This is a genomic window from Pseudoalteromonas sp. PPB1 (assembly GCF_015356275.1).
GTDB classification, from domain to species: domain Bacteria; phylum Pseudomonadota; class Gammaproteobacteria; order Enterobacterales; family Alteromonadaceae; genus Pseudoalteromonas; species Pseudoalteromonas rubra_D.
The window spans coordinates 1-57,671 of the sequence record NZ_JACEQV010000030.1 but is presented as its reverse complement, the minus strand read 5'-3'; the positions used below and the strand labels follow the sequence as shown (position 1 = coordinate 57,671).

38 protein-coding genes, 1 tRNA gene and 1 CRISPR repeat array (1 of these 40 running past the window's edge) are annotated in these 57,671 nt (G+C 48.3%); of the genes, 13 read left to right on the top strand and 26 right to left on the bottom strand.

Annotated features, from left to right (window positions below):
• The 4 genes from IY568_RS21555 to IY568_RS21540 form a co-directional block, all read right to left on the bottom strand.
• Nucleotides 1-433, bottom strand: the 5' portion of a protein-coding gene (locus IY568_RS21555) for a response regulator transcription factor (protein WP_010379993.1). The gene continues 263 nt to the left of window position 1, outside the view; only the first 433 of its 696 coding nucleotides appear in the window; its start codon is at nt 431-433; its stop codon lies off the left edge, out of view.
• Between the two features lie 70 nt (nt 434-503).
• Nucleotides 504-923: a hypothetical protein gene (locus IY568_RS21550; RefSeq protein ID WP_194868644.1), complete on the bottom strand. Its 420-nt coding sequence runs from the start codon at nt 921-923 to the stop codon at nt 504-506.
• Between the two features lie 527 nt (nt 924-1,450).
• The gene (locus IY568_RS21545; protein WP_058798786.1) at nt 1,451-1,861 is read right to left on the bottom strand and encodes a winged helix-turn-helix domain-containing protein; all 411 of its coding nucleotides are present in this window, start codon (nt 1,859-1,861) and stop codon (nt 1,451-1,453) included.
• Between the two features lie 367 nt (nt 1,862-2,228).
• Nucleotides 2,229-3,347: a DJ-1/PfpI family protein gene (locus IY568_RS21540; RefSeq protein ID WP_194868643.1), complete on the bottom strand. Its 1,119-nt coding sequence runs from the start codon at nt 3,345-3,347 to the stop codon at nt 2,229-2,231.
• Nucleotides 3,348-3,426: 79 nt separating this feature from the next.
• Between IY568_RS21540 and IY568_RS21535 the strand changes: the two genes are divergently transcribed.
• On the top strand, nt 3,427-3,897 hold the full coding sequence (locus IY568_RS21535) for a DUF3293 domain-containing protein (RefSeq protein ID WP_125562536.1): 471 nt from the start codon (nt 3,427-3,429) through the stop codon (nt 3,895-3,897).
• On the opposite strand, the gene IY568_RS21530 is transcribed toward IY568_RS21535, so the two are convergent.
• The gene (locus tag IY568_RS21530; protein WP_194868642.1) at nt 3,894-6,707 is read right to left on the bottom strand and encodes an EAL domain-containing protein; all 2,814 of its coding nucleotides are present in this window, start codon (nt 6,705-6,707) and stop codon (nt 3,894-3,896) included. The two genes, IY568_RS21535 and IY568_RS21530, sit on opposite strands and share 4 nt — an antisense overlap.
• Nucleotides 6,704-7,639 (bottom strand): cytochrome-c peroxidase, encoded by a 936-nt coding sequence (locus tag IY568_RS21525; RefSeq protein WP_194868641.1) that lies wholly within the window; start codon nt 7,637-7,639, stop codon nt 6,704-6,706. The genes IY568_RS21530 and IY568_RS21525 overlap by 4 nt, the downstream gene beginning before the upstream one ends.
• 237 nt (nt 7,640-7,876) lie before the next feature.
• On the opposite strand from IY568_RS21525, the gene IY568_RS21520 reads away from it, so the two are divergent.
• Nucleotides 7,877-10,270 carry an ATP-binding protein gene (locus tag IY568_RS21520; RefSeq protein WP_194868640.1) on the top strand — a complete coding sequence of 798 codons (2,394 nt, stop codon included), beginning with the start codon at nt 7,877-7,879 and terminating at the stop codon, nt 10,268-10,270.
• Here the strand turns inward: IY568_RS21520 and IY568_RS21515 are convergent.
• From IY568_RS21515 to IY568_RS21505, 3 genes are all read right to left on the bottom strand, one after another.
• Complete coding sequence (locus IY568_RS21515) at nt 10,250-10,564, bottom strand: cupin domain-containing protein (protein WP_194868639.1); 315 nt, start codon at nt 10,562-10,564, stop codon at nt 10,250-10,252. The genes IY568_RS21520 and IY568_RS21515 overlap by 21 nt on opposite strands.
• Before the next feature lie 88 nt (nt 10,565-10,652).
• Nucleotides 10,653-10,728, bottom strand: a tRNA-Ala gene (locus IY568_RS21510).
• 161 nt (nt 10,729-10,889) lie between these two features.
• Nucleotides 10,890-11,414 (bottom strand): NADPH-dependent FMN reductase, encoded by a 525-nt coding sequence (locus IY568_RS21505; protein ID WP_125562526.1) that lies wholly within the window; start codon nt 11,412-11,414, stop codon nt 10,890-10,892.
• A 142-nt stretch (nt 11,415-11,556) separates the two neighbouring features.
• Here IY568_RS21505 and IY568_RS21500 point away from each other — a divergent pair, with 142 nt between their 5' ends.
• From IY568_RS21500 to IY568_RS21480, 5 genes are all read left to right on the top strand, one after another.
• Nucleotides 11,557-12,477, top strand: coding sequence for a LysR family transcriptional regulator (locus tag IY568_RS21500; RefSeq protein WP_194868638.1), 921 nt, complete (start codon nt 11,557-11,559; stop codon nt 12,475-12,477).
• A 199-nt stretch (nt 12,478-12,676) separates the two neighbouring features.
• Nucleotides 12,677-14,221: a YHYH protein gene (locus IY568_RS21495; RefSeq protein WP_194868637.1), complete on the top strand. Its 1,545-nt coding sequence runs from the start codon at nt 12,677-12,679 to the stop codon at nt 14,219-14,221.
• Nucleotides 14,222-14,237: 16 nt separating this feature from the next.
• Complete coding sequence (locus tag IY568_RS21490) at nt 14,238-14,741, top strand: hypothetical protein (protein ID WP_194868636.1); 504 nt, start codon at nt 14,238-14,240, stop codon at nt 14,739-14,741.
• Nucleotides 14,742-14,770: 29 nt separating this feature from the next.
• On the top strand, nt 14,771-16,210 hold the full coding sequence (locus IY568_RS21485) for an ATP-binding protein (protein ID WP_194868635.1): 1,440 nt from the start codon (nt 14,771-14,773) through the stop codon (nt 16,208-16,210).
• The gene (locus tag IY568_RS21480) at nt 16,210-16,887 is read left to right on the top strand and encodes a response regulator (protein ID WP_194868634.1); all 678 of its coding nucleotides are present in this window, start codon (nt 16,210-16,212) and stop codon (nt 16,885-16,887) included. Before IY568_RS21485 ends, IY568_RS21480 begins: the two co-directional genes overlap by 1 nt.
• Before the next feature lie 14 nt (nt 16,888-16,901).
• Here IY568_RS21480 and IY568_RS21475 read toward each other — a convergent pair whose 3' ends face one another.
• The 4 genes from IY568_RS21475 to IY568_RS21460 all read right to left on the bottom strand — a co-directional run bounded on the left by IY568_RS21475 (nt 16,902) and on the right by IY568_RS21460 (nt 22,008).
• Nucleotides 16,902-17,912 (bottom strand): tetratricopeptide repeat protein, encoded by a 1,011-nt coding sequence (locus tag IY568_RS21475; protein ID WP_194868633.1) that lies wholly within the window; start codon nt 17,910-17,912, stop codon nt 16,902-16,904.
• Nucleotides 17,913-17,977: 65 nt separating this feature from the next.
• Nucleotides 17,978-19,192 (bottom strand): hypothetical protein, encoded by a 1,215-nt coding sequence (locus IY568_RS21470; protein ID WP_194868632.1) that lies wholly within the window; start codon nt 19,190-19,192, stop codon nt 17,978-17,980.
• Nucleotides 19,193-19,250: 58 nt separating this feature from the next.
• A complete protein-coding gene (locus IY568_RS21465) occupies nt 19,251-20,882 on the bottom strand; it encodes a trypsin-like serine protease (RefSeq protein WP_194868631.1) in 1,632 nt (543 codons plus the stop codon).
• 373 nt (nt 20,883-21,255) lie between these two features.
• Complete coding sequence (locus IY568_RS21460; protein WP_194868630.1) at nt 21,256-22,008, bottom strand: substrate-binding periplasmic protein; 753 nt, start codon at nt 22,006-22,008, stop codon at nt 21,256-21,258.
• 480 nt (nt 22,009-22,488) lie between these two features.
• Here IY568_RS21460 and IY568_RS21455 point away from each other — a divergent pair, with 480 nt between their 5' ends.
• Entirely contained in the window at nt 22,489-22,896 is a 408-nt protein-coding gene (locus IY568_RS21455) for a hypothetical protein (RefSeq protein WP_194868629.1), read from the top strand.
• 214 nt (nt 22,897-23,110) lie between these two features.
• Complete coding sequence (locus IY568_RS21450; protein WP_194868628.1) at nt 23,111-25,681, top strand: reprolysin-like metallopeptidase; 2,571 nt, start codon at nt 23,111-23,113, stop codon at nt 25,679-25,681.
• Between the two features lie 63 nt (nt 25,682-25,744).
• Here the strand turns inward: IY568_RS21450 and IY568_RS21445 are convergent, their stop codons facing one another.
• The 3 genes from IY568_RS21445 to IY568_RS21435 form a co-directional block, all read right to left on the bottom strand.
• Nucleotides 25,745-26,767 (bottom strand): beta-1,6-galactofuranosyltransferase, encoded by a 1,023-nt coding sequence (locus tag IY568_RS21445; protein ID WP_194868627.1) that lies wholly within the window; start codon nt 26,765-26,767, stop codon nt 25,745-25,747.
• Between the two features lie 4 nt (nt 26,768-26,771).
• Nucleotides 26,772-27,890, bottom strand: coding sequence for a UDP-galactopyranose mutase (glf, locus tag IY568_RS21440; RefSeq protein WP_138538457.1), 1,119 nt, complete (start codon nt 27,888-27,890; stop codon nt 26,772-26,774).
• Nucleotides 27,891-28,166: 276 nt separating this feature from the next.
• Nucleotides 28,167-28,592 carry a DUF2809 domain-containing protein gene (locus IY568_RS21435; RefSeq protein WP_194868626.1) on the bottom strand — a complete coding sequence of 142 codons (426 nt, stop codon included), beginning with the start codon at nt 28,590-28,592 and terminating at the stop codon, nt 28,167-28,169.
• Nucleotides 28,593-29,071: 479 nt separating this feature from the next.
• Here IY568_RS21435 and IY568_RS21430 point away from each other — a divergent pair, with 479 nt between their 5' ends.
• Nucleotides 29,072-30,256, top strand: coding sequence for a cellulase family glycosylhydrolase (locus IY568_RS21430; protein ID WP_194868625.1), 1,185 nt, complete (start codon nt 29,072-29,074; stop codon nt 30,254-30,256).
• Between the two features lie 3 nt (nt 30,257-30,259).
• Here the strand turns inward: IY568_RS21430 and IY568_RS21425 are convergent, their stop codons facing one another.
• From IY568_RS21425 to IY568_RS21405, 5 genes are all read right to left on the bottom strand, one after another.
• On the bottom strand, nt 30,260-30,631 hold the full coding sequence (locus IY568_RS21425; protein WP_125562502.1) for a DUF4440 domain-containing protein: 372 nt from the start codon (nt 30,629-30,631) through the stop codon (nt 30,260-30,262).
• A gap of 106 nt (nt 30,632-30,737) precedes the next feature.
• The gene (locus IY568_RS21420) at nt 30,738-33,026 is read right to left on the bottom strand and encodes a S9 family peptidase (protein WP_194868624.1); all 2,289 of its coding nucleotides are present in this window, start codon (nt 33,024-33,026) and stop codon (nt 30,738-30,740) included.
• 68 nt (nt 33,027-33,094) lie between these two features.
• Complete coding sequence (locus IY568_RS21415; protein ID WP_194868623.1) at nt 33,095-35,899, bottom strand: TonB-dependent receptor plug domain-containing protein; 2,805 nt, start codon at nt 35,897-35,899, stop codon at nt 33,095-33,097.
• Nucleotides 35,900-36,190: 291 nt separating this feature from the next.
• The gene (locus IY568_RS21410) at nt 36,191-39,952 is read right to left on the bottom strand and encodes an ATP-binding protein (protein WP_194868622.1); all 3,762 of its coding nucleotides are present in this window, start codon (nt 39,950-39,952) and stop codon (nt 36,191-36,193) included.
• A gap of 161 nt (nt 39,953-40,113) precedes the next feature.
• Entirely contained in the window at nt 40,114-41,283 is a 1,170-nt protein-coding gene (locus tag IY568_RS21405) for a PQQ-binding-like beta-propeller repeat protein (RefSeq protein ID WP_194868621.1), read from the bottom strand.
• A 375-nt stretch (nt 41,284-41,658) separates the two neighbouring features.
• Here IY568_RS21405 and IY568_RS21400 point away from each other — a divergent pair, with 375 nt between their 5' ends.
• Nucleotides 41,659-46,080, top strand: a complete 4,422-nt coding sequence (locus tag IY568_RS21400) for an AMP-binding protein (protein WP_194868620.1) — start codon at nt 41,659-41,661, stop codon at nt 46,078-46,080.
• 78 nt (nt 46,081-46,158) lie between these two features.
• Here the strand turns inward: IY568_RS21400 and IY568_RS21395 are convergent, their stop codons facing one another.
• Both IY568_RS21395 and IY568_RS21390 read right to left on the bottom strand, forming a co-directional pair.
• Complete coding sequence (locus IY568_RS21395) at nt 46,159-47,388, bottom strand: MFS transporter (protein ID WP_194868619.1); 1,230 nt, start codon at nt 47,386-47,388, stop codon at nt 46,159-46,161.
• 215 nt (nt 47,389-47,603) lie between these two features.
• A complete protein-coding gene (locus IY568_RS21390) occupies nt 47,604-49,034 on the bottom strand; it encodes a S41 family peptidase (RefSeq protein ID WP_194868618.1) in 1,431 nt (476 codons plus the stop codon).
• A gap of 220 nt (nt 49,035-49,254) precedes the next feature.
• Here IY568_RS21390 and IY568_RS21385 point away from each other — a divergent pair, with 220 nt between their 5' ends.
• Nucleotides 49,255-52,071 (top strand): hypothetical protein, encoded by a 2,817-nt coding sequence (locus tag IY568_RS21385; RefSeq protein WP_194868617.1) that lies wholly within the window; start codon nt 49,255-49,257, stop codon nt 52,069-52,071.
• Between the two features lie 212 nt (nt 52,072-52,283).
• Here IY568_RS21385 and IY568_RS21380 read toward each other — a convergent pair whose 3' ends face one another.
• Nucleotides 52,284-53,657, bottom strand: coding sequence for a winged helix-turn-helix domain-containing protein (locus tag IY568_RS21380; protein ID WP_194868616.1), 1,374 nt, complete (start codon nt 53,655-53,657; stop codon nt 52,284-52,286).
• A gap of 84 nt (nt 53,658-53,741) precedes the next feature.
• The gene (locus IY568_RS21375; RefSeq protein WP_194868615.1) at nt 53,742-54,155 is read right to left on the bottom strand and encodes a VOC family protein; all 414 of its coding nucleotides are present in this window, start codon (nt 54,153-54,155) and stop codon (nt 53,742-53,744) included.
• 417 nt (nt 54,156-54,572) lie between these two features.
• Here IY568_RS21375 and IY568_RS21370 point away from each other — a divergent pair, with 417 nt between their 5' ends.
• Nucleotides 54,573-56,036: a collagenase gene (locus IY568_RS21370; protein ID WP_194868614.1), complete on the top strand. Its 1,464-nt coding sequence runs from the start codon at nt 54,573-54,575 to the stop codon at nt 56,034-56,036.
• Between the two features lie 311 nt (nt 56,037-56,347).
• Here IY568_RS21370 and IY568_RS21365 read toward each other — a convergent pair whose 3' ends face one another.
• A complete protein-coding gene (locus tag IY568_RS21365; protein ID WP_194868613.1) occupies nt 56,348-57,022 on the bottom strand; it encodes a hypothetical protein in 675 nt (224 codons plus the stop codon).
• A 168-nt stretch (nt 57,023-57,190) separates the two neighbouring features.
• Nucleotides 57,191-57,648: a CRISPR direct-repeat array (repeat unit 29 nt; unit sequence CGGTTTAGCCCCGTGCGTACGGGGAACAC).
• Nucleotides 57,649-57,671: the final 23 nt, after the last annotated feature.

Genomic DNA, 57,671 nt, shown 5'->3' with positions numbered 1-57,671 from the left:
GATTGTTCAGCGACAACGCCTTGTCACCTTCCCCCAGGCGCAGTGTGTGCTCACTATTAAGTAAATGCCTTCTTGCCAGCGCATTACAGCGGACCCACAACTCTTCAAGCGCAAACGGTTTAGTCAGATAGTCATCTACCCCAAGAGAAAAACCGCTGAGCTTGTCATCCAGCGTATCTCGGGCAGTCAGCATAATGATGGGAATATGGCGATTGGCCTCTGTGCGCAGTTGCTGACAGACAGCCAATCCATCCATTTTGGGTAGCATCACATCTAAGACCACACAATCATAAAATTGTTCCAGTGCGAGTTGCACACCCAGCTCTCCGGTGTGTGCAAAGTCCACCACCGCCCCCTGTGATTCGATATACTCGCCGATATTGCGGCTCAGATCCTGATTATCTTCAATTAAAAGTACTTTTACTTGCGCCATCCTGGTCACCAAACTAACAATCATGTAATCACACTAGCGCGACATTCGTGAAAGCAGTGTGAAATGTAACTCAGCTGGCCTGCAACCAGCGGCGTAAGTATTCTAACGATAGGTAAGCTCGCTTCAACTCTAGCCAGGATTCACGTGATTGCTGCCAGTGCCACTGTTCGTCTGCAATTTTCCTGAGCGAGTCACCATCCTGTGCACGGCTATAAAAAAGCAGATCGCCGGCGTTGGCCAGCCTTGGCAGTGCATCGGTCTGTAACGCCATCGTATGCTCAACCTGTGTGCGTAGATTGAGCACTAAGGTAATCAGACTGACATTAGTAGCCTGGCTGGCAAGCAGCCTCAGCAAGGTTTGCTCTTTGCTAGCAGTCGGCACCTCATTGAGTTCAACAAAAACGGGGCTGAGAGATTCAGTCAGCACCTGTTTTTGGCTCTGAGGCAAAGTACAAAACCAGCGAGTGAATTGTTGGAGTGGCGGTGCCATAATAATACCCGGTTAGTCCTTTGATTTGGGGAAAGTTTATCACACCACGCATTTATCGTAAAAACGCGCTCTTACTTTTAAATGTTCTGAAAAGGCTTAGCAAACACGGAACAAACCCGTTCTCACCTGTTAGAAAGCGAAAGCAACGCACACAGGCACAGCCTAGATTATACCAATTTGCTTAATTTAAGTGTTCTATTTAGGGGCGAGAAAACAGAGGAAAAAGCACGGGAGATTTTTCTATTCTGTTGTTTTAATTGAAAAGTTTTTAATATCATTAGCGTCATATATGCTTCTTAAAATTGAGCAGGGATTGAGTGCAATTGATATTATTTTGGCAAAAAGATCAGCGGTGTTCTGGTGCAGGCAGGCAAATCATAGAAATTAGCCCGCCACGAGCACGGAGGTTAGATTAGATACAGGTTTAGTACACTTTCTTCACTAAACCAATACAAAGAGATTAAGCACGATCGGCCGAGCGACGCCTGCCCAGCGGGCTTTAACAGAAAAGCCAGTTGTTTTACTGATCACTGTTCTTTGCATGGTACAGCCTGATGAAACCACTTAGCTATCCAACGGAACGGGTTTGGTCTGGGGTCCAGTTCAACCATCAGATTGAAACTGTAGCCCTTGCGGTAATGCGTTCTGATCACGTCAACCCCAAGTTTATGTTTGGAAACACAGCGCCGTAATTCGGAAACAGCCCGATTTATAGCATTGTTGTCGACATACTCCTGTTGCCAGATCTCCCGGCACAATTCATCCCGGCCAATCACTCTATCTCTATGACAGATAAAATATTCTAATAAGTCATAGATAAGAGGTTCAAGGCGCACGCTTTCACCACAATATGTTAACAACCTTTTCCTTTTGTGTAGCTCATAGGGCCCAAATACTGCACGGCTAAAGTCAGCATCATATTTATCATTTAACTTCATGATGATAGATACACTTCCTTTGACGTTTTGAGTTATCAAGCAAGCTTAGTGTAGCGTCTGACAGGACATTTTAAAATCCGAATTGCGATGAAAGTACATGACTTTTGTTAATAGAAAAAATAATAAGTTGACCCAGCCCGGGTGCAAGGATTTATTCACATTGTACAAGTAGAAAACAAATATAAAACAAAAATGATACATATGGTGGTTTCAGATTGCTCTGGGCAAATTTTTCCCCACCCTTTATACCGTTATTAGTTACAATGGACATAAAACAACCAGCCATTCAGCTATTAGTAAATTTCATAGTTAATGCGGCGAGGGCTCAGATCACGCCGCTGCCGCACTTTTTTCGTCCGAAAGCGCATTACAGCCTGGCCAGCATAGCCTTAATTTTTGCATCATCAGGGTACGTTTTTTGCGCTCGTAGCAGGCTGGATTTTGCCCCTGCCGGGTTATTTTGTCTGATGTATGCCTTAGCAATGGTCAGCTCAATCATAGGGTGGTTAAACTTAGATTGCGCAAAGGTCATCAACTCAATTGCATTGTGTAGTTGTAATTGAGTTTTGGCAAACCGGGCCTGATAGACACCTATCATAGCTAACATCTGCACATCATATTGCTCTGGCGATTGCTGAAATTTTGCCATAGCAGCAGCTTTGTCTCTGAAAAGCAGTTCAGCCAGCTTAACACTCCGATCGTCCTTATATACAGGCTCATTGACCTCTTCAATCCCCATGGCTCGCACCATGGCCACCGCCGTATCTGCGGTAGAAAAAGGGTTCTGACCTGTGATCAAACGACCGTCTATCGTAACCTGATTCAACATCAGTCCGTCTTGTTCAAACAAACCACCGCGCTCTTTAAGCTTGTCTTCCAGTAAAAACTCAAACTGGGGGCGCCACTTTTTACCAAAAGCCGTCTCTTCCAGGTTAGTAAAGCCATTTACTCTTTTACCATCAACCAGATATGCACCACTGCTCAGCTTCACATCAACCAGGGCTGCCGGACCGTGACACACAGCCCCCACTATGCCCTGCTGCTCGTAAACTTCCCGGATCAGGCGTTGTAACTCACTATCCTGGTGCAAATCAAACATGGGTCCTTTGCCGCCAACGATAAACACGCCGTCAAACGATTGCCCATCGAGACTGGCAAGCTTAACGGTATCAGACAAGGCACTCATCGCCTGTGGATCACTCAAAAACGCCTTGTTGTAGGATTTATCCCGGTTATATTCATCTGCCAGTGGCTGCCCGCCCTTCGGTGAGGCCAGCGTGATCTGAATGCCATTGTCGCTGAATACCTGGTAGGCCTTGCTGAGTTCGTCAAATTCGAAACCCGGTTGGGTTGTTTCTCCGTCAACCTGTTTACCATAACTACTTAACACCATCAGCACATGCGGCTCGTCCGCGGCGTTGGCTGTGTTGATCGCATTAATGCTCACCAACGACCATAAAGATGCAACCATCAATTGTCTTTTCATTATCGAGTCTCCTTTGTTTGGACAGACTCACCGTAACGCTGATACTGTGAAGCCACTGTGAAGTGGCTCAGGAAAAAACATGCACCGTCAAATTGAAAATGAATTGTGGCAGCTCTACCAGAATGTTTGGTTTAGACCTTGTGCCGCGCTCCCGGCAGCTCCGAATGGCGCAATCGTCAGTTTGTGGAATCCATGGGGCATAAAACGAACACTTGCTGAAAACCGCCGGTTTCAACACCTGCTCTATCCGGCATTAAAGCGCAAGGGCTACAAAATGCACCCGCTTTGGGGAACCAGTGCCAGTCTTGACTATCGGGAATTCAGTTTATTGATTGTATGCTCAGAGCAAGCAGCCACCCGGCTGGCGGCATTGTGTTATCAAAAAGCGTATTATTTCGTCCAACAAGACCAGGTTTGGTTGCACAACACCCATCACTCTCAGCAACGAGTGCAGCTTCGTGCGTCATTTCAGGCACGCATAACTTATCGTGCACTCCCCGCACATAATGCTGCCATTCAGGACCTGAACCATTTACCTTTGCACGTCTAGGCCAGATCCTGAAGGTGATTTTGAGAAAAGGTCTTACACCAGATCTCAAGTTCACTGAGTGACATAGGTTTAGCATACACATAGCCCTGCACCAGATCACAATCCATTTCCTTGAGGCCTTCGAGCTGTGCGACATGCTCCACGCCTTCAGCAATGACAGACAAACCAAGGCTGGCTGCCATCGATAATATGGCACGCACCAGATTTTGTGAGTCCGGAGCATGTGCGAACTCATGAATGAAGCTCTTATCAATCTTAATGGTGTTAATGGGAAAACGGCGCAAATAACTCAACGAAGAGTAACCAGTACCAAAATCATCTATCGATAAATGTGCCCCCGTCGCTCTGAGCCCTTCAAGCCAGGCGAGGATGGCCTCATCATCATCCAGCAAAATACTCTCCGTGATCTCAAGCGCCAGATTGGCTGGCTTGAATCCGGTCTGAACCAGAATATGCCGTAAGGTTGTGGCATTGAAGCCCAGTCGGTATTGCTGACTGGAAATATTCGCCGACAAACAGCAATCCAGATCGAGCGTCCGATTCAAAGCCGCAATGTCTGATGTGGCGCGCATCAGCATCCACTCCCCCAGCTCAGAGATCAGGCCACTTTCTTCTGCAACCGGAATAAACTCGTCCGGTGCAATGTATTGCCCCTGATGTGACCAGCGAGTCAGGGCTTCAAAGCCATGTAACTGACCCGTTTTAAGCTCAATGATAGGTTGATAGAACACCTCCAGTTCATTGCTTGTTATGGCTCTGCGCAGCAATTGTTCCAGCTCTACGCGCCGGTTAACCTGTTGCTGCATTGAAGGGGCAAAATAATGATACTGATTACGACCGCTTTCTTTTGCTTTATACATAGCCAGGTCAGCCCGGCGTAGGATCTCCTGTTGCTCACGGGCATCATCAGGCATGATAGCAATGCCAATACTGGCGCCACTGATCACTTCAAACCCGTTGATAGTGAAAGGCTGAGCCAAAGAAGTGAGGATCTTTTCTGCGACTTTTGCAGCATCCTCAACCTCACTGATCTGACTAAGTAACAACACAAACTCATCGCCACCAAAACGGGCCAGAGTGTCAGTACGTCGCACCAGGTGATTCAGCCGGTTGGCCACTTCCAGCAGCAAGTTATCACCCGCGTCATGCCCCATTGCATCGTTAATGCGCTTAAAGCGATCCAGGTCGATAAACAATAAAGCACTCAGATGAGGCTGGCGCTCAATTTGTTTCAGGTCCTGACAGATCCTGTCCAGCAACAAACGTCGGTTTGGCAATCCGGTAAGCGCATCATACATCGCCTGATAGGCAATTTTGGCTTCCTGTTCCTTGCGCTCTGTCATATCGGATAGCACCGCAATGTATTGCTGGACCTGACCTTGCTCATCCTGAACGGCACTGATGGCGAGCCATTCAGGGTAAACCGTGCCATCTTTACGGCGATTCCAGATCTCAGCCGCCCACTCACCTTTGGTTTGCAGGGTTTGCCACATATGCTCATAAAAACGCTTATCGTGACGGCCTGAGCTGAGCAAGTTAGGTTTTTTGCCCAAAACTTCCTGCTCCTGATAACCGGTAATACGTGTAAAAGCTGGATTCACCGCCATGATCTCCAGCTCAGCATTGGTGGTCATGATCCCTTCCTGAGTCGCCTGGTAAACCGCCGCCGCGGTCTTGAGCTCCGCTTCAACTTCTTTAAACTCAGTTACGTCCACACTGATGTAAACGTATCCCCCTTCAGCCGTACGCGCATGGCGAATTTGCAACCAGCGTCCGTGTGCTGTCCTTTGCAGTCGTTGCGGTGTGTCACTTTGTTCATGAACAAACTCCGACTGGCGTTGTTGCCACTCACTCAGCGTTTGCGGAAACTCAGACCTCGATGTCACCCCGTAGTGTCGCAACCAGCACTGATTTGTCAGCATCAGTGTTCCCTCGCTGTCATAAAGCGCAAATCCCTCTTGCAGACGTTCAATGGCATCATGCAATAACTGGCTGGCTTGCAAGGCATGGTTTTTGGCTTTGTTTAACCGCTGTAAGATAAACAACAAAGTCAGTAACAGTACCACCGCTAGGCCAAACAACTGCTCACTCAAAGTCCGGGTTTGCCTCAACTGCGAACCATGCAAGTCCATTTGTGCACCATAGAGACGAGCAAAGGCCTGTTTGCTGTTGATGGCCAGGTAGTCCTGACGTGTCGCATGGACCTGACGATAGTATTCAACGGCAACCTGAATATGATTGACAAATCGACGACTGAGTAAAGCATGGCTTTGCGATACGACAGTCGCCTCAGCTAAAGTCCGAATGCGGGTATCCAGTAGTAGTTCATCCAGTGGCTGGCCAGAAGTTACCAGACTGGCGAGTATGGTACTGCCAAGTAATGCCTGAGGATGCTGCGTGGCAATCATTTCGTCCAGTACCACAGGCAAATAAGTCAGGCCATTGCGCATTCCCACTGCCTGGGTTTTCAATTGCTCCATCAGTGCCATCTTGTGTCTGAGCAGCCTTAGATAGGCGAGAAACTCCATACTAACGTGACGATTTTGCTGCTTATTTGTCAGCTGCTGCAATGCCCTGTCCAGTTGCTGTAACTCATCAAAATGGCGCAAACTACCCACACTGAGTTCAAGTGCAAATTTATCTAGTTTGGCATCGATGGATTTGGCATCAAACAAATGAGATACCTGCTCATGTTGGCGCTCTCCGGTCGCAATATGAGCGCGAAAGAAGTACACCATCAAAGCCGTCAGCAGCATTACCAACAGGCACTGACCAATGACAGGGAAGTTAAGTTTCATTGAACGCTTCATTGTGTCATTTCCTGATGCTGGCCAACCAGGCTTTCAAGAAAAGCGGCAATTGCCTCTAACTCCGCCTGGCTGAGTGAACGGCCAAGCTGATATCGGGCCATGGTATTGATAGCGCCAGTTAGACTGTTTTCACTGCCATCATGAAAAAAGAAGGTTTGTCTCGCGGCCAAACGCAGACCCGGCACTTTAAAAGTAAACTTATCGGCCTCACGGCCCGTCACATTGTATCGGCCATAGTCTGCAGGTTCTATGGGAGTACCACGATCGCCAAAGTAGTCACCAAAAGTGCCCATTTTGGCGAACATATTACCACCCACATTTTTACCCTGATGACAATTGATACAGCCATAGTATTTAAATAAACGGTATCCCTCCTGCGCTTGCTCAGACAAACTCCCCTTGCCTTGCAACCACAGATCAAAAGGCGCATTGAGGGTAATTAAGCTGCGCTCATAGTGAGCAATAGCATCACTGATGGTATCACTCGACAGTCCGTCTTTATAAACCTGTGTGAAGGCGTCCAGGAAGGCTTTATCCTTATTGAGCGTGGCGATCAACACAGGCCAGCTGGTGGCGAATTCTTTGGGGTTTTCTACAGGTAGCGTGACCTGAGCTTTTAAATCAACAGCTTTGCCATCCCAGGCCTGACGAATATTAAATACAGAGTTGTAGACGGTAGGTGCCTTCACGTCACCAAGCCGCCCTGCGACTCCCTTAGAGCGGGCAGTGTTGTCAGCGCCATGCGTTGTCAATTGATGGCAAGAAGCACAGCTTACTTCGTTACTGCGAGACAGCCGGGTATCAAAAAATAGCTGCCGACCTAATGCAACCTTGCGAGCATCCGTTGCGACACTGTGCAGTGGTAAAATGGGTTCAGCTGAGACCCATACCGAGCCAAACAACAACGCCCAAATCAGAAATTTCAGTATCACGCTTTAGTACCACTCATAGGGGCTAAACACCTTACTAATGTAGCAGTCCTTAATCTTGGCTGACTTGATATGGAATAAAGAATGGACGATCTCAGCAAAGCACTAATCGGCTGAGGTCAACCTCCCGGTAACCCGCGACTTTATATCTTCAGACTGAGGAGAAAAATTTCAATAACGAGAGGTGTAAGCCAAAATATTGTCTAAACTTGTGAGATAAGAAGCTTTTTAATCTGATATATGCAATTAAAAACGCGCCTGACGGTGATCCTGGGATTAACAGCACTGGCTCCAATGCTGGTGATATTCTTACTGGCCATGTTGCACAGTACCGAGCAGGCAAAACGTCTGAGCATCTCAGCTGCTCAGGCCAAAGTTTATAATGCAGCCGCCATTTTCGACCGCTATTTCGCTAAACGCAAAAGCGAAGTGGCGACTCTGGCGCGCCAACCAACCTTAAAAGCCATGGACTTTGCGCACATCTCCCCCATTTTGCAAACAGAAAAAGCCGCCCATGACCAGACTTACGAAAAGTTCATTATCGGTCGGCCCGACGGCAGCTTTCACAATACCGAAGGCGGAAACCCCTTTCAAAATATGCTGCGCACCTTCGATGATAAGTCTCCAGAAGCACGTAAAAGAACCATTTCGCGTCGCGATTATTGGCAACAAACCATAGGCCGAAATGTTGAACAAAACGCTGAAGTTTACGTGTCCGAGCCGATGATCTCCTACACAACAGGCGTTAAACAAATCGTAGTCGCAGCGACCATACTGGCCAACGATGGTAAAGTAGCTGGTCTACTGGGTGGCAGCATTCCCTGGCGCGAGATAGATAGACTGGTACAGGCTGTTTCCAAACAAGTTGTCCATCAGTTTTACGATAACGCCCGGTTTATGCTGGTATCTCAGGAAGGCATTTACATGTATCACTGGCAGCCAGACAAAATCATTCAACTCAAACGCGAACAGGGGAAATTTGTTGTTAATGACATTGGCGAAAAAATCGCAGTACGCTTAAAGGTCACTGAAGAAGCAGACCCACAACTTAAAGAAATTGGCCTGAAGATGATTGCAGGCTTTAATGGCTATGCGCAGCTGGCTCAAACTCCCACCCGGCCTAAATCTTATATTTTCTATGCGCCTGTCAAGTCCTCAGGGTACAGCATCGCGTTAACTTTACCCGAACATGTGGTGTTCGCCCCGGTGTATGAACTGCGTCAACAGTTGTTGATTATTCTGGCATTTGCCATTGCCATTTCTTTGCTGGTTGCCTGGCGCTTCTCGAACAGCATATATCAGCCCATTGCCAAACTCACTAAAGCCGCACAGGCGCTGACTCAAGGCAACTTTAATGTGTCTTTGTCTACCCGGGGCAAAGATGAACTGGCCAAGCTCAGCCGGGCGTTTGCACAGATGCGCGACAAGGTATTCCAGCGCGAATCTGAACTGGAACACAGAGTGGAAGAGCGGACTCAGGCACTCGAACTGGCGAAACTCGCCGCAGAAGAAGCGGCTAATGCCAAAAGCCGCTTTCTGGCTAACATGAGCCATGAGATCCGCACACCCATGAATGGTATTCTGGGTACCCTCCAGTTACTCAATCAACAAAATAGCTTTAATGCAGAGCAAACCACCCTGATCCGGGTTGCCAATGAGTCAGGACAGAGCCTGCTAACCCTGATCAATGACATTCTGGATATTTCTAAGTTAGATCAGGGCGAAGTATCTCTGTATTTTGAGCCCTTTGACTTATATGCGGTATTGCACCACCTGGAGCAGATATTCAGTGAAAAAGTCATTGAAAAACGACTGAGATTTCAGCTGGTAATTGGCGATACGGTGCCCAAAGAGGTGGTCAGTGATAAACATCGTTTACAACAGGTTTTACTCAACCTGCTCAATAATGCCATCAAGTTTACCCACGAAGGGTTTATCCGTCTGGAAGTAGAAAACATTGGTAACATGGAACAGGTAATGCTCAGGTTTACCGTATCTGACAGCGGCATAGGTATCGCAGAAGACAAGCTCCCGCAAATTTTTAATCCGTTTTACCAGGAAGATGAAAGTACTACCCGGCGCTATGGGGGATCCGGGCTGGGCCTGTGTATCTGTCAGCATATTATTGACTTGTGCGGTGGCCATCTCAATTGCCAATCGGTGCAAGGGGAAGGCTCTCAGTTTGACTTTAACTGGCCAGTAACCACGTGCTGCCTGATTTATTCAGAAGACAGCGATCAAGTGACGCTGGGAGAATTACATGGCCATATTTTGTTAGCGGAAGATAATGCGGTCAATCAGATTGTCACTAAGGCCATTTTAGAAAAGCTGGGCCTCAGCGTCACCATTGTCACCGATGGCCAGCAAGCCTTGCAGCAACTAGAAAGAGAACATTATGATCTGGTGCTGATGGATATGCATATGCCCAATATGGACGGCATTGAAGCGACAAAAGCAATCCGTAGCATGCCTCAGCACATGCAGCTCACCATCATCGCGTTGACTGCCAATGTATTGATCAAAGATATAGAGGCCTGTTTTGCCGCTGGTATGGATGATTACATCAGCAAACCGATTGCTCTGGACAAGCTCCAGACCGTACTGGATAAATGGTTATCGATAAAAAATGGCTAACCAGACTGTCTCCTGCTCAGGGTCGGTCCAGCTGACTTTATGCTTACAATGGGCCGGGATATTGATGTAATCGCCCACAGCCAGGCGCTCAATCCGACCGTCTTCAAATGTCAGCTCACCTTCGCCCTGCAGCACCAGCACCCACTCATGCTCATTTTGGTCGTACCATCCCTGAGACGGTGAAGTGTGCCCTTTAGAGACGATCCGCTCGATTTTTAGCTGCTCATGAGACAAGAGTGTCTGAAAGACTTCATCGCCGAGATCAGCTGGCAAGTTAGCAAATAAATTGTTCATTCATGACCCGAAAAATTAACATTGATTACGAAAACTGTATCGTAACTAAGGCGGAATAAAAACAACAACATGGGAAGGATAAGAGATTTGGTGGAGCTAGGCGGGATCGAACCGCCGACCTCTTGCATGCCATGCAAGCGCTCTCCCAGCTGAGCTATAGCCCCAAATCGACGACAAAGATACTAGAAGATTTTTTTGTCTTTGAAAACCCCCAAAGGTAACTTTTTTAAAGTAATTAGGCTGTTAGAATAAAAATCAAACAGGCCGGACAATATTTTGTATCATCCGGCCTGAATTAATAAGGTGCTCAAGCGCTCAAATTAGCTTAGTGCAACAACTTTAGGGCAGCTTCAAGCTCCTGTTTAATATCAGTATTTTTAAGTTCACCTGCTTCTAAATCAAAATTATCAAAGAAGCTAGGTACAGACAGACTGGCTTTAACATCAGCAGCAAAATAAGGGGCAGAACCCACAGCCGATGCCAATACACTTTTTGCTCCACCTGGACCCGGAGACGTTGCCATCATCAGCATAGGTGTATTCTGGTATACCTTCATATCGATGCGTGATGTCCAGTCAAACAAGTTTTTATAGGCCGCTGTATAACTGCCATTGTGCTCAGCAAAAGAAACAATAATCGCATCCGCAGCACCAATTTTAGCGAAGAAGCGCTGTGCCTCGTCTGGTATGCCACCGTCTGTTTCACGTTCAATGCTGTAAATTGGCATTTCATAATCATTCAGGTCTAACACTTCGACCTCTGCATTGGGGATCAACGAGGCAGCATAACTTGCCAGTTGCTGGTTGATGGATTGACGGCTGTTGCTGGCTGCAAATACTAATACTTTCATGGGATTACCCTCTCAAAATAAGACTAACTTAGGTTTGTATAGGTGCTCACTTCGATAAGCGTTCACCTCAAGCTGATGACAACCAGTGTATATTAGGTTTTAATAATGATTAATAGGGTAAAAGTAAAGTTACTATTTCCATATGAATAACAATCTTTTTGAAGGCATAGAAATCTTCACCGAAGTCGTCGCGAGTAAGAGTTTTATTGCCGCAGCACAAAAGCTGGGTCATTCTCCCTCGCATGTCAGCAAAATGGTTGCAAGGCTTGAAGAAAGGCTGGGTGTGAGACTGCTGAACCGCACCACCCGCACATTGGCACTAACGCCGGAGGGCGAGTCTTACTACCAAAATTGCACTCAGCTGATCCAGGATGCTCAGGCCGCAGCACAACAGCTAAATGTGACTGATGACATCCCCAGAGGCACGCTTAAAATTACCTGCCCGGTGGCGTTCAGTGCCGACTACCTGCAACCAGTGTTGGCAGAATACCTAAACCGCTATCCGAATGTTTCGCTAGAATGGGACCTTGAAGACAAAGCGGTTGATGTGATTAGTGATGGCTATGATCTGGCTGTGCGAGCGACACCACAGCTGGAAGAATCCAGCCTAATCTGCAAACGTGTTTATCAATGCAAAACCTACGTTGTTGCCAGTCCGGGTTATCTCAGTCGGTTTGGGCAACCGCATCACCCCAAAGAGTTAGAAAAGCATCACAGCATTTGTTACAGCAATCATAAAACTCCGGATCGCTGGGAGTTCAAAGACAAACAAGGCAACCCCTTTCATGTAGATGTGCGACAGCGGATCTTATGCAACAACGGTCATATGCAAACTGCCATGGCTCGTGACGGGATAGGCATCGCGCGCCTGCCTGCATTTTATGTCGACAATTCCATCGCGCAACAGCAACTTGTTACCCTGTTTCCTGAGTACCCACAGCCAAATGTAAACGTCTATGTGGTTTATCCAAGCCGCCGTCACCTTTCACCCAAAGTGCGGCATTTTATCGACCTGTTATCGGAGCATTTTGAACAAATTGTCAAATCGCAACCGGTATTTTGAATCATACATACTTTGTATCCAGGATTATTTTTATCCTGGTAAACAAACCACACAGTTTCCACACATTTACGCACTAAGCATGTTGCTATGAACGTAACCAATTAATTTATAAACACTAAAAAAATTCTAATTACACTATTTTATCCCCACATTTGCCATCTAGACTAAGTAATAGAACAACAGCCACTTTGAGGTTTGCATGAAACAACTATTCTTAATCATATTATGTAGCCTGCTGGCAGCCTGTGGTTCAGGTTCATCGGACTCAGGTACCTCAGCTGCCACAACGCAAACCGATACATCATCGGATACCAGTAATAATGCGCAAAACGACACAAATGACAGCCAAAACGACACAAATGACAGCCAAGGCGACACAAGTGACGACTCAGCTGATGACACAACACAGCCCTCCACATTCAGTCTGACCAGCCCGGCGTTCAACAACCAAGAGGCCTTGCCGACCAGCTACACCTGTGATGGTGATAACCTGTCACCACCACTGAACTGGACAGGCGCACCAGCCAATACGCAAGAGTACGCTATCAGCATGGCCACTGCAGCAAACGAGCAACATTGGTTGGTTTACAATATCAATGGCGATATACAAACGATGGCAGCCGGTGCCTCAATCGGTACCCTTGGCAATAACAGTGTGAATAACGAGCAAGCTTACGCTCCGCCCTGTCCGCAAGCTCCGGGCCAGCACTTCTTCACTTTTACTCTGTACGCGCTGTCTGACAGCCCATCTCTGGCTCAGAATATAACGGTAGACAGGGACACTTTTCTAAACGCCATCGATTCTCTGACTCTGGATACGGCTACTTTAACGGTAAGCGTAAACCGCTTTCCTGATGTCGCACTCAGCGCCTGTGAGCAGGTACAACAGTCTGTCAGCAACGCAGGATTCAACGATGTTGCTGTCACCTGTGACAATGAGTATGCCTATATCACATCCGATACTTACCCGGATCATGATCTGATGAATGGCATCACTGGCAGCAATGAACAGATCCCTGTGCCAGCGCCCGGGTATGCAGCACCCATTCCGCTTGACCGGCAATTAAGTGGCACTCCCACCACTATCGATGCGGCACTCGGAGTCGCGGTAAACGGAGTGCCTATTTATGATTATTCAGCTCAAGGCGAGCTAGACCTGTATCAGTACGACCCTAAAGTAGATACCAAGGCACTTGGGCAGCTCGACAACTGTGGTGGCCACGCCGGGCGTGGGGATGACTACCACTACCATGCGGCGCCGACCTGTATGATTGCCGCTATGCAAAACCAGGGCGATGATGCCATTCTGGGCTGGGGCTATGATGGCTACCCTTTGTTTGGGCATAACAATCCGGACGGCAGTGAAATTGCCGAAGGTACGCTGGATTTATGTCATGGCCAGACAGATAGTGAATATGGTTACCGATATCATACGTCAGATCAGGCTCCCTATGTATTTCAGTGTTTAATGGGTGAAGTGAATACCCAGATCCTTCCGCGTGTTGCACCTTTAAGTAGCGATAACCCCCAGATGCGCGCAAATCTGACGCCACCACAAGGCGGTGTCAGTAACCTGCAACATACCATTCTGGCGGATGGTACTCGAAGCATGACCTATACGCATCAAGGCACACAGTACTATGTCAACTACACCCCAATTAGTGGACAGGAAAACTGTTATCTGTTTGAACAAAAAACGGTCAGCAATGGCGGGATCGTTGAAACTGGCACCTTGTGCCGATAAAAAGAGGTAACCCCATATGAAATACCTATTCTGCCTGCTATTAATGGGTGTGCTGAGTCAGATCGACGCTGCTATTGCACACAATATAGACAGCAATAAAGCCAGGCTCACCCTGAGAGATGGTCAGGCAGAGCTGCGTTTACACATTGATATGCAGCACTGGTTTCAGGCCCTTCAGGACCCGGCAGCCTGGATGCTGGGTGACACCAATGCGGTGATGGCAACCAACCTGACCCCTCCACAGCAACAGGCCTTTATTAAAAGCCTGATTGAAAACAACACAGTGTTGCACCTCAACAACACCATAGTTGCCTTGCAGCTGAAAAGCCTGCACACTCTGGCTCACCATACAGGGCAGACAGAGTTGGTTCTGGAAGGTCTGCACCGCAGCAAAGGTCTGGAAATTGAACAGGTAAGCCTGACACTCCCCCCCTCACTGGGTACGGTTCATCTCAACGTAACAAGACCACAATATCGCATGCTGGCAGCCGGAAAAACGGCACTCATTACCTTTAATTGACGACGCACATAGGATTACAGGAGCCACATTTGAACCTTTTTGCCAAACTGTTTCTGGCCATCGTGCTCACCAACCTGGCAATCATTGCAATCCAGCTGGGATTAACGGCAGGCAGCCTGACCAGCGACTTTGCGACCCTGGTTGAGCGCAGTGAACAAAGTCATGTTGAGCAAACCCGTACCCGCTTGCTGGCTTTTTATCAGCGTGAAGGCAGCTGGCAAAATTTACGCCACAATCGTCGTTTGTGGCAGCAGCTGATGCAACCGGAACAGGTACGACAAAACCGTGATGGTCGCCGTGATAAGATATTTAATCCAGCCCAACATAGTGACCGCCGCTACTTCGACACGGGCCGACGGATCAGCTTGTATGACCACAACAAACAACGCATTGAAGGTAAGCCCACATTACAGAGCAATCGCTACCAGCAAGCTCTGAAGCTCGATGGCCAGCTCATTGGCTGGCTTGGCTGGGACCCTGCCCACGTCAGTGAGACAACGGCCAGTAAACAGATAAGCAACGACGAGTTTATTTTCCAGCAACTCAGCAATTATCTGTGGATTGCCTTATCGGCACTGCTACTGGCACTCCTGATGGCGTGGTTTGTCTCAAAACAACTCAGCAAACCCATTCAACGACTGATGAAGTGCACAGATAAACTGATGCAGGGAGACTTCAGCAGCAGGGCGAATCAAACGGGTAGTGATGAACTGGCGATACTGGCAAGGCGCATTGATAAGCTGGCACAGATCCTCGAAGATAATGAGAAAAGTCGACGTCAATGGATGTCCGATACTTCCCATGAGTTACGCACACCACTGACCGTACTAAAAACTCAACTGACAGCCATCGAAGATGGCGTCTTTACCATGGATGCCGATAAAACAGCACTGTTACTAAGCGAGGTCGATAACCTCAGTCGACTGGTTGACGATCTCTATCAGCTGACCAGTGCAGATGTTGGCGGTTATCGCTACACCATGGCCGCGATTGATCCTCTGCCGCTTCTTATGCAAACTATTCAGGGGCTTGAGAGTAAAATTGCAGAACGCGCTATCACTTTGGATATGACCGCACTGACACACGCCATGACGCTCTCACCTCGAGAAGTCATTGCAGATAAAGAGCGCCTGTGCCAGCTATTCTCTAACCTGATAGAAAATGCCCGCCGCTACACGGATAGCGGCGGGCAGATAAGGATAGTCATAGCCCATGAGGCCAGCCGGGTGATCATCCGTATCGAAGATTCAGCTCCGGGTGTTTCTGACGAGCAAAAAGTCAGGTTATTTGAGCGCTTCTATCGGGTCGAACCATCACGAAGCCGCCTGTATGGTGGTAGCGGACTCGGACTAGCTTTATGCAAAACCATAATAGAAGCGCACCAGGGTAACATTGCACTGAGTGATTCATCGCTGGGCGGGCTCTGTGCCACCCTCAGCTTGCCCTGTCAACCACAAGAGAACCCATAATGAACAAGTTGCATTTGCTGATTGTAGAAGACGAAGCCAATATTGCCGAGGTACTTATCGCCTATGCCAGAGCCGCAGGATATAACGTCACGCACCTGGAACGTGGTGACGGTGTGGTCGCATTCCTGCAACACAATCAGGTCGATCTTGTGCTGCTGGATCTGATGTTACCGGGTGAAGACGGGCTGAGTATTTGTCGTCAGGTCCGTCAATTCAGCGACATACCTATGATCATGATCACCGCCAAAAAAGATGAAATTGATCGATTGCTCGGCCTGGAGTTGGGGGCAGATGACTATATCTGCAAACCTTTCAGCCCCCGGGAGGTTATGGCAAGAGTTAAGGCGGTACTGCGTCGCTTTTCACCTAAACAACAAGACGAGCTCAAAGTGGGAGACTTCATTATCAGCCCAGCTCAGTTCACTGCCAGTTATCGGGATCAGCCGCTGGAGTTGACTCCCAGCGAGTTTAAGTTATTGACTTTGCTGCTTAGTCATCCACAACAGGTCTTTTCTCGTGCCCAGCTTATTGAACAGCTTTACCCCAATAGTGACGATATTGTCGACCGCAACATAGATACCCATGTCAAAAATATTCGAAAAAAACTCAGCACCATTGCACCCGACCAGACCCCCATCACATCTGTCTATGGTGTAGGGTATAAATTTGCGGGGTAATGCCAGTGGCATGCTTACCAGTCACAAGCTTTAACCACGTCATACCAGCTACGCTCGAACTGTCTGACGACCACCGGCTTGGGCAGATTAACATCAACACCCAGTGGCTTTGCCAGGTGCAGAAATACCAGACGGCGTATATTATCATCCTGAAGCTGGGTATATGCCAATTTAAGACTGTTTTTACTCTGCTGACTAACCGGGTGACCTTCTAGTTGCATAAACCGGGCATTAACCCACAGTAACATGGCCTGCTTAGTTTCGTTGGGGAAGGATGCGGTCAGCCTGGAGGTAGGTCCGTATAAACGCTGATAATTCAACAATTGCTCCTGGATAATAAAAGCAAATAACAAATTTACACCCGCGGAGATCTGCCCGGATCGTTTATCTATTTCCTGATAACTGGCAAGCGCTTTTCGAAACTGCACCTCTGCTTCAGTAACCTCACCCAGCTCTAACGCTATGATCCCTAGGTTATTATTGATAATGCCATTTTTTGATGTAATGCCGGCCTTATCTGCAATATTCATGGCTCTGCCATACAACCGTCTTGCTTTGGCATAATCGCCAAGCTGACGAGAAACCAATGCCAAACTATTAGTAAGTACCAGCTTCTGCTGTTCTGACTGGGCATATTTATAGGCGCATTCCAGGCTTTGTCTCGCATCATTAAGGTAATTATGGCGACGCAACCAAATCCCCAATGCACTCAATGCGGTGGGTAGTTTTTCGATAAAATAGGGGTGACTATGGTGGGAAAAAACAGCCTCCAGGGAATATTCCATCTGTGCCAATTGATGGGTCGGCACGGCGGCACGCATGCGAATAAAGTGCCAACGTAAAAACAAAGAGGTAGGAAGTTGCTGAGCATTTTCAACCTGCTCCAGTAGCACTAAGGTAGTTGCCGGGTCTACCGTCAAGTAGTCTTCGGCTTCTTGAAGTTTATCAATCACCTCACTGGGTGTAGCAGCCCATAATGCCGCCGGGAACAGCATCATCCACAGGCCAATCATCGCTCGTAACATCACCCGTTCCGCTTTTGCCTATCTCCTGAAACTATAGAATGCACCCAGCAATTGTTCAAAGTCACTCACTGATGTTCGAAGTAAATACGATAAGTGCTGGACCAGATTGGATAATCCACTTCCATCAGATAACATCGGTAGTTGCCAGGATCCAAGCTGGCGTAGCGAAATAGATAGTCGAGCTTTTGCTGTTGTACAGTATCCCAGTGTAATGCGTGCGCACCGGCATTTAAGTCAATCAAGCGTAGTTCTGGAAATTCTGGCAGACGTTCGGTCCACATATCTTCCACACTGAGCTTCCCTTCTTCCACTTTTTGGTTGCCATGATAACAACCGACATTCACGCAACTGTGGCGATCCAGCTGCTTTTCTATCAACACAAGTAAGCGCAACTTTTTGGCCGGATTTTTAATCGAAATACTGGTGGAGCTACATTGACTGTCATGACTTAACGGGTCAACCAGCTCATCAGGGTTATTAAAAATAAAGGTTGCATCAAAGCGGTCATGGCCCGCAACAGGGTCAAATACCAAGCCGCTGTTACCGGGTGAATAGCTGGCAAATGCCTGATGCAACCCAGGTGTTGATAGCTCTTGCGCAATGCCGATACTAAAGCGCTTTGATTCAACACGACAATTGGCGTCTATGTTCAAAGGGGCGATGAAATCATCATTATGAGGATGCGTGTAAAACTGCACGAAAGGTGCGGCACCGGTCTCACGCTTGATCTGCGATTTGCTGATCATGGCTACTTCCTGCAAAAACCCCTCGCGGCCCTTGCCTCGGGTTAGTACATAGGCACAGAAAATCTCCTCCATACTCATGCCAAGCAGCGACTTGGCCGCATAATACAGCTGAGCCCGCTTATCCTGGCCAGAGAGATTGACATCCCGTGCTTTCACTTTGTCCTCTTGCCGGTTATCCAGTAGTCGTTTTAGTTCTGCATGACTTCTTGCATACTGAGGAATGGTGGCAGAAAAGCGCTCACTCACCTGACGCCACTGCACTATCAAATCACAGGGAATGTGCCCTGATAGCTGCTCACCCAGCAGGCTCAGCGCCTGTTGCCCGGGTAAATGGTAGAGCACCTGTTCGCCAGACTTGGCCTTGTATGCATTAAATAAACGCTGGCTGGTTGAGCGATGACACCCAATATGACGAGCAAATCCGCCGATGGTTTGTGCTTGTGCGGGCATCGCCCGCATTATCGCCGTGAGCACTTTTTTTACACGCTCGCCCAGCCTGCGTAGTTCGCTATGCGCCTGATGACTCAGTCCCATGATCTTCTGTTTACCGTTTAATTTCTAATAGATTACCCGGGACTGAGCAAAAAAGCGACTAGTTACAGGTGCCTACAGATTTCCATGGACCCCAGGGACCTGACTGGGCTGGATCTTCACCCTGCACCCACCACTGGGCTTCATATACCTGACCACCTTTAGCAACCAGATCACCTGTGTTGTACACTGTGCTAGGACTCCAGCTAGGAATACCCTGACAGTTGTTGTCACCGCCAACCGTCACCTCTTTTGAAAGGGTGCTGCTTTGACCCTGATCATCTGTCACAGTCAGGCGGATTGTGTAGGTGCCCGCTACCGCATAGGTGTGCGTTACCGAAGATTGCGTTGCGCTCTGACCATCGCCAAACTGCCACTGATTTGACACGATTTGTCCGTTATCTGTACTGGTATTAGTCAAAGTAACACTCAGGCCTGACTTAGCCACAGTAAAGCCTGCAACCGGTGCCGGATCGCCATTACCACCGCAACTATCCAATTTCTTCCAGACATTCGGGTATAGGTCTGGTTGGGCACCAGAAGACCACCAGATAGCCTCATAGATATTGCCCTGATAAGACACTTTCTCACCTAAAGCATAAGAAGTAGCGCGATCCCAAGGGGATACGTCACAAACAGGCGGCTCGCCAACAGACACGACCTGAGACACAGTAGCTGTTTGCTGCGCAGTATCTGTCACAGTAAGCGTCACATTGTAACTACCATCAGCGGCATAGGTATGACGTGGGTTTGCTGCGCTTGAGCGATTGCCATCACCAAAGTTCCAGTCATAAGCTGTGATGCCATTGTCATCCGTCGCGCGATTCGCAAAGCTCACTGTCATGCCAGAAACCGACGCACTGAAATCAGCAACTGGTTTTTCATCCGTCGGATTATCCGGGCTCAAACCCGTTTTACGCTCAATCCAGTCCAGGTAGCTGGTTGTACGAGTAAATGCCGTCGCACCAGAGCAGGCAATACCCCAGCTCACAGTACCTATGCTGTAGAAATCGTTGCCAACACGGACCGCATAAGGGCCACCGCTGTCACCATTACAGGCTGAACGACCGCCTTCGCCGCCACCACAAATGACGGAGCCAGGGATGTTAAAGTTCAGCTGGCTGCTACAACTTGCGTTAGAAATCACAGGTAGCTGAGCTTCGCGCAGCACATCGCTCGGACGACCACGATTAGAGGTTAATCCCCAACCTGATACCGTCGGGTAAGCGCCAACGCCGGCATACTGATCCGCAATGGACTGTGTTGGTAACTTAGCCGGGGTGTATTTGCTTGCGGCTGGCGTTGCCAGGCGCAATACCGCAATATCATAACCGGAGCGAATGCCGTTCGCACCACGCCAGTTCTCATGCATGATAATCTGAGATACACGCAAAGTATCGCCATCACCGCGACTGATTGAATGCGCACCAACACGGACAGTCAGACTAGCCGTTGAAGCATTGTCCAGACAGTGTGCCGCGGTCAGTACCCAATTTTCACTCAACAGTGTACCACCACAGCCCTGACGGCCATTCATCAATAATGCAACTTGATATGATCTTGAATAAGAAGGAGTTTCAATGCCACCCACGACACTAGGAGTGATATCAGGCAGGCCCGATTGTTGTGTATTCGCAGAGACGGCGGTTGCTGAAAGTGACAATACAGCAGCAGCCAAAAGTGTAATTTTCATGTTGTATCCTTGTATGGTTATTGCTCAAAAAGCAATCTAGAAATAATCTGAGATACACACAAAGATCAATGCCCATGATGAAAAAAACAACTGGATGGACCAGTTAAAAATTTAGTCACTTCCTCATCATTAGTTTGTATTTTAAACACTTAAATGTAACAGATGTTTTACAGTTAAACGCGAAATTTATTTCATAATTATTTAGGAAAAAGCACTTCAGTAAGTTTGGAACGTTTTAAATAACAAAGACTTAAACTAGAAAAACACGGACTGATTGACTTAATTTTGACATAAATTCACCATGAGCAAGACGAAACAGTCCCAGGAGTGTCATTTACATATGTACCCAAAGATAGAGGCCGATAAATATGAGTCAGAAAGGCAGCATGTTGATGCCGTATTTACGGTAAATTTGGCTGATTTCGCCTTGCTCCATCATGAACTTCAGTGCCTGATCAAGTTCTTGCTTTAGCTCAGCATGTTTTGGCTGAATGCGCATAGCAACCGGCAACTTGCTTATCTCGTAGACTTCCTTAAAGCCTCGGTAAGCCGGGATTGATGCAATATAGTAGGCCGCTGTTACATCGCCAATCATGATATAATCCAGCCGGGTATGAGCCAGCTGCACCAATAGCTCTCGCTCAGAAATATTGTCATATACCGCGATTTTCCCAGCCCCAAAATGACGCTCAAACGGCCCATACCGATAACCGCGTACGCGTCCCATCACTTTGCCGTAAAAAGACTCGGGTTGCTTATAAGCGCGTGCTTCTGCACGACCCAGCACCACCTCTCGAGAAAACGCATAGTCAATACTATAAATACCCGGTACTCGGGAGCTTTTTCGCCAACTGGGGTTTACCCCCGGCTCAATATCAATTTCACCCGACTCAAACGATTTATGCCCGCGCGCAACAGACAGTGGCACAAACTCAAACTCGTGCCCAGTCAGTTCACCAAGGCGGGTAAACATGTCCTTAAATATACCGGCCTGCTCTCTGCCATCCAGATAGTTATAAGGAGGATTCGCGCCGTGGTACACCAGAACAGAATACCGCGCAGCCTGTGCACCTGCGCTCAGTACAATACATAAAATCAGCACAACACAGTGGTTGACTCTAGGCATCACAACCAGCCGGATTCAGTACCTGATTATTTTGATTGACATCTTTATTCATCATTTACGCTTTCGCTCAAAACAGATCTTAAGCTTAGTTAAGCAACACGCTTAGGCAAAGGAATATAAACAAATTGTTATCCAAACATCGGATATTTAAGTTATCTGAATAAGAAAAAAGAACTAGCAATATGAAAATATTCATACATGTAAAACAAAACAATAGTGAGCACACACTTACTTTCAGGAAAAATCAATAATCGAGGTTAATTTGAATGGAATTTGCACAAAAATAAAAATATATAAATAAAACTTTCTTTATTCCGTCTATTTATCGAAACATAAGTTTCATGATAATGTACCACCATGAGTTCAAAGGCGCGGTGATAAGCACCGCGTCATTGTCATCTGCTGTGATCTAAGGCAAAAGGTTACCCTAAATTTATTACGTCTGATCTCAGCGCTTTATAGCAAAAAGGAAGTTTATTTATGAAAAATGCGTTACTTGTTTCTTTACTCTCTCTGGCCAGCACAACTGCATTTGCAAATGCCACCTCCTCTGTTGTCCAAACTGAACAGGCACCGACCCGGGCTGGATACAGCAGCGTTGATGAAGTTATTGAATATGGCCGTCAGTATCAGGAGATCAAAGGTCAGCTTCTGGATGCAGGATACGAACTTCAGTCATGCAACCAGCATGTACTGAACTACTTTGTACAGCCTGCGTCCTCTGTGTATCTGTACGCACAAGCTGAATGCACCTTCTCACGTTCAGTAGGCGGTGATTACTCACTGGAAACCGACTATGCCATGGTTAAAATCGACGTAGAATATCATCAGTTCAACCAGCTCTTTCACGAAGGAACAGTCAACGTCAATTATGTCACTGTGTACTAAGGCATAAAGGCCAAACAGCGTTACGCTTTCACTCAGTAATCCAGCAAGGAAAGCGGGATTCTGATTCAGACTTCAGGCCGCAGACGTGCGGCCTTTTTCGTTTACGTACCAAGCACTATGTATCAGCCCGGATACAAAAGGCAGACAATCAGATACCCAGCCACCAGCAACAAAACGCTACAGTCCTATTGGAATTCATCAATGGGATACGATTATGAAAAAACACCTAATTGCACTGGCCCTGTCACACGTCGCCTGTACCTATGCAATCGCGGATTCTCCGCTTTGGCAAAGCGTTGACCAACACCATGCCAAACCACACAATCATCAAAGCCAATACCTGTTGGATCAAAGTGCGCTGCACGCGCAGCTCAGTTCATTGAGTGGCACACAAACAACCTCTCTGATGCTCCCTCTGCCAGATGGCAAGCTGGTTGAATTTGTGCTCAAGCCAAACCAAATCATGGCGCCAGAACTGGCAAGCAGGTTCCCACAGATCAAAACATTCAGCGGTCATCAAAAGGACAACCCGATGCACTACGGACGATTTGATCTGGGGCCAAACGGCTTCTTTGGTGTCTTCAACTATCAGGGGCAACGTGTCTACCTGGACCCTCAACCACGTGCAGGACAGCACCACTACCGCAGCTACACTGGCAGCAGTCAGCCCACAGGCAAAAAGACACTGAAACAACACGCTCCACGTAAACAACATAGACATACTCAGATGCATGACCGTCTGGCACAGCTCGCACAGAACAATGATGCCGACACGCTGCCAAACTCTCAGATCACCTATCGCATTGCTATCGCTACCACAGGTGAATACGCCCGTTTTCATGGCGGTAGCAAAGAAACAACACTGGCGGCCATCGTCACAATGGTCAATCGGATCAACGACGTTTACGAGCGCGATCTGGCGATTAAATTTGAACTGGTTGGCGACAATGACAAATTGCTTTTTATCGACCCGAATACAGATCCTTTCAACAATACAGACGAAGACATAGATAAAATAAGTGAGCAAATCAATACCCTGATTGGTTCCGATAGCTATGACATTGGTCACCTGGTTGGTACAGGGGGTGGCGGTCTTGCCGGATTCGAAGTTGTTTGCACCGAACTCAAAGCGGAAGGGATCACCGGCAGCGAGGAGCCCACCAATGACGCCTTTCATATCGACTATGTTGCGCACGAAATAGGCCACCAACTGGGCGCCGATCACACCTTTAATGGCGAGGCGGGTGCTTGTGGTGGCAACCGCGCTCCAGGCAGTGCCTATGAACCGGCCAGTGGGTCAACCATCATGGGTTACACTGGCATTTGCGATGAGCAGGATCTGCAAGCCAATTCCGACCCTTATTTCCATATCCATTCTCTGGACCAAATGAATCGCTATGCCCGGCTATCATCGGGTAAAAGCTGTGGGGTTCATAGTGAGCGCGACAATGCCAAACCACAAGTGAACGCCGGCGCAGATCGCACTATTCCAGCACGTACTCCCTTTACTTTAAGCGGCACAGCAACAGACAAAGAGCAGGACACTCTCAGCTACAGTTGGCAACAATTTGACCTAGGTGAGGCTTCTGCTGACAAAGCCCAGGACAGCATTGATGATGGTAATAGGCCGCTGTTCAGGACCTTTAACCCAAACAGCACGCCACAACGCACATTGCCAAAAATGGCAGATATATTGTCAGGTCAACCAAGTTTTGGCGAAGCCTATGCCACCACGACCAGAGCGCTTAACTTTCGGCTGGTTGTCAGAGATGGCCATGGCGGCGTAAGTGATGATGCCGTCAAAATCGCCGTAGTTGGCAATGAAAAAGGCTTTGCCGTGACCTTACCAGACGGGTCAAGCCAATGGCGAGGCAACACACAGTTGGTGAAATGGCACACTGCCGACACAGAAAATGCCCCGGTTGCCTGCAAAAACGTGGATATTTTACTTTCCGCAGATGGCGGCCAGACATTTGCCACCGAGCTGGCTAAGCAAGTACCTAACTCTGGTCAGTATGAGGTAAAGCTCGGCAATATTCGCACCGAGCAAGCCCGCATTCAGGTCAAATGTCATGACAACATCTTCTTCGCAATCAACCAGGGTGACTTCAGTATCAATACTGAGTCCGCCGGTGACACAACGCCTGAGATCACAGGGCAAAGGCCGCTTAGTCTTGACGAAGATGGCAGCTTGCAGATAAAACCGGATGATCTGATCCTGGCGCAAACAATGACCATAGACGCAATCACTCTGGCTGATGGTGAAAACTATCAGGTCACCGGTACCACACTCACCCCCACAGCCCACTTCCATGGCGAACTCAGTGTACCGGTAACGGTTACCAGCGGCACACTCACCAGCGCGCCTTACACACTCACCGTCACAGTAATACCTGTCAATGATGCACCTGAGGCTAATAACGATACATACAGCGTTGACTTTGCATCGAAAAATAATGCGTTCACTGTACTCGACAACGACCGGGATGTGGATGGTGATACGCTGAAGATAAGCAGCGTGGATTATCGTGGTGCAGGCCAGGTGACCATAAGCAATAATCAGTTAGTGTATACACCACAAGATGATTTTTCCGGCACTGAAGTCTTTCGCTATGATATCGCAGATGGACAAGGGGGCAGCGACTATGCAAGCGTAACAGTGACCGTTAAAGCGGATCCCAATCCGGATAATGGAGACGATGATAAAGACGATGGCAGCTCAGGCTCATTCAGCCCTTGGGCACTGCTGAGTGGATTGTTGCTGCTGCGCAGACGACGCCGCTAAGCAATCAGGCCAGGTGGCACAGTAAGCCTGCCACCTGGCCATGGTTATGAGCCGGAACGTCCGTTAAACCAGCCTGTCCAAAGCACGAGTCAGATACTGACCCGACTGCACATCCGCTTTAACTCTTTGAACATTCTCCTTCATCTGATCGATTTGCTCTGGTGTCAGCTCCGCAAGGCGGGTTTTAATGTCACGCAACGAACTGACTTTAAAACCTATCCCCTGCTCCTCAACAAAATCGGCCATTGCTGCTTTGTCCCAGATGATGATCGGCATATCACACAACAAATACAGAGACAATTTATGCGGATTGTTGTACTTAAGGTACTGACCCGTCACACCATCACAGGTATCCAGTGTATTGCCATACCAAACCAGGCCAAAGTCCCCATCAATATGATCAATCACTTTGTCTGATGGAAAACAGCCTTTGTAGTCCAGTATCGTATTGTTGATGTTTTTGACTTTCTTCTCATCATAACCAACACCATACAGATCAAACTTGAAGTTACCGCGCTCCAGCGCATCCAGCTCATACACAAATGGACCCATGTTACCAGCAAACACGATCCGAATTTGCTCATAGTCCGTTGGCGTACGGTGAGCATTCGGGTTATCGGTATGCAGATAGTCAAACGCTTCGATGTTGGCAATATCAGCCTGTATGTTCTGCTCTTCAAACCAGGCCCGCATTTTGTCGTTATGCACGATCAGCTGGTCTGATTTATTCAGCATGTTAATTTCTTTTTCTGAGTGGCCGTACTTACCTTTGAGGCTACGCACGTCGTGCACCAGGGTCAGCACTTTACTGTTTTTCAGTTTTGCGCCCCACAAGCAGTAACCATAAAATTTGTTAAACGGATACTGCAGGCACACCGTGCTGCCGGACTTCAGTCTCAACAGCGCCCAACTCACGCCCAGTGCACTGATCAGCGTACCCAGTATTGAATTTGCAATCCAGGTCTGTTTAAAGCCGATATTTTGCCAACCGTTGTTCTGTAGAATGGTCTCACAGTCCATCTTTGCCTTACCGGCCGCATCGAACTTAGAACGGTAGTTTCTTGCGATATAAACTTTACGACTCATGATGTTATGCCAATTCCTTGCCGGTTAATGCCAGTGCTGCTTCTATGGTGTCGTCCATATCATAGTATTTGTAGTCGGCAAGACGACCACCAAAAATAAACTTATCAGCGTAAGGGGCTGTTTTTGCCAACTCCTGATAGCGTGCTAACAGCGCATTATTGGTTTCGTCGTTAATGGGGTAATAAGGTTCGTTGTCTTTACTGAACTCATGCGGATATTCTTTAGTAACAACGGTTTTTTCCTGTGTACCAAATTCAAAATGCTTATGCTCCAGAATACGCGTATAAGGCACATCGCGCTCTGTGTAGTTCACCACAGCATTGCCCTGATAGTTTTCCTCATCCAGCACTTGCGTTTCAAAATGCAGGCTGCGATATTCTAACTTGCCAAACTGACAGCCAAAGAACTCATCAATTTTACCTGTATACAGCACTTTATCTGCCAGCTTGTTGAGGTTTTCAGCATCTTCAAAGTAGTTCACGCCGGTTCTGACTTCCACACCTTCAAACAAAGCATCAGTCAGGGCATTGTAACCGCCGATGGGGATCCCCTGATAACGGTCATTAAAGTAGTTGTTGTCGAAAGTGAACCTGAACGGCAGACGTTTGATGATAAATGCCGGGATCTCAGTGGCCGGTCGACCCCATTGCTTTTCGGTATACCCTTTAATGAGCTTTTCGTACAGATCGCGTCCACCCAGATATAATGCCTGCTCTTCCAGATTTTGTGGAGTCAGATCAGCATAAGGCGCACGCGCTTCAGCAATTTTCTCTTTTGCCTGTTGTGGTGTAGTAACGCCCCACAACTGATAAAAAGTATTCATATTAAAAGGCAGGTTATAAAGCTTGTCTTCGTGTCTGGCAACGGGCGAGTTGACATAATGATTGAATGTCACATAACGATTTACGTAATCCCACACCTGCTGATTGCTGGTATGAAAAATATGCGCACCGTACTTGTGCACGTTAATCCCTTCAACCTGTTCACAGTAGATATTACCACCGGTATGGTCGCGCTTATCTATCACCAGGACTTTCTTGCCCTGATCAGTTGCTTCTCTAGCGAATACAGCACCAAACAGGCCTGCACCGACAATCAAGTAATCGTATTGAGCTTCATTCATTAAAATTTGCCTTTGTGAATCGTTCATGGCTCTATCGTAAGCGCAAAACTATATCAGAAAAAGTGAAGAAATGATTATTCATCATGGTGTAAAGTAACAAATTAGTGCCCAATACATATGCAACTTAACCTTTTTGACACATCCCAGATGCAAGCGAAAAAGACAAGTAATTTTTTGTTATCCAGTAGCAGAGTAGATAAACAGTATTTCCCCATAAATCGGCTTGTTAAACAAACGTTCCACACGTTCATTTTGATAAGGAAAAAATAGACCTGCTTAATGCATACTTCGTATGCCTGACTTTTGACGATCAAGGATGCATTTATCCATACCGGCTGCCATCAGGATCCCCAGCGCATAACACGCCAGATCACTGACTTTAAAGCCAAAGCCCAGCACCAGTGCGCCGACGCGTGTACGACGGATATCGTTAAGCCACTGCGCCTGATATAGCTGAGAAAATTCAATCGAAAAGGCAAACCCAACAGCCAGCAAAGCAACCACAGTGGTGCGTACAGCTGGCCTCACGCAGCAACATAGCCAGAAAACCATCATTGCCCACAAGGTATCACCGGCATACAGGGAGAGCAGCCTGGGCAACTCAATGAGCGAGGACCTGCTGAGCAGGCCGAGCAATATCGTGACTAAGGCTAAGCCTGGATACAAAATAAGACTACGTCTGATAACAACCATAGATGCCATGCCTCTTCCAACAATATACGCTAGTGCGCTTCATGCGCTGTTAACTCGCTAAAGTCGCTCATAGTCCAAAACGACCACCGAGTTCAATATGGGTATAACTTATCGCTAGTTCTTCGAGTAACCCGAGCAGTTTCTGGACGTTAAATGACGTCATTCGGCCATCCAGTGCCATGGCAATTCCCTGTTTTTATTATTAAGAATGATGGATAAGAAACGCATTAGTTCCCACCATAGAACCATGTAGTAATATCAGAAAACGATTGAACTGACAAAGCCCCAAAATTACCGCCCGTACATGCCTGCGAAATAGCTGATGACACAATTCCATCCAATTACAATACTTAACGATCAAAACTAGACTAAAGTCTAAGCTGCTCCTCCCTTTTTTCCATTATGTTGGATAGGGTCTGTTGGCAATTTTACTGGTTATTTCTCAAAAAGAACGTCAACAGAACCAACACATGTAAAGGAGCAATATTATGAATCTTAAGCACTTAGTCGCCATTTCACTCACAACCGGACTGGCAGTCAGTCAGGCTCATGCAGCAAGCTGTCAGGGGGTCAATACTTACCCCGACTGGACACAAACAGACTGGCAGGGCAATCCCAGCCACGCCAACACCAATGACAAAATGCAGCATCAGGGCAAACTTTATCGCGCAAACTGGTGGACCCGCTCAGAGCCGGGTAGCAGCTCAGCCTGGCAATATCTTGGTCGCTGCGATACCGGCAATCAAATCACACCGGTTGAACGTTATGGCAAACTCAGCGTCTGCGGCACCGGGCTGTGCAGTGAGCAACAACAACAAATCCAGCTGCGTGGCATGAGCAGTCATGGCCTGCAATGGTATGGACTGAACAAATGTCTAACTGGTGCATCACTGGATGTACTGGCTAAGGACTGGCAAGCCGATATTGTTCGCCTCAGCCTGTACGTGCAGGAAGGCGGTTATGAAACCGATCCGGCCGGGTTTACCCAACAGATGAACACCCTGATCGACATGGCCAGTCAGCGTGGATTATATGTTCTGGTGGACTGGCATCAGCTAAATCCGGGCGACCCAAACTATAACCTGGACCTGGCTAAGCAGTTCTTTACTGACATAGTCACTGCCAACAAAAACCGCAACAACGTGATTTACGACATCGCCAATGAGCCCAACAATGTCAGCTGGCCTGAAGTGCGCCACTACAGTGAGCAAATCATCCCGGTTATCCGGGCTATTCAGCCTGACGCATTGATCCTGATCGGCACCCATGGCTGGTCTACGTTTGGTGCCTCGACTGGTGGCAGTGTGCAGGAGGTACTGAACGATCCGGTACCGTTCGACAACATCATGTATACCTTCCACTTTTACGCGGCATCACACAAAGACTACCATCGCTCTGTACTCGATCAGGCCTCTGATGTACTGCCCGTGTTTGTCAGTGAGTGGGGCACGCAAAACTACGATGGCGATGGCCCGAATGATCCAATCAGCTCACAGAAATATATCGACCTGATGAAACGCAAAAAGATCAGCTGGACCAACTGGAACTATTCCGACGACTTCCGCAGCGGAGCAGTCTGGCAACGCGGTACCTGTAACACTCAGAACTTTATCGACAGCCAGCTCAAAGAGGCCGGCACCTGGGTCAAAGGCTGGATCAGCGAAGGCAGATAATCATTAGACCAACGCAAAGGGCGCGCAGGCCGTGCCCTGATGATATTTAAGCTGCCAGCGCCCCTGCGCCAATATCCAAATGGAGCACCGTTGTGCAAATTCACTGGCTTCTCCATGTTGACCAACCAATGCGGATTGATAGCGCAACAGGTATACACCCGGTGCCAGCTTGTCACAGCAGTAATTCTGCGCATGCACACGCAACTGGGTAGGCGATTCCTCGTCCATCATGGCAACAATGGAATCAAAGGTGTAGCTGGTGCCCGACATGCCGACTTCCGAAAAATCGGCATGTAACAGACGCTCAACAGCCTCTCGGTCTTGCCGAATCTCATACTGATGTAGCTCAGTTTCTTGTGCTATCAAAATATCCATTTTTGCGCTCTTGAGTAATGTGCTGACCATACAGCAACCTGGTCCCACTAAAGTAACGCTGTAAGTGTTATTAAGTCAAAACCCAAGTTGCACAGCGCTCGGGCTCTCATCGGTGTTTGATAGGCTTGCCCCCTTTGAGGTGGCGTAAGAAATAATCCCAACGCAGACGCACAAAATGCGGATGCTCATCGAGTACATGACCCATATTGGGGTAAATCATCAGGTCAAACTGCTTATCCGCTTTGATCAGTGCAGAGACCAGCTGCATGGTCGCAGCAGGATGTACATTGGTGTCCAACTCGCCGTGAGCCAATAACAGCTTCCCTTGCAGGTGCTTTGCCCAGGTCAGGTTAGACTGCTCATCCCACTCCGGTGTCACTGGATAACCCATCCAGATTTCGTTCCAGCCCGCTTTATCAACCCGGAAATCATGATTCCCCGACGCCGCGACACCGACCTTGAAGAAATCCGGATATTTAAACAAGGCATGCGCAGTATCATAACCACCTGCACTGAAACCAAAAATCCCAACCCGGTCACTGTCTATAAAAGCATGCCGTTGTGCCAACTGACGAATGGCCGCGACATGATCGTCCGCGCCCCCTCCGAGGTTCTTAAACGAATATTCATGAAATGCCCGACCGCGTTTATTAGTGCCCCGTCCATCCATTTTGATCACCACAAACCCCAGCTCAGCCAGTGCATTAGCCTGGCGTGAATAGGTATTAAAAGATTTAGGCGTAAAGAAGTTGTGCGGTCCGGTATAAATGTCGTCAATAACTGGATAACGCTTGTTAGGGTCAAAGTTAGATGGTAAGTACATCAGGCCATAAAGCGACGTTTTACCGTCCGCAGCCAACACCTCAAATGATTGTGGCGGACGCCAGCCTGTCGCCTGCAAAGCACTGATATCCGCCCGTTGAATTTCTCTTACTACTTTTCCCGTGCGGCTATCTCGCAGCACGGTCACAGGTGCTTGTGACGCCGTTGAATAGGTGTCAATCACATAGTTAAAATCGGGAGATAATCGCGTATCATGTTCAGCAGGCTCAGGCGTGAGCAGAGTCAGGTCGCTGCCATCCAGGTTAACCCGATACAAATGCCGAAAATACGGATCTCTGCCAGACTCTCGTCCGGATGCTTCAAAGTACAGCTGCTTACGCTCAGTATCCACGCCTCGGATCACCCGTATTGTCATCTCACCTTGCGTGATCGGATTCAATAATTCGCCGCTGCTGGCCTGGTACAAATACAGATGCTGATAACCACTGCGTTGCGAGCTCCAGATAAAAGCATCCAGCTCCGGCAATGCCCAATACGTTTGTACCCAGGGATCAATATATTTGTCATCACGCTCTTCAACCAAAGCCCGCACCTGAGCCGTGTGCGGATCCACTTCACGCATAAAGTACTGCTGATTACCCCGTCGACGATCATGATAGACATAACGACCATTGTCCTGCCACCAGCCCCACAATGCGCTGCCATAGTAAGTCTGCATCACAGGCGGAGCATCCAGCTTGATGGCCTTTTTCTTATCGGTGTCCACCAGCACCAGACTGGCTTGTGGTAAAGTCTCCTGCCCAGCTGAAGGATAGTAATAACGTACCGTTTTCGGTCTCAGGCTCGCTTCATGATCAGACTGAACCAGGGTGTATAAGTCAGTGCCACTGCGATCCAGCTGATAGGTGATTAGATAGCGGCTATCTTTGGACCACGTCAGTGAGGCGCCTTCACGCTGATAGTCTGTGCCCGTCTTAAAGCTGCGCGCCGGATTCGGGTGCGTTGCAGCATAAGGGCGCTTCTCAGTGCCATCCTGAGTGAGTTCAGTGCGTTCCCCCGAATGCTTATTGGCCAAAATCAGATTGTGATTTTCAACCACCACTTGCCACCGCCCATCAGGTGAGGCACCTTGTTCTGATTCTTCGGTCTGTACGCGCGTTCGATGATCACAGGTATATGCAGGCATAGTGCAGGACCATTGAGTCTGTTCAATATTGAACCCTAACCGGGACCCGCTCAGTGTAATTTGCTCAAATGGCAATCGCGCTGCTGACATCTCTGTCAGACCCTCTGCGCGCAACACATCCGCAATTTTCTGATGATCAAACGCCGCAGACTGTGTGTTCTTGTTCGGGTCAACCAGCACAAAGCGGTGACCATGGCCATGCTGCTGAACAAACCAAAACCGACTCCCCCCATCCAGCCAGTTTGCGGTCAATTTATCGTTTTTGACTAAAGGGGCGAGATTTTGCGGCAAGAATTGTTCAGCCCGAAGATAGAGCTTCTGACTATCGCTTTGTTGCTCTGCCTGCGATTCCCTGACGGGAAGGCTCTGACAGGCTGTCAGTATCAGGCTAGAGCTGAAGAATAGTGCCAGTGTGCGCTGCAACATAAAACGGTCTCCTAAACTAAAAAAGCCCATTGCGCGCAATGCGCAAGTGGGCTGGGGGAAATAAGCGCTCAGAAACGAACTTTGGCCTGTAAGAAATACTCCATACCGACCGGGTTGTACTTATTGATATCGGCGAATGGCCACCACTTTTCAGATTCATGCTGATGCGGCTTTTTGTCGAACAAATTGACCACACTCAGAGACAAACTAATGTCTTCAGTGACATCGTAGCCCGCTTTCAGGTTCACTGTAGTCCAGGCAGGATAGCGCTCTGGCTGCTCTGCGTCCTCAACAGGCGACGTACCCAAACGATTAATGAACAAAGAGGCTGAGACCGCTTCTTTATGCCAGCCCAGTGTCAGATTGGTTTTGGTCCGGAAGGTGTTATTCCATGGCAAATCTCGGATGTCCTCCACCTCATCTTCAGGCAGGAACCGGAACGGTGATTCAAAGATATGGCTGTAGTCGAGCTTAGCTTTGAAAGTACCAAATTCATGAGTGTCGATTTTATAGCTGGTGCTGAAATCAACACCGGTTTGCTGCCGGAAACCTATGTTATAAGGTATGGTCGACACGCTGGTGACCCCGTTCTTTGGACCGCCTCGCTGAACGCGCGACAGGGCATCCTGGCACTTCGGGGAGTTTTTATCTATGTTGCTATCAAACTGGCCAAAGCCCAGCAAACATTCCGCCTCATAACGGAACAAACCATCCATAGTCATCACGCCAATCTGGTTTTCCAGGTGAAGCTTGTAAAAATCCAGGGTCATTGACCAGTTATCGGTGATATCAGCCACCATGCCAATGCTGGCACTGTAACCCGTTTCTTCTTTAAGCGATAAGTCACCTTCTGTGTATCTGCGAACGCTACCTGAACCGTAATCTTCAGAGCAGAACTTCCACCCCTGTCCAGCAGTCAGCCCTTCTTTGGTTGCACACTCATAAAAATCAGTGCCCGATGCGAAGGACGAACTGCGCTCAGCATTCATCACGTGCATATCCGGCGCACGGAAGCTTGTTGCATAGTTTGTGCGTAACATCAACTCTTCCATAGGCCGCCAGGTCAGTCCAAACTGATAAGTGGCAGCACCATTTACATCGGATTTATCGTCATAATGGTCATAACGTGCAGCCAGTGTTGCATCCAGTTTACCAGCACCGCTGCTTTCATCCAGCAACGGGATAGCCAGCTCAAACCCAATTGCGTAATGGTCACGCTCCCCTTTACCCCGGATCCCACTCCAACCGTAAATATCCCCATCTACTGTTGGCTGATCGGTGATAAATTCATAGCTTTCCTGAATAATTTCAGCCACAGTTGCGAACTGCAAAGGCCCGCTATCCAGCTCCATCAGGGTACCCGACAACTCGAATGCCAGGTTATACATGGAAGAATCCCCCTTACCAACTGAGGTGTGCGTAACATCATTGAACATGTCTGGCGTCAGCTCACCGAGAATATCGAAATTTTTCGGGGTGTAGTCGCTGTTAAGCTGGCTTGCGTTAACCGTTACCCAGCGGCTGCCTTCCCAGGGTTGATCCCAGTCTTTGCCTTTTTCGCCGAAAATTTTCGCCAGCATCTTTTGATCATCAAAACGTACGACACTGTCTTCATAGTCATACTGACCGCCAGAAAAGCTCACGCTGTAATCATATTCACCCGCAATCACACCGCGGATCCCGGTGATGAAAGTCAGTGATGTTTCATCAAAGACCTGATTAGACGTGGGTACTTCATGACTTCTGAAAGTGCGATAAAAATGACGGCTGCCCAGCCAGGAATCCCCATCGGTTAACTCACCTCGCACGTCATAGTCAGCTTTGAAGCTATATCGATAGATCCCTGCCTCCCCCTCGGATTTCATGGCAATGATATCCGCATACAAGGCTGTGTCGGCATTCAAGTCATGGTCCAGGTGCAAAAACATAGAGCTGCGGTCCCTGTCATTCCTGACGGTGTAAGTGTTATAGGTATTATCACCACAATAATGGGGTGTATCCGTGTCGGAGTCATTTTGTTTGAACGGCGTGCGATTGGCGTTGTACACTGCTTCATATCCGACTGCAGCACACTTATCTTCAATGTCGATTAGCATGTAAGGATCCGGCTGATATCGCGCCCAGTAAGACATAACCTGAGTTAGGCCATGGCGAGTTTCATCCGGGCCATCAGTCGGCTCATCAAACCAGTCTCGGTCATCACCATGAATGGGTTTGCGTTGGTCAAGTTCCAGTCCCAGGGTAAAGTTGGTATCACCAAAAGACCCGCCAGTCGTAAAGCTCAACTTATTTGAAGCACCGCCTCCATCTTTGGTATCACCTCGACGATACGTTAAGGTGGATTCATCAACATCATCTTTTAAAATCACATTGACCACCCCGGTCACCGCATCCGAACCATAAATAGCAGAGGCGCCACCGCTGAGAATTTCAATCCGCTTGACCGCATCGCTGGGGATCGTAGCCAAATTTGTGACGTTGCCACTCACGGTGCCTGAGGGTTTAGGTAATACCGGAATACGGCGACCATTGATTAACACCAGGGAATATGAGGAGCCAAATCCCCGTAAATTGAGCGCCTGGGCATTGGCATTGAAGTTATTAGAGTTTGCTTCACCTATAAAAATACCACTGTTTGACGAAATTGCGCTCAGCGCATCAAAGACATTGGCATGACCCTGCATCTGAATGTCTTCGGCCGTAATGGTCACCAAAGGAGAGGCCCCTTCGAGATCTGCACGCTTTATCCGTGAGCCTGTTACTTCAACCACATCCATGTCCTGATTTTCAGATGCTTGCTGCTCGGCATAAACCGGAACAGCACAACTCATAGAAACGCACAGCGCCACCGCTGACTTACGAAAATTTAACATACCGAATTTCCTGTTGTTATTTATTGCTTTTTATTGAAGATCGGTACGACTATAGCTCAACGATAAATTGTATACAATATTTAATATCCCATTATGAAAAATGTCATTTTTATCCATTTCAGTGACCGAAGTGTCACCCAACCTCTTCGGCCAGGACAAATGGTCTGCATTCTTCCAGCCAGATAAAGGGGAAAATCAAGTTTGTTACACGAGGCAATGGCTTATCAAGCCTGCCATACACAAACGTCTGACTGGCATAAAATTGAGCAGGCAAGGAAACCGGACAATGTGTTAACCCGATGCCTGGCGCATCGGAATGGTGATCAAAAAAACCGTGCCCATGTTGTCTTCTGATTCCACCGTAAGCTCCCCCCCTAATGCGGATTTAGTCAGATTGTATACAACATTGAGTCCCAGGCCGGTGTTGCCGCTGCCACGTTTAGTGGTGTAAAAGGGTATGAAAATCTGTTTCTGTATGTTTTCGTCTATGCCCACGCCATTATCTTTAAACATAATGGTTGCCTGGTTTTTTTGTGCACTAACCTGGATATCAACACGCTTGTCTTGTGCTGCGGGCATGTCCGGCTGATACTCAAAGGCATGGGCAACCACATTGTTAATCAAACAACCGATTATCTGACTGATAACCCCAGGATCGGTCATCAGTTTTGGGTCATCTCCAAAGACCTCGATCGCAATGCTGTTTTGCGCCAGAGTAAACTCAAATGCCTGCATCAACTCTTGCAGGTAGGTTTTAAGCTGGATCTCTCTGGGTTCCGATACGCTTTGCTCCGCTGACAGCTTTTTGAAGTCCTGGACCAGCCGCGAGCAGCGCTCCAGTGAGCTTTGTGTCAGAGATTCCGTCTCAAGACTTAACTGGGCAAAGTCGCTGATATCACACTTTCTAATCTTATTTTCTGCCAGTTTCTGCAAAATACTATTAGCGCCTGCGCCCAACCCGGTTATCGCAGTTAATGCAATCCCCAGTGGCGTGTTAATCTCGTGCGCCACACCAGTAACCACATGGGTTAATGAAGCGAGCTTTTCAGACTCTATCAAGCGTTCCTGCGCATTAATCAAATCGGCATGTGCCTGCGCATTTTCGATTGCCACAGCAGCATAGCTCGCAATGGTCGCAAGCGTTTGCAGATCAACACTACGAAACGCTTTTTTACGATGGCTTTGCACGCTGATACAGCCAATCACGTCATCTTGCAGCCAAAGTGGAATATAGATAATGGATTCGGTCGGGCTGCCAAACACCGGGGGCTTGAGAGACTGACCCAGCAACGCTTGCAGCGCGTCCTGACTGGACACACATATCTCTTTTTTGTGTGTCACACACCAACAGGCCGGCCGCGACAAGTCGTCTAAAGGATAGGAAAAGCTTGCCTGACGCACACCATCTTCAAAACAACCTGCAACATGCAGTTCATCCTGCTCATGATCAACCACGGCAATTAAAAAGACATCACAATGCAGTAAACTGGTCACTTTTTCATGCATCATGTCCATCACTTCATCTAAGTCCAGCGATGTGGTGAGCTCTTTACCTATCTCCGCCAATTGCTCTAATCGCCGGGTTTTGTCTTTCACCAATCTGTTCAGCAGGTGTGTCTGCTGTTGCAAACGACGCACTCTGAATCTGACGATACCCCAGATACCTAACAGCAACAGTAAAACGCCTCCTAAGTAGAATGCGTGAGTCTGATACCATGCAGGCAACTGCCTGACTTGAAGAAGTGTTTTTTCCTCACCCCAATTTCCAACCGCATTGGTACTCTTAACCAATAACTGATACTCCCCCGGTGGTAAATTGGTATAGGTAACGCGGCGCTCTTTGGTATCCTGCCACTGCTCATCAAAACCACGGAGTTGATGCATATACTTCAACTCCTCGGTATTTTTATAATCTAATGCACTGAACTGAATCGTAAAATTTTTAGAGGCGGGTGGCAGATCCAACTGTGTGTCACTGATAATGCGTGCCTCACCATTCACCTCTGCACTCGTAATCGCAATGTTGGGGCGAAACATCCAGGGTTGCCACTGCTGTGTATCAAACATGATCACCCCGTCCGGGCAGCCTATCAGCAGCAGAGTTTGGTCGACCAGATGCCCACCTTCGCCGTAGCACAGCGCATAAATACCCAAAGCTGAATTGATATTGTCCCAGCGCGATAACTCAGGGTAATAAATACTGCTGTCGTTCCAGATGCGCTGACGCTGATCAACCCAAATATTGGCACCCGCTCGCACATCCGCACGTTCAGAAGGCAGCTGCTCGGCCTGAACAGGCCAGGTTTGAGTATCCAAATAGTAAAACCCCTGTAGTAGCTCATTGGTCACGATTAACTGGCCATTTGGATGAAATGCCACCCCGAAAGTCGCGGCTTTACTAATACCGCTGGCCGTCTGTGCTTCCTCATTAACCGCCAGCAAGGCCTGCGCTCCTTTACGCAGCACATACAAACCCGCTCGCGACGCAATCCACAAATTACCCTCGGAGTCTGTAAGTAACACATTTGAAAATGTTTTGTATGAGGCGGTCTCATTGCCAATTGTCTCAATTTTTTCTATTGAAAAATCGTCCAGGCTGACGCGAAACAGATGGTCTGAGGTACTCAAAAATGCCTCATCTGTCGAAAACGCCATGCGTCTGACGGCGCTGCCAGCAAACTGCCACGACATTTTGGTTGCTTTTTGTGTGGCCGGTTCAATCACAAACACCCCGACATTTGTGGCAGCCCACAACTGCCCGTCAGGCCCTGTGCGAATTGTAAATACAGTGGCCGCATCCAGCTCAGTGCCAGTTTTTAGCGGAGCAAAGTCTTTATCCAGCCAGGAATACAAGGTGATACCCGCGCCCACGGTCCCAAACGCCAGATAGGCCTTATTGAGTGCGGCAATGGCACGGATGTTGTTGGTATTAAACGTTTTACTGAGAGAGGACCCCGCAACCAACCGCCTAATCGCAGTATGTACAGGGTCAAGCGTAAACACACCATCTCCCCATGTCGAAATCCAGATCACACCAGCGGCATCACGAAACAACGACTTTGGGTTAGTAGAAGCCAGAGCATGCGTAAACCCAGCTTCTGTATGAATAATGCTTTTAACCTGCAATGATTGTGCGTCTATCACCAAAATACCCACACGCAGTGCAACAGCCCATATTTCCTGATCAGACACCTGCAACCAATCTTCAACATCCACAGGAGTTTCAGACACACTGTCTGAAATTTGAGTTAGTGTATCCTCCGCTGTATTGAGGCGGTACATCCCCGCTGATGCCGTGCCAACCCAGACCATCCCGTTACCTGAAGTGAGTGATCTGACGGGCAGATCAGCCAGGGCTGCAATTTGCCGTGCCTGATATACCTTTGCTCTGCCTGGGATGGCGAGTTCACACAAACCAAAATCGCCCCCAACCCAGAGCGTTTGTGCATTTTGCCAGTGCAACGTATGTATGTATTGAGTACTAAACTCAGCACCGCACTCACCTTGCAGGGTGACGGCTTGCACATTAAACCCTTGACTGTCTTCGAAGATCAGGTCCAGCCCGGATGTGCTGGACACCGCAACGGTGCCCTGATTATTTCCCTCAATAGCAACCACACCATTGCCAGTAAGGCCGTTTGGCGGCGCACTCGCTGCATTAATGCGAACAGCAGACTCGGTTAACGTATTGAAGATGCTGATCCCTTCTGAGGTGTGTGATAACCACAATCGGGACTGGCTGTCCATCCAGAAACCGTTAACCAGATTGCTGGCAATACTGGTCTGATCATCAACATCCAGATTGAAAGGTTTAAAGGTGTGTCCGTCGTACCGGTATATGCCCATATCTGTGGCGAACCAGATCAGGCCGCGTTCATCCTGCGCTATCTGGTAGACCCCCCACAGGGGCCACTTTTTGGTGTCTAACTTTTTAAAGTGACGTAGGCCTTTTTCAAATAAAGCGGTGTATTCATGTTCTGGCGAGGCACCTGCAAACCCGACGCCCCCTGTCAGAAATAACACCACCACACCAATGAAAAAAAGCCTTTTCATTAGCAGAACTCTTCAGTCGATAACCCACAAAGCGTAGTCTGCTATGGACCTCAGTGCAAAGTAACGCCCAACATGACTAAACCCGTCCCTTATATTGCGTGGATTAAAATCGGCCCTGAGATATATGCTCAGGGCTCTAAGTTGATTGCAGTTATGTTTAGTTACTCTTCAAAAACATGAATATAGCCATCCAAATCCGGCACGATCACTTTGCCATATCCGACCGCTGGCGCACCGTAAACACCACCATGAACAAAACCATTAATCTTCTCAGGCTGGTACTGCCATTGCTGCTCACCTGTGTGGCCATTGACCGCAAAAAAGCCTCTTTGGGTTGCAAACCAGCCTGGTTCATCATGACCTGTTGCGCCGATGTACACAGTGCCATTTTGGGCAACTGGTTGGCCCCAGCTCCATCCTCCAGTTTCGAATTGCCAGATCAGGTCACCGCTCTGGGCGTGATATTTATTGAGTAAATTGGAATCTGAACTGCCGATGTAAAAATGTTCACCATCCGCAGCCGCTGTTGCCGACGACTCCACCCAGGAGCCACCCGGATAAGCCTGCTTCCACAGTAATTCACCATTGAGTGGGTCAAGCCCATATAAATGGGTGTCACGGGAGCCAATCACCAGTACGTCATCGACAATGGCCGGGCTGGACGTCAACGCCCCCTGCGTATCATATTGCCAAACCCGTTCACCTGTATTCGCATCCAGCGCATAGACAGATCCATCCCAGCTGCTGATAAATACAAGCCCCTGATGCTGCACAGGTGTAGCGCGAATTTTACCTTCCGTTTTAAAACGCCACAGCACCTTACCGGACGATCTGGCGATGGCATAAAGGTGACCATCACCACTGCCAATAAAGACTTTGTTACCCTGAACCAAAGCACTGGATTTACTGTAGTCAAATTCCCACGGTGCATGGTTAGCAGGCAAAATGCGCTGTACGTCCGCATCATTCAGACTGGTGCGCCATAACAACTTACCCTGCCAACGATTGAGTGCATATAAATAGCCATCATCGCTACTAAAGAAGATCTGATGATGTTTTATCGTGGGCTTAGATCTCACCAAACCGTCGGTTTTATACGACCAGGCCAGCTTAGGCTGATTCACATTCAACGCATAAAGGTGGCCATCATCACTGCCAAAGTAAGCCGTATGATCGCGCAGTGTTATGCCTCCCCAGTTCTCTCCTTTAACCTGATAACTAAACAGATAATCGCCGCTAGCGGCAAAGGCTGTCTGCGCGATATCATGGCTGAGTCCGGTCGCCAACAAACTGACCAATCCAAGCTGTTTTAGTGTTTTAATTAAGTTCATGGTGTTCTCCTTGTGTGATTTGTCATCACAGTGGCGCAATCCGCGCTCAAAGATCCTGAAAACGCTCTGAAACCTTCTTAAAGATCCTTAACGCCTCGTCTCATGCCTTCACATCACTCCACGAAAAGCCAATAAGCAACTGATTTCAATGCTTTTAATTATTATTTAGGTATTAAACCAACACTTTTAGTGACAAAAATATGAAATAATTTATTCAGCTCCACATTCTTTGCGCATTTCCTTTCTAGCTTTAAAAGAGGCAAAGCGAACGAGCGCTTTGGCAACATTTTGGCACCGTTTCACGACACATTAGACCAGATAAGGCAGTTCTGGAGGCAGTTACTAAACGGGCAAGGCCACAGAAGGAATATTGAAATGAATGAGTTAACAACCAAACAACAGTCACTGAACGCCTTTAAATCTCGCGTTATATCACAGTTGGGCTGCCATAAACTGGTGCATGAGCAATTACAAATCGCCACCGACAGCGTACTGAATCCCGACACGCTGAAGTACCACATCGGAGGCTTGTTTCATCTGCAAGGTGATATCTGTGCCCGGGACATGATCAGGCAAGTGACCTTAGTATTTAACCACCTGTGCGGTGAAAGCGAGCTGGACATAGATATGACACCGGAACTTGCAGATCAGGCACAGGCCAGAGTATTCGCCGAGCAGTGTAAACAACGCCCTTTTGATTTAAGGCATGGCGCCCTGATCCGCATTGCCATGAGGCGTGCTGCACAAGGCGGATACTATCTGGTGCTGATTGCACACCATATCCTGCTCGATGGACTGAGCCTGTACCGACTCTTTTGTAAGGCGCTGACCATGTTGTCCATGTCAGTCGAGGAAATCACCAAAGAGCTGGCGCAAATGCGCTACGATAATGCCCACAAACACAATACCCGCCACCTGGCACACTGGCAGGCATATCTACAAAATTTACCTGACTTTATGTTTGACTATATCCCACCAGCACAGGCGGGCCAGCATACCCTGAGTACACACTTTTCGGTACCCAACACACAGATAGATGCCCTGATAGATCTCTGCCAGCAGCACAAAGTGGGCTTCCATGTTTACATTGCTCATCTGCTGGGGGAGTTTTATCAGCATCACTTTAAACAATCCGTGGTCGTTGGGTACGCTCTGAATCATCAGCGCCGAGACCAATACAGTTATGGCATGTCATCTAAAGTGTTGCCACAAATCGTGCCGCCAGCCGCAGACACCTTTGTTGAGTCTGTTCAAACGCTGCAAGCCGACTTCAACCAGTTATTCAGAAAAAGTCAGGTGCCCATTGGCGAAATTAATCAATGCGCAGCGGTGTCAGCCAGTGCCCGCACTCTTGTATATGACGTGATGATCAATTACCTCAACCCCGGTGCATTACTCAATATAGAAGACGTGCACCTGGCCAGTGAAATGTTGGTGCAATCCGACCATGCTCACCCCATATCAGTAAATCTGGTGTACAACGAGCACAGCACCATGGAAGTCATGCTGAGTGCCAACCCGGCGTACATTACGTCCGCACATTTACAACAGCTTAGCGAATTACTGGCGCATGCGCTGCATCAGGGGGCACAACAAACCTTGCAATTTAACAGAGCTACAAAGACCCCCTCTCAGCCGGAATGGCACATCATGCGGGGTAAAGCACAGCCATTGACCCCCTCAGAACTGCCCGCCCAGATGATTGATGCGGTGATCAGGCAAACACCTGAAACCATCGCCGTCCGTGATCACCAAGGTCGGGCGTTCAGTTATCAGTGGTTGCAGGAACGCCAGCAAAGTATTGCTCGCTGGCTACGCGCAAACACCTTACCACAGCATAATGTGGCGGTCCTGATGGAGCACACCGCTGAAATGGTCGCAACCATGCTGGCGTGCTTACACACAGGCCGGGTGATAGTCCCCTTGAATGCCGACGCCGAAGTCGGCTATGCCCAAGACATACTCACCCGAGCCGAAGCGGACTGTGTCATTGTCGACGACCCTCTCTGGGCCAGTGCACTCAGCCAGTTTGAGGTTGTCACCATAGAGTCTTTTGCTGATGTGTCACATCGCTCGTCTGACGACGCACATGGTCATACTGTGTGCCTGGATTCACTGGCTTATCTGGTGTTTAGCTCAGGGACTACGGGTGTCCCCAAAGGCATTATGCTGGCACAACGCACCCTGGCAAACTTGTGTTTGCACCACCGCCTGGACCCCAGTTTATCAGCCCCGGCACAGGTGCTGAACACCACAGCACTCGGATTTGATGTGGCTATCCAGACCATACTCACCACCTTGTGTTGTGGCGGCACGTTGCATCTCACCACATCCAACGTGCGAAAAGAAGCAGCCAATATTCTCGATAATATCGTCACCAACCGGATTTCAAGACTGATAGTGACACCCAGCCTGCTACACATTCTGGCAGCGCAAGCCAGCTTCAGCGAGCACGCTTTTAGCACTTTGCAACAAGTGATTGTTTCCGGAGAACAAATGGTGATGAGCGAGCAGGTGCGTATTTTTTTAAACCGCTCAGGCGCTACTTTGATCAACCAATACGGTCCTGCCGAAACACATGTGGTTACGCAACACAGCGTCTATGATTTGGCCTCACTGGCCAATGGCGATGCAGTGCCCATCGGTCGGCCCATATGCAATGTCAAACTGGCAATACGCCAAAATAATGCGCTGAGCGGTGATAATCAGGGAACCCTTTATATTGGCGGACCCAGCGTGGCACTCGAATATATTCAGGCACCACAACTCAGTGCTGAGCGTTTTGTACACTTACCAGCGCCCGCCGATCCAGGCCTGTTTTTCAACAGCCGGGACCGTATCGCCACGTTAGCCGATGGCCGGCTGCTGTTCAGCGGTCGGGAAGATGACTCGGTCAAAGTTCGCGGCCGCTTTGTTAACCTTAAAACAGTAGAAAAACTGCTCATGAGCATTGATGGTGTAGCAGATGCCTGTGCAACTACGTACCGCAGCCATGGTGTTATGCGCTTGCTGGCTTTTGTCACCTTATCTGGCCACCGTGCCGACCTGAGTGCATTAAATGTCAGGCAAACATTACTCGATGACGCCCCCAACTGGCTGGTTCCGGACACCCTGGTGCCACTCGACAGCTTTCCAAGAACCGCCAATGGTAAGGTCGATACCAGAGCGCTGTTGGCCGAATTTGAGCAAATGCAGCAGACCAGTCCCCCTGTTCAGGCTCAGCATTCCCATCAGAGGGATCAGGTTGAGCAACAGGTTTTAGAGGTGCTGGCGCAAAAATGCGGTGTTCACCCCCGCACTCTGGACGAGGATCTGCGTACTTGTGGCATGGATTCGCTGAGTATCATTATTTATCTGACCCATCTGTCTGAAACCTTTGGTCTGCAGCTGAATACCGATGATTTTATTGCAAACCCCAGCGTAACGACTATCGCTGCCTTTATTCAGGCCGGACAGGCATCGTCTTCAATGTCTGCCGCCACAGGTCAGAAAGTCAGAAAACTGGGCAAAACCAGTGCACCAGCAACCTCCACACAAAGTAATATTTTTCGACAGTGGCAACAGGGCAATCTGTACAATATGTTTCAGTGCTTTGCAGTAAAGGGCGCCGTTTGCCCGAGCCGCATGCGTCAGGCCTTTGCGCAACTGGTGTCAGGCACTGAGCTATTTAACAGCCGCTTTGAAATGCGCGATGATACGCTGTGGTGTTGCAGCAATGACGCCTACGTGAGCAATCCATTTGAGCACATCGATCTGAGCCATCTGGACCAACAAGCAGCACTTGATGAGCTTGAATTACGCTGTAGTGCACAAAAAAGTCATCGTTTTGCGCTCGAACAGGGTGAGCTTATCCATGTACAACTACTCACCTTAGGACACCAACAGCTGTATCTGCTGTTAAACATTCATCACATCATCACCGATGCTGTCTCCAACATTAATATCATAAGTGAGCTAAAGCGGTATTATGATCAGCATGCAGACAACACACCCGACGCACAATCGGTGGACTTTTTTGACTATGCCTGGGAGGAACAGCGTTTCTTCGCATCAACTGAGGGGAAGCAAATTGTCAGTGACTATCAGGCCGAGTTTAAGCGCCATTCACCTTATCCCAGGTTCAAACACCTGAACGGTGCGCTCTGGACTCCATCGCTATACCGTACCCAATCTTGCACGCTGACAGGATTCTTCGCGCAATCCGCCACACAAAACGGGGTCAGCCAGATCCAGTCACTGATAGGGGCATTGTGCCAGGTATTTTCAGTACACCTGATGACACCCGAGATCCTGATGGCGGTGACCTTCACCGGTCGTACTTCCCGGGAAACCCGTGACATGATAGGGCCGCTGTATAAAGTTGCTCCTTTGCTGGTTAAGCCCGATGAAACGCTTGATTTCAGCGCCTCAGTCGCATCAGGTGTGGCCAAAATCTACAATGAATGTGTGCCCGAGTTCACCCAGGTTATTGCCCAGCCTACGCTGAACGAGTATCTGCCCTACTTTAAGCTCAATTACATCACCAACAGCAATCAACTGCTGGCACTCGACTTTGATGGCTTTACGCTGCAACCCGAAGACCATGGCGATCAGGAAGATGTGATCAAAAACATGGGAGTCTCACGCCGGGTACCACTCAATATCGTGGCGGTGCAATCCGGTGAGAATCTGGTGATGCACTGGCATTATGTCGAAGGCGCTTTGTCGGACAGTATGATAACCAATATGCTCGACGGGTTTTCAAGGATATTACGTGAATCTGAGGAGTGTCCCCCACTACAACGCTGCGCAGAGTAATCGCAAGGAACATTAACTCATTTCCTCAATCCCATTAGATTAAACAGAGCGACTGCACGTTGCAGCCGCTCTGGCTATTTACACTTCAGACACTGTGCGAGGAGTGGCTTTTAGCTTAAGCTCGGCCACTTTGTAAAACGCCAGGGCCGCGAAGGAGGTAATCGTTGTCAGCACAAATAACATTACCCCATTCGATAAATCCAGCACCAGGCCGCCTAAAATGGGCGCAAACGCATATCCTAATGAGCACAAACCTGCCGCACCAAAATAGCTGGCCTTAAGGTTATCCGGCGCCAACCTGTCTACATACACATTGATATTGCTGAACATAATTGCTTCGCTCAGGCTCAGCACAATCATCGCCGTTATCCAGCCCCAGGTATTGTGCACATCATTCAGGGCCATCATCACTTGCGAGACCACCAGGATAGCGCCGCCCAGATACAGCCTGTGCTCTATGCGCCAATTTCGCATTAGGTGCAATAACGGAAACTGGCAGACAATGATCACGGTGGAGTTGGTAATGATCACCGCCGAGATCAACCAGGCAAGCTCAGGGACTTCAGCGCGGGTAAGATATTGCACCAGGCTGGTATCACACTGCGCATAAACGAAATACACCAGCGTCGTTGCCACTAATACCACCAAAAAGGTGCTGTCTTTATTGAGTATTTTCAGCCACTGGGAGAACTTAGGCGCAGACTGAGTAATTTGCGCAGTGCTCTCCCCTGCTGGCCGGAAATACACCAAAGCCACCAGCAGGCCCAGATAAGACACCGCAGTATATATAAAACTGAATTGCTCACCATTGAGGCCCGCCCACAGACCATAAAGCGGACCCAGCGCTGCACCCACATTGACCAAGAAGTACAGTAAGTGAAGCGCCAGCTCCCGGTCTTTGGGGTTAGCCAGCTCTTCAGTCAGCAAGGCTTTGCTTGGTGCTTCCCATAGTGTACGTGGCATACAAGCCAGAAACACTGCGACGGCAAACAGCCACAACGCATTGGCCAGAGCCAGCAGAGTAAATGACACGACCCCGACCAACACCGCCACATAGAGCATTTTGGTACGGCCGAACCGGTCTGCCAGATTGCCGGTGTAAAATCCTAAAAACACGGCCAATGTGGCTGAACCCGTCAATAACAGCCCGACCTCAGTGGCACTCAGACCATAACTTTCATACAGCATTACTGCGAGAAACGGCCACACCATATAGTAACTTGCGCGAACAAAGAAATTGCCAATCAACATCACCCAGACCAAAGGCGTAAATCGCGACAACTGCATTGGTAAACTACTTATATCCATATTTTTCCCTAGTATCGTTATTTTTATTGCGGTCAGACTAATTCCTCAAGTTAAGTTTAGGTCAAACTCAATTTGGTCTTTTTTACTATTTTCATCATATCATCACGCAAGATTGTGCAAACAATAATAACAACACGCGTCATCAGACTCTGAGATCAAAAATGCGGCCATTTTGGCCGCTTAAACAGGACACCTCAATGACGGAATAACCGCTCTTAAAGAGAGCGGGATGCACTCAGCGCTCTGGCCAACCACTGGGCTTTACTCAGGCCCTGCTGAGCGATCTCAGTATCCGGCTGTACTGGCGTCATTTGTTGTTTGCCTGACGGACGGTCCAGGATAAAGCGCGGTGCAACGGCACGTATCCCGGTATACTTAAGCGTCAGAAACTGGATCCCACCACTTTGCGAGCTGCGTCCACCGGTTGGCGTGCCAACCAAAGTCGCCAGGCCGTAGTCCTGAATGGTATTTGCAAACAGTACGGATGATGAGTAGGTCAGCGGCCCCGTCAACACACTCACCTTACCTTTAAAGCGCACACTTTTATCCGCTTCTGGCTGTGTCATCTTAGTCAATTCCCCTGACAAGACGGAGCCGACAACCTCACCTGGATCACGGTATTTCTGTAAAATTCGCACCTGATAGGTCGAGCCATGGCGGTAAGGTTGAGTGGCAATATAATTCAGGATGCCCCGTTTCCAGAAAACGTCATCTCCCCCGGTATTGTCAGAAATATCTATCATCAAATGCTGGATCTGGGCTTTGTTCAGCTGAGCAAACGTATCCGCCATAAAACGAAAATAGGTATCCGGTTCGTCCCAGCCAAACTGCTTGATGGTTAAAACAGCCTGCTGGTTGTCGAGCAGTTTGAGGTTGAAGTTTTCGTCGAAAGTGCGTTGTTTGATACTTTTGGGTGCCTTATTCAGTGCAGCAATCTGCACTGTCTTGCCCGTGCCGAACGTCAGCGTAAATGCGTCCGTAGCGCCATACGTCAGCCGATAAGTCATGGCAAACCGGCGAGCCAGTAAAGCACTGCGAAACGCTAGATTGTCGCCCTCAATCCGTTGCAGCAAGGCAGCGACCACTTCAGTCGTCGGTATGCCATTAATTTCAGTGATGTATTGTCCCTCATGAACCGATGGTGCACCGCCCAGCTCACTGACAACATTCAGCCCTTGCTCACTCACCGATACCTCAAACGGAAACAAAGTTATCCCCTGCGCGACCCAGTTTCGCCACTGCGCATTGGTCCCATCTCCAATGCTCAGGTGACCATCCGCCATCATGCCGTTGAGGCTGGCAAACTCACGCCATACCTGCTCACCTGTCATCGGCTTATCCAGCGTGTCACGCAGTGCGTCTATCCGAGCGTAAAATGCATCAATATCATCAATGCTGTGCGTCAGGTCCGGGTGCGTGGCATGCACCCAGTGCGTCCATTGGTCAATATCCGCCTGAATTTGCTCAGCACTGTATCGCTTAGAGAAATGTCCCAGCGACTCTTGTGCCTGAACAACCTGGGTACCCAGCATAAGCACCACGGCTTTAACCAGTGAAGAGCTTAACTGACGTCTGAACCAGGCAGTTACACCCTTATTATGCTGTTCAGGAATTCTGGTAGAAACGGGCGTGGTACTTTTGTACATATCGGTATCCTTTGTATTGTACTTATTTGTATTGTCGTCATGAATACTGGTTGCAGTTTACATACCAAATTTAATTACAATAAAATCAACATCTTAACAATTAAAATTGCAATCCCGGACGGACAACGGACAGTCCGCGGACAGTATCACCGTAACCATTTTATTGGATGTTTTTTCTGCATGCTGTAGAATGCCGCCGGATTTTTCTTGGAGAATTTGAATGCAGTATTTGATTTTTGGCATGCTTTTTATATTCGGTGCAATAGAGCAGGCTCAGGCACAAGTCGATGTCAGCAAGCTCAGTGTTTACAAAGCAGCTGAACATGAATATACAAATTATGAAGCCTCTAGTGGGGTGTCAAAAATTAGCGGGAACACCCTGTTTAAAGAGGGCAGAGAAGGTAACACCTTTTATCATGTCGATAGCCAGGGCATCACTTTTAAACGCCAGTACCCCAAGTCATACTTCGTTGAACCGACAAACACAGTTGTTGAGTACGAGCTATCTGACGACGGTAAAAAACTGCTCTCGATTGAAAAAACCAACGAAGTTGCAAAAATCTGGCAGATCAATACCGACTTTTCGTTAGAGTTATTATCGGAGATTAGCTTTAACAAGACGCCCGAAGAACTGACATTTGTCGATTTCGATTTTCAGGATGGTCACTATATTTTGTACGGCCAGAGAGAAGATGGCACCTTTGTGCGCACTGTATTTGCCTGGGATCAAGCCAACAACAGCTTTTCACAACACAGCCGTTTAACGTTCAATAACCAAAACTCCTCTCATAACCTTGCGTTTCATAACTACCCAGAGCAGGGGCTAATGGTCGCAATCTCTCCAGAAACACTTTACCTCTATCAGGAAGGTACACGAGAATTTGAACTAAAGCAGGAACTGGCTTTTGAATTTACAAGCCATAACCGTATTGCAACCCAGCTGGACACCATTAATAACCGCTTATTGGTACATTACTGGTCAGAAACCATAATGTTAGAGCTGGACGAAAACAACAGCGTGACGGCCGCCTCATCGCACCCTCACCAGAATTTGTTTGGGCTTAACATCAGAGTAGGTGATATTCACCCGACTGCGGAACGTTTAATCGCTCAGGATATAAACTGCTTATACACACTAAGCTTAAACGATGCCAATACTTATACGGCAACAGAGTTAGATTGTAGCCCGGAAGTCACCAATATCAGTGATATCAGTGATATCAGCGCGGACGGAGACAAACTACTTATGCCTGGCCAGGGCCTTAGTGTCGCCGATATCTCCAATATTAATGACATTAAAAAGATAACCCGCCCACAAGAGCAAGGGCGCATCAAATCACCAGGCTACCACCATGTGAATCTGCCTTTAGGGGAGCACAGCAGCCTGAACTACAATGGTACTTTACTAACCCACAGCCATTTAACACCTGAGCATGGCCAGACCTTTGTATCTGACAGCCCGCTTGAAAGTCCACTCACCCCCGAATGTAGATACCGATGCAAGGCATGGCTGACCCTGGGTAAAGAAGTGGTGGCATTGCATAACGACCAATTTACCCGTTACAGTGTGAGCAGTGAAGAGGAAACGCTAAGCACACTCAGAGGTAACCTCACTTTGAGCGACAGTGGGTCACTCGGTATTTGGTTCAAAGCCATTGCATTGAATGAGACAGAATTCATGCTGACTGACGGCAGTTCCCTGTCAGTCTTTACTAAAACCCAGACAGGGTTTGTCCATAAATTCACTCAAAACATCAATATTGAGTTCGATTATTATGGCTATACCGACGTCGACTTTTTATATCATAATAACCAGTTGCATTTGTTCGACAGAGACAACAAACAACTGGTGCGCTATAACTACACGGGCGATGAGCTCGCTTATGACATTGCCATTCCTTTTGGTCCACTCGACTCAGGCGATATTTTCGACAGAAACTTAGCGACTTATATGCTCAATGATCGTCTGATTGTTGAAACCCAACGCGGTTATCAGTACATCAACGCAGTCAAGATATTCAAGATCGAAAACAACACCCTCATTGAAGAAGCCAGCTTACCGGGTACATTGATTGCGCAACCCTATGCACTCAGTGACACGCAAATGGTGCTTTTAGCCGATCAAGGTGACAACAAGGTTTTTGTATTTGACGCATCGGTTGATGAGCCCCTCATTGAGATAGGGGACTACAACGGCTACGAGGGAAGTTACCTACCAAAAGATCAGCTATTACATTTTTATGGTCAGGGCAGTGTCTTTATAGGTGAAGCCTTAGAACCACTTTCCGATACGCTGGACATCACCACGTTACAGGGTGTTGAAGCAGAATTTGACCTCAATGAGATTTTTAACGCCTCACTGCAGGGCAAACTGACATTTTCAGCGGAGAATTTACCACCGGGTCTGACCTTATCCGAACAAGGCATTATGCACTTTGACGGCACCGAGCTGTACGACACGACGATAGCGATTGATGTCATGGATAGCCATCAGAGAACCAGTACTTTTTCAGTGCTCAATAGCTATGTCTCGGGTCCCCAGGCCATAGACAGCCTGCTGATTGAGGTCACGCAAAATGAATCACACACAGTGGATCTGAAAACCCTGGTTACCGACGCTCTGGCAGTCGCAGTCAATGGCGTAGCAGGAGAGATGACTTTGTCTGAATCCACCCTCACTATAACCTTCGCAGAGCCTGGTGCATATCAATTGCCTTTCAGTGCAGTTAATGTGCACGGCGCCATCGCAACTCATGTCCTGCACTTTGACGTGTCAGAGCAAATCATTGATCAAGGTGACGATTCAGACGCTGAAAAAAACCCAGACAATGGTGAACAGGATAATGGCAACGAGGACAATCACACTGGAGACTCAGAGACTAAAACCGACGAAAACACCACGTCAAGTACTGGCAATACCAGCAGTACAACCAACGCTGCAAAAAGCGAGGGTGGTTCAGGTGGTAGTATGGCCTGGCTACTGATGGCCATGGTCCTGCTGTTGCCAGTTCGCAACCGTGCCAGACAGGTGCGTTAAACCGCGCTGGTTAAGTAAAAAAGCGCCATCGGGCGCTTTTTTTATACCAATTTGCTTAATTAAGTGGTCTATTTTGAGGCGAGAAAATAGGGTCGATAACAAGGCAAAAATTTTGCTATTTAGTTGCTCTAAATGAGAAATTTTTAACGCTGTTAGCGTCCTATTTGCTCCTTCAAATAGACCAGGTATTAAGTGAAATTGGTATTATGTGCTTAGTGGGCAATGATCCCCAGTCGCTGGACAAACTGCTGATATGGCGGGTAATCGTGTAACGGCGTAAATACCGGATCCACTGCCGCCCATAGCACGGCGTACTGACGCGCCTCAAAAGCCCGATTCAGGTAAGTCACTGCGATTTCGGGCTCACCTGCCATAACCGCATAACGCGCCAATGAAATGGGCGGCGTGTAATGACCAATCTCTGCACGCACAGGATCTTCGGTTAACAGCCAACGATAAACGCCGGGCAAGCCCTCACGTGCGAATACCGATTCGACCTGTGCCATGAGTTGCGGGCTGTACCCCGCATCCTGCATGACCCACTTCATCTGTGCAAACGCATTCTCGTACTCACCCAGTTGCTCATACACTGTGCGTAAACAAGTATGATAAAAGCGATTGCTGTCGCTGTAAGGCTGCAATTTTAGCAGCGCATCCAGCGCGGCTTCGTGACGCTGACTCATGGTGTAGACCCAGGCCACGCTCTCACTGGAATACCCCTTGGGCTCTAACAATCTATACTGCTCAATGTGTTCCAGCGCCCCCTGAAAATTGCCCCTCGCCAGCAGGTATTGTCCATACCAGTGATGCCCTTCGGCATGAGGCAATGCAGCCCTGAAGTAACGACTTGCAGCGTGCGGGTCAAAGTCAATTAGCATGATCAGCTGAGCCATTAATAAATTGGCTTTCAGATGTTTGGGTGATTTGGCCAACACCGACTGGAGCAAAGCATTGGCACGATTACGGTTGCGAGTGTGACGCTGTGGGTCGTCCAGTAGCTGACGTAAATACGCATCTGCCAGCAAGACTTGTGGCTCTGCCAGATCGGCGCGCTTAAGTGTCAGTTGTTGCAACAAAGCAATGCTCTGATCAATGGCATCGGGAGTGTGATTAAGTAAATAGCGTGCTTTTTTAAATTGCTCAGCCTGTTCGGGTGACATCGGCTCAGGTGTCGACAACCCGCGAAACTGGCTGCCCAACAGCACCACACCCAGCAAGCAAATGGCAACCAGGATCATCACACCCCCCGAGAAAAAAGGCTTGTCTTCGCCTATTTTTGGGCCCACCCAGCGGTAACCAACCCCTGACACCGTTTTAATATAAATAGGCTGTTTAACGCTGTCGCCCAGTAACTTACGCAGGCCATTCACAGTGACATAAATGGCATCTTCACTCACCACCCGGCCCGGCCATAAAGTGTTAAAGATCTGCTCTTTCGTCACATCCTGACTGGCATGCGTCATGAGCAAATTCAGCAGCGCATACTGCTTGTCATCCAGCGAAATTACGCGCTGACCACTATGCAACTGCTGATGCTGATGATTAAGCACCCAATCTGGTTTTGGAATGATGTTGACCGTCGCCATCCCGGCAGCCTCTGATAGAACCCTTTCTGACCACCGATAATAAAGTAAATTTTTTGTAAAGTCTCGTACCGATTTATCGAAATATTAATCACTGTTACGCTCAGCGGGTATATCACTCAGATATTCAACAAATTCCACTTCAAATCCTGCCGGGTCAATAAAGTACACATTCTTACGATGCGGATGCTGTGTCCCTTGTTTATCTACTGAATACCCGGCCTGCACCAGGCGTGCAACCACCCTGTCAACCGACTGTACCACATAGGCAAAGTGCGCCAGCCCCACCGAATGACCACTCAGCTCCCGATTACGACCCTCACCGTGATCGCTCAAGGCAAGATAATGATAATCATCGCCAAAATGTAACCAGTTTCTGGGCTTACCATGCCAGCTGCCGCTTCCTTCACTGCGTACACGCCAATGTGGAAAAGCAGCCTTATAAAAATTTAACATCTGCTCGATATCGTCAACAACCAGATTTACATGTTCCAGATACATAACGTGTCTCCTTATTTGTTTTGCATTGTGCCATTGAACAAACGCAGTACCTGCGCGCTAAACGATAAATGATTAACCGTGAACTGTTTCATGTCCTGACTCCTTTATTAATGTGCAGCCAAGATAAAACCTCAAGTTAAGTTGTGGTAAAGCATTTTTTTGATTTTATTTTTCTCAGGCCATGGCAGTGCCGGCAAACATCAATGAACACTTGAATATTGTATAAAATATAATATATTTACTTCGCTTCTGTTTATTTTACATACAGAAGACACAGGTTTGGATTTGCACACGTGCCAAAGTATTTATTTATCCACTTGTTAATTAAGGATTAAAAGTACATTAGAGCACAGCATATCTTGGCCAACTCTAAACCGCATACATGCGGTTAATACAACAACTGTAAAGGAAAGAACGATGAATCTGATTAAACACACGTGGTGTATACCACTGCTTGTTTTGCTCAATGGGCCGGCTATCGCAGCCCAGCTGGAAGATAAATGCGCCACTTCTGCTCCCTTCACCGGCAGGACGTTGCAAGATGGAGAAACCGTCTGCCTGCCAGCCAGCTCGCGTACCTATCTGAGCGTGGCAAATTTGGATAACTATGACAACGTTGCCATCAGTACCGCATACGGCACTGGCGACCTCAGCATGTATGCCCGCAGTGGTGGCTGGCCCAGGCTGGACGGCAGCGACCCCAGTTCCTCCACACCGGGCAATAAAGAATGTATTGTGCTGAAACGCCCCGCTTCGTATTGGGGCTATATCACACTGGATGGCAGCCACAGCGGCAGCTCTATTGTGGTCGATCTGGGTGCCACGACCTGTCGAACCACAGATACTACGGAGCCACCAACAGAGCCCCCGGGAGGCAACGACGGATACCCATACGATCATGTCAATATTCAGGTGTACCGTTTTCAGTTTAGCGACACCCCACTGGCATGGCCGACCATGGAAAGTGACTTACAAGGTGTTACCACTTACTACGATCAGCAGTCTTATGGCCGCTTTAATGTCACTTACGACACCAGTACGCCCGTCATTGACATCAATCAGCCTAAGAGCACCTATGACAACGACTTCCATGGCTGGACCGCACTGTGGAAAAGCAAGATCCGTGCGCTGGGTGTTGACCCGGATGCCCCGGGCAATGCTCAGGTGGTGATGATGGTGGCACCCCAGGTAGGCAACTTTAACTCCAGCGCTGCGCCGCCGAGTATTTCGCTTTACCACCACACTACAGGCGTGGTTGCGCACGAATTGGGACACGCACTCGGGCTGCGCCACGCCAAAGCACTGGAGGCAGGCCCGGGTAAAATCATAGGCGTGGGTGATTACGACACAGAAAGCCTGAACTATGGCAATGTTTACAGCATGATGGGCATGGGCGCACACTCCTTACAAGCCTACAACTTGCTGTACAAACACTTTTTTGGCTGGCTAACCGACAGCGAAGTACCGGTGATTAATGCCTCGGGTACCTACCGTATCTATGCTTTTGACCAGGGCGCTAACAACCAAGGATATATAGGCCTGCGTTTAAAGTCTGGCAATAACAAATATACGTACTGGCTGGAATACCGCACGTCTCATGACCGATATACCGATACGCAAAACGGCGTGTTGATTAACTTACAAGGCTATTTTGAAAATGAAACCGATGAGCGATTCTGGAAAACCACTTCCTATCTGCTGGATATGACTCCGGGCTCCAAAACCCCCGGTTGGTGGGGCGATGACCAAACCGACTCAGAGCTGATCATAGGTCAAAGCTATACCGATCACTGGGGCGGATTTACTATCACACCAACCCGAAAAGGCGGGACTGTGGGCACGCCCGACGCATGGATTGAAGTGCAGGTAGAACTGAAGTAACGCAATGGCTTAACACAAGTATTGTCATACTAAGATAGCAGGGTATCACCCTGCTATCTTATTTTAATTTACACCCTCGTACTCCACATCAGACCTGAGTCTATATGCCATCCAACACACAAACTAAATTATCACCATGAGCTTAAATTCATCAGACCCATTTTCTTAAACGCGACAAAAATATATGGAAAAGTTAACAGGGCTAAAAGAAGAAAAGCTGAATGAAAATGGCCAGATAATCACTGAATCATAAGATAAACGAATGCGACTAGCAGGCCAGCCTGGTCTGGCTGACCTCATTTGATAAGCGATTAAAACGCGTACTGCAGGTTTACACCCCAGTTACGAAACTCATCTGCATAACGATATTCCGTATTCATTGACCAGGATTTATTGAAGTGATAACCCACTGCCACTAAACCGTAAAGGTTATTAGGCGCATAACCTGACAGATACTCATAACCAATTGCTGCTTTAAGGGTCAGATTATTTGAAAAGACATTCTGATATTGAACACGCAGGTCCCATAAATCTGTATCTAAACTGCCACTGGAGTGGTGCTTTATCGAGCCCAAGCCATCATCGCGAACAGCCAAATATTCAATTTGGTAATCGATCTCCATTTTACCGTGCAGTAAGCCAACATCTACCGATGAAGTGCTGTCCAAATCAAAGATAAAACCGCCACCCACACGATATCTGGTCAGTTCAACACCATGATTTGTATGGAAAGTTTCAAAGCCTTCAGCAGTATTAACTTGGTTGACAGTTCTCTCGAACTGCTCAGCATTCAATTCAAAGTAAAACTCGTCGACACGTTTACTGACCGTTAATTGCATACCGCCAGTAGAAAAGTCGGATTGATCACCGTGACGCTTATAACCCGCTTCAACATAATCATAATTTACCGCCTGAACTTGCTCCGCCATAGCACTCGTACCGCACAACAACAAAGTCAAACCGGCCAAAGAAGGTAACTGCTTCATATCTATCCTAAATATGTACCTAAAAATGAGCGCGACATTGTATTGGTTTTTCAGCAAATAGCCAGCTATAAAGCAAAAGCTCTAAAAATAAGCTAGAAGAAAGCAAAACCCGGCTGACCCCGTGCGTATGGGGAAGACAGCTGGATATTGCGCCACACGTGAGTTGACCGGTTTAGCCCCGTGCGTACGGGGAAGACGGCTCGTGTTTCCGCACGTACAATGTGTATTGCGGTTTAGCCCCGTGCGTACGGGGAAGACGTTACTGGATTGGATCGAAGCGCTGTTAAATTACGGTTTAGCCCCGTGCGTACGGGGAACACTTCCTGTTTTAGCCGGTCAATGGTGGATAGCGCGGTTTAGCCCCGTGCGTACGGGGAACACCGCCCGTGGTCCCTGGCGAAATTGTACCAGGCACGGTTTAGCCCCGTGCGTACGGGGAACACCGCACCAATGTGCACCTGTAACGCTGGAGCGCCGGTTTAGCCCCGTGCGTACGGGGAACACTTGCTAATGTAAGTGGTGACCGCATGCCCGATCGGTTTAGCCCCGTGCGTACGGGGAACACTAATCCTTTATCAAATGGTTCCGGCAATTTTCCGGTTTAGCCCCGTGCGTACGGGGAACACAGAACCCCTAACAGGATCTGAAT

What these genes read in the sequence shown, in the direction of transcription:
- IY568_RS21435 (WP_194868626.1), bottom strand. Translation starts at nt 28,592, where the DNA reads ATGGCATCTATGGTTGTTATCAGACGTAGTCTTATTTTGTATCCAGGC.
- IY568_RS21415 (WP_194868623.1), bottom strand. Translation starts at nt 35,899, where the DNA reads ATGTTAAATTTTCGTAAGTCAGCGGTGGCGCTGTGCGTTTCTATGAGT.
- IY568_RS21420 (WP_194868624.1), bottom strand. Translation starts at nt 33,026, where the DNA reads ATGTTGCAGCGCACACTGGCACTATTCTTCAGCTCTAGCCTGATACTG.
- IY568_RS21515 (WP_194868639.1), bottom strand. Translation starts at nt 10,564, where the DNA reads ATGAACAATTTATTTGCTAACTTGCCAGCTGATCTCGGCGATGAAGTC.
- IY568_RS21465 (WP_194868631.1), bottom strand. Translation starts at nt 20,882, where the DNA reads ATGAAAATTACACTTTTGGCTGCTGCTGTATTGTCACTTTCAGCAACC.
- IY568_RS21455 (WP_194868629.1), top strand. Translation starts at nt 22,489, where the DNA reads ATGAAAAATGCGTTACTTGTTTCTTTACTCTCTCTGGCCAGCACAACT.
- IY568_RS21470 (WP_194868632.1), bottom strand. Translation starts at nt 19,192, where the DNA reads ATGGGACTGAGTCATCAGGCGCATAGCGAACTACGCAGGCTGGGCGAG.
- IY568_RS21450 (WP_194868628.1), top strand. Translation starts at nt 23,111, where the DNA reads ATGAAAAAACACCTAATTGCACTGGCCCTGTCACACGTCGCCTGTACC.
- IY568_RS21370 (WP_194868614.1), top strand. Translation starts at nt 54,573, where the DNA reads ATGAATCTGATTAAACACACGTGGTGTATACCACTGCTTGTTTTGCTC.
- IY568_RS21495 (WP_194868637.1), top strand. Translation starts at nt 12,677, where the DNA reads ATGAAACAACTATTCTTAATCATATTATGTAGCCTGCTGGCAGCCTGT.
- IY568_RS21400 (WP_194868620.1), top strand. Translation starts at nt 41,659, where the DNA reads ATGAATGAGTTAACAACCAAACAACAGTCACTGAACGCCTTTAAATCT.
- IY568_RS21500 (WP_194868638.1), top strand. Translation starts at nt 11,557, where the DNA reads ATGAATAACAATCTTTTTGAAGGCATAGAAATCTTCACCGAAGTCGTC.
- IY568_RS21425 (WP_125562502.1), bottom strand. Translation starts at nt 30,631, where the DNA reads ATGGATATTTTGATAGCACAAGAAACTGAGCTACATCAGTATGAGATT.
- IY568_RS21375 (WP_194868615.1), bottom strand. Translation starts at nt 54,155, where the DNA reads ATGTATCTGGAACATGTAAATCTGGTTGTTGACGATATCGAGCAGATG.
- IY568_RS21475 (WP_194868633.1), bottom strand. Translation starts at nt 17,912, where the DNA reads ATGTTACGAGCGATGATTGGCCTGTGGATGATGCTGTTCCCGGCGGCA.
- IY568_RS21545 (WP_058798786.1), bottom strand. Translation starts at nt 1,861, where the DNA reads ATGAAGTTAAATGATAAATATGATGCTGACTTTAGCCGTGCAGTATTT.
- IY568_RS21490 (WP_194868636.1), top strand. Translation starts at nt 14,238, where the DNA reads ATGAAATACCTATTCTGCCTGCTATTAATGGGTGTGCTGAGTCAGATC.
- IY568_RS21365 (WP_194868613.1), bottom strand. Translation starts at nt 57,022, where the DNA reads ATGAAGCAGTTACCTTCTTTGGCCGGTTTGACTTTGTTGTTGTGCGGT.
- IY568_RS21480 (WP_194868634.1), top strand. Translation starts at nt 16,210, where the DNA reads ATGAACAAGTTGCATTTGCTGATTGTAGAAGACGAAGCCAATATTGCC.
- IY568_RS21410 (WP_194868622.1), bottom strand. Translation starts at nt 39,952, where the DNA reads ATGAAAAGGCTTTTTTTCATTGGTGTGGTGGTGTTATTTCTGACAGGG.
- IY568_RS21405 (WP_194868621.1), bottom strand. Translation starts at nt 41,283, where the DNA reads ATGAACTTAATTAAAACACTAAAACAGCTTGGATTGGTCAGTTTGTTG.
- glf (WP_138538457.1), bottom strand. Translation starts at nt 27,890, where the DNA reads ATGAATGAAGCTCAATACGATTACTTGATTGTCGGTGCAGGCCTGTTT.
- IY568_RS21445 (WP_194868627.1), bottom strand. Translation starts at nt 26,767, where the DNA reads ATGAGTCGTAAAGTTTATATCGCAAGAAACTACCGTTCTAAGTTCGAT.
- IY568_RS21430 (WP_194868625.1), top strand. Translation starts at nt 29,072, where the DNA reads ATGAATCTTAAGCACTTAGTCGCCATTTCACTCACAACCGGACTGGCA.
- IY568_RS21505 (WP_125562526.1), bottom strand. Translation starts at nt 11,414, where the DNA reads ATGAAAGTATTAGTATTTGCAGCCAGCAACAGCCGTCAATCCATCAAC.
- IY568_RS21385 (WP_194868617.1), top strand. Translation starts at nt 49,255, where the DNA reads ATGCAGTATTTGATTTTTGGCATGCTTTTTATATTCGGTGCAATAGAG.
- IY568_RS21540 (WP_194868643.1), bottom strand. Translation starts at nt 3,347, where the DNA reads ATGAAAAGACAATTGATGGTTGCATCTTTATGGTCGTTGGTGAGCATT.
- IY568_RS21460 (WP_194868630.1), bottom strand. Translation starts at nt 22,008, where the DNA reads ATGCCTAGAGTCAACCACTGTGTTGTGCTGATTTTATGTATTGTACTG.
- IY568_RS21550 (WP_194868644.1), bottom strand. Translation starts at nt 923, where the DNA reads ATGGCACCGCCACTCCAACAATTCACTCGCTGGTTTTGTACTTTGCCT.
- IY568_RS21530 (WP_194868642.1), bottom strand. Translation starts at nt 6,707, where the DNA reads ATGAAGCGTTCAATGAAACTTAACTTCCCTGTCATTGGTCAGTGCCTG.
- IY568_RS21535 (WP_125562536.1), top strand. Translation starts at nt 3,427, where the DNA reads ATGCACCGTCAAATTGAAAATGAATTGTGGCAGCTCTACCAGAATGTT.
- IY568_RS21395 (WP_194868619.1), bottom strand. Translation starts at nt 47,388, where the DNA reads ATGGATATAAGTAGTTTACCAATGCAGTTGTCGCGATTTACGCCTTTG.
- IY568_RS21390 (WP_194868618.1), bottom strand. Translation starts at nt 49,034, where the DNA reads ATGTACAAAAGTACCACGCCCGTTTCTACCAGAATTCCTGAACAGCAT.
- IY568_RS21380 (WP_194868616.1), bottom strand. Translation starts at nt 53,657, where the DNA reads ATGGCGACGGTCAACATCATTCCAAAACCAGATTGGGTGCTTAATCAT.
- IY568_RS21520 (WP_194868640.1), top strand. Translation starts at nt 7,877, where the DNA reads ATGCAATTAAAAACGCGCCTGACGGTGATCCTGGGATTAACAGCACTG.